Source organism: Streptomyces sp. NPDC004051 (assembly GCF_053604275.1).
The window spans coordinates 1-55,785 of record NZ_JBSGHG010000028.1; the positions used below are offsets into that span (position 1 = coordinate 1).

Sequence of the window (55,785 nt, forward strand, 5' to 3'; positions counted from 1 at the left end):
GACCACTGCTCGTCTGAAAGATCCCCTCGCCCCACACCGAGATCATCACGACGCAGAACAAGGGGATCCAGGCACTTTCAAAACACGCCCTAGCCGCACTCGCCCGGTCGGAGGACGGACCCGCATCCGGGGACGATTCCGTCAACCGGGCGTTCGACGGACTCGGCGTGACGCGCGACTTCTACCACGAGTTGTTCCAGCGCAATTCGATCGACGACCGGGGGATGCGCCTGAACGGGTACGTCCACTTCAGCTCGCATTTCAACAACGCATTCTGGGACGGCCAGCAGATGGTCTTCGGTGACGGTGACGGAAGGGTATTCACCGACTTCACGGGATCCCTCGACGTCATCGCCCACGAACTGACGCACGGAGTCACCGAGAACACCGCGGGACTCGTGTACCACAATCAGTCCGGGGCCCTGAATGAGTCCATCTCGGATGTCTTCGGGTCGCTGGCCAAGCAGTGGTCGATGAAGCAGACGGTCGACGAGGCGGACTGGCTGATCGGGGCCGAGATCTTCACTCCGGGGATCGACGCCGACGCCCTACGCTCGATGAAGGCCCCTGGGCAGGCATACGACAACGCCCTGTTCGGCAAGGACCTTCAGCCCGACCATATGAGCAAATACGTCAGCCTGCCGGACACCGAGCTCGGGGACTTCGGCGGCGTGCACATCAACTCGGGCATTCCGAACAAGGCGTTCTACCAGACGGCGGTGGGCATCGGCGGATTCGCGTGGGAGGCTCCCGGACTCATCTGGTACGAATCACTCAAGGCTTCCAGCATGGAGACGCAGTTCCAGGACTTCGCGGACACCACCTACCAGAAGGCCGAGGAACTGTTCGGGGCCGGTAGCGCCGAACAACTGGCCGTGCTGGCCGCCTGGCAGGAGGTGGGCATACAGATCAGCGGGGTCCCGACCGGAGTCGCCCGGGCGCGCAGCCTCGCGGCCGGCCGCGACGGCGGCGTGGGCCGGGAGGACGGCGTGGCCTCCTTGACCAAACAGGTCGGGGCACTGTCCTCTCAGGTGACGGGACTGGCCAAGGAGTTGGCCGCGCTGAAGGGCAAGTGACCGCCGACGAACGACCGGAGGGCGGGCCGACCTCGGCTGATCGAAACGGCGAGAAGCACCGCCCGGCCGTGAAGGTTGTGGACGATGAAGGTGACCCTGGCGACACACGGCGGGCAGGCGGCCGCGATCCGGCTCCGGCTCCCACCCAAGGCCCTGGACACCGACACCCTGCCCACGAAAACCGCCGCGGAGCTGGCCGAGTTGGTGGCGGCGGCCGGCCCGGCGGCCGAGGAGGAACGGCCGCCGGGCCGAGCCCGGGACGCCATGAGCTACACGATCACGGTGGAGAACAATGGCCGCTTGACCGTCCTCACCCAGTCGGACACCACCATGACCCCGGAGTTCGCGGCCTTGCTCGGCTGGCTCGAGAAACACTTCGTGCAGCAATGACGAGTGAGGGCGGCCACCGCGCAACGACCAACAGACGCCGGGCGACCCTCGCCGATGGCTCCATTGACGTGCTCCCTGGCCTGAAGTCCAGGGATTCCGGCCTGGGCCGTCCGGCCCTTCCGGGGGCTTCCTGCTTCACCGCGCTGTGCGGGCGGGTGTGTCCGTCTTACCGGCGCTCCACGGGCGTTTGTGTCTCCGCCCTTCCGGCGGCGACGATACGGCGTCCCTCGACCAGGACGTTACATGCTGCGTTGTGGTCGCGGTCGTGCACCGTGCCGCACCCGCCGCACGCCCACTCCCGGACGTGCAGCGGCTTCGGCCCGTCCCGAAATCCGCAGGCCGAGCAGAGCTGGGAGGACGGGAAGGTCCGGTCCACCCTGGCGAAGGTGCGGCCATGCCGGGCCGCCTTGTACTCCAGCATCCGGGTGAACGCGGACCATCCCGCATCGTGCACCGACTCGGCCAGCCGGGTGCGGCCGAAGCCGGACACCGCGAGGTCCTCCACGTACACCGCTTGGTCGTCGCGAATGATCCGTGTGGAGGCCTGGTGGTGGAAGTCCCGGCGCCGGTCGGCCACCCGCGCGTGCCGGCGTGCGACCCTGCTGCGGGCCTTGGCCCGGTTCTTCGATCCCTTCTGCTTGCGGGACAGCTCCCGCTGGAGGCGTGTGAGCCTCTTCTCCGCCCGGCGCAGAAAGCGCGGGCTGTCGATCTTGCGCCCGTCGGACAGGACGGCGAAGGCGGACAGGCCGAGATCGATCCCGGCTTCGGTTTCCGCCTCGGGGAGGACGTCCGGTGCGGTGTCCACGACGAAGCTGAGGAAGTAGCGGCCCGCGCTGTTCCGGGTGACGGTCACAGAAGTCGGGGCGGTGGGAAGCCGGCGCGACCACTTCACATTGAGGTTGCCGACCTGGGCCACCTATTCTGTGCCGTTCTCCTGCAGGGAGAAGGCGTTGGAGGTCAGGCGCATCCACTGCCGGGTGTCCTTCTTCGACTTGTAGCGGGGCGGCCCGGCCTTGCGGCCCGGTCGCCTGCCGGTGAGCGAGTCGAAGAAGTTCTGGTAGGGCGCATGTGGCACGGTTCGTGTTTCGTACCGGCCCAGATGCCCCGCAGGTTGATGGCGGGACACAGTCGAAGACCTCGGCGGATTCGTCGGCGGCGTCCGCGGCCGGGATCTGGATGCCGGCGTTGTCGTAGGTCATGTCGAGGCGGCCGCACATGTCCACCGTGTGGTCGACCGCGGCGGCGACCTGGTCCTCGTCGGCGACGTCGCAGATCATGGCGATGACGTGGTGGCCTTCACCGGTGAGCTGCTCGGCCTCGGACGTCAGGGCGGCTTCATCGATGTCGGTGGGGGCGACAGCGGCGCCGGAGGCGGCCAGGCCCATGCGGAGGAGACTCCGGTGACGAAGGCGAGCCGGCCGGTGAAGTCGTAGGCGGGGTTCATGGGCGTTCACCCGGGGAGGGCCGGGCCGCGGACAGAGGCCTGAGCGCGTGCCGGCACTGGGCGGGGGGAAGCGGGTCCTGACCGGGTCAGGCCAGTGCATCGATGGTGATGCGGTCGGTGATGGCGAGCCGGCCTCGAGAAAGGCCCGGCCTCCGGTGGGGTGGAGACTCGGCATCTCCACCCCGCCGGAGGTCTTCGCCATGCTCGAGCCCGGCCGATGTCAACAACGCTCGTGACCAATACAGGCGCAGCGTCCCGGCGTCCTGCTCACTCAGCGGGAACGGCATGGCCGAGCGAGGGAAAGCCTGGCGCGCAGCGGGGGCCGCGGGTGGGCGCTTTGCGGCCTACAGGGTGAGCGTGATCGCTGCGGCGATGCCGCCCAGGCCGAGGGCGAAAGCTGCCTCTTTCCAGCCGCCCTTGCCCCAGCGGAACGGGCGGTCGGCAGCCAGCCGGCCCGGACCGATGGCGGTGACGGCCAGGGCGACGACAGCGATACAGACGCTGTATTCCACGCCGCCGTCCGTTTCCCACAGGCCGTGAGCGCCGGTGACCGTGGCCATCGCATTGATCATGACGCCGATCAGGACGGCGGCCGCCAGCGGCGTCAGCAGGCCGAGGGCCAGACCGAGGCCGCCGAGCAACTCGGACATGCCCCCGATCACGGCGAAGAGCCCTCCCGGGTGGTAGCCCAGGGCCTCGAACCCCTTGCCGGTCGCCGCCAGGCCCTCGCCTCCGAAGAGTCCGAAAACTTTCTGAGCCCCGTGTGCGGCCATCAGCAGGCCGAAGGTCAGCCGGATGAGCAGCAGGCCGAAGTCTGCGGCGGTCGCCATGGGCACGGTGGTCCGATGCGCCACCGGTTTCGTGGAAAGGACGGAAGGATTCAGAATGCTTTTGGTCAACATGGCAATGCTCCGGTTGGAACGCCAGAACGAACGTTTCCCCAACTCGACCGGATGTCGAGCACCGGTGACGGGTGAGCTCCGCGTGGTGTCGCGGGCGAGCCCCCTCCCCATCCGATCTTTTCGCTGCGGGCAGCGTCGGCCTGGGCGGCGGCCCGCGGGGGCAGGCGGTCGGTGTGGCGTCAGTGGTCCTGGAGCGCCTGGTCATCACGATCGGTGCCGTTCGGGCCCAGTCGCACGCAGCATTCGCCGGGCTCGGGGGCCAGGACGGCCTGGACCCCGTTGACCTGCAGGCCGGTGAGGTAGCCGAAGAGGAAGGCCTGGTTCATGCCGCACACCAGGTCGGGAGCCTTCGCGGCCAGCGGCTGGAACGGGCAGTTGCGCAGCCGGAGCTGGGTCGGGCCTTCCCGGACGGGCTCGTAGCCGTACCTGTCCAGCAGCCGCTCACAGACGGTCAGCCCCCGCTCGGGGCCCAGGCGCCCCGGACGGATTTCCTCCCGCGCGGCTTCACCCATCTGCCGGCCGCGCTGTTCGGCGGTCCGCACCGCCGCCTGCGCAGCGTTCTCGTCGGCCTCCTCGGTCAGGACGGCGTCCAGGAGAAGGTCCGCCAGGAGTTCGTGGTGCCGGTCGGGGATGTTCACGGTGATCTGGGCGTCGGTGGGCTCGTACACCTTCGGCCGTCTGCCGACCTTGCGGATCCCGCCGGGCGTCTCGTACCGGACGCGCAGCAGGCCGGCGTCGACGAGCTTGTCGAGGTGGAAGGCGGCGAGCTTGCGGGATACGCCGACGCTGGCGGCGGCCTCGTCGCGCGTGACGGCGCGGCCCGCACGGCGGACGAAGGTGAACATGCGCCGCCGTGAGTTCTCACTCAGGACGCTGACGGAGTCGATGGCGCTGCCGACCGCGTCGTTCTGCGCTGTCTGATCGGAAGCCACACGACCACAGTAACTCTCATCTGCGTGGGCACAAGTGCTCTTGTGGCCCTGCATCCTGCATATCTTGACGCTTCCCTTCGATAAAACCAACATTCATTGGTGAAACAAGAGGAGGCTGCGATGACCGATGAGGCGCGACTTCAGGCGGAGCGTCCGGTCAGCGCCTCACTCGCCGGCCCGTAGGGGCACCCGTTCCACCCGATCCCGGTCACGGTGCCGATCGGTTCCTGAGCGACCAGCCCGGTGCTCGACGTCGCTTCCCCTGTCGTCGACCGCCCGGGTTTCCCGACCCAGTCCTCGCAGTGCCCGCAGGCATTCGGAAGGACTCGTCCAGCCGAAGCGCGGGCCCCGGCCGAGGCTCCGCCGCCCGGGAACCCCTGTGCCCTGGACCCCGCGTGCCTCCGCGACTTCGGGGTAGTCGGACCGTGTCCGATATTTGACTACACCATTTGAACGCAAGCCCGCTCGACGGGCGGTGAAATTTCGCAGCAGCAGAGGTCTTGCCCTCGACATTCGAAGGCATGGTCTCTGTGGCGTCGCTTTTGCCTTCAGGTCTCGCCCGGAAGGGCTGACCCCACCCCGGCAGCGTTGCCGGTGCGCCCGAGGAGTACACGTGACCAGCACAGAGCAGGCCCCCAGGCCAGGAGCCGGTACGGCTCGTCCCGAACATCTCGGGCACGTCGTCTTCATCGCGGCATCGGCCGCCATGGGCGGTTTCCTCTTCGGCTACGACAGCTCCGTGATCAACGGCGCCGTCGAGGCCATCCGGAGCCGCTACGACATCGGATCCGCGGAGCTGGCCCAGGTCATCGCCGTCGCGCTGATCGGCTGCGCCATCGGTGCCGCGACCGCGGGCCGCATGGCCGACCGCATCGGCCGCATCCGGTGCATGCAGATCGCCGCGACCCTGTTCGCCGTCAGCGCCATCGGCTCCGCCCTGCCCTTCGCCCTGTGGGACCTCGCCTTCTGGCGCATCATCGGCGGCTTCGCCATCGGCATGGCCTCGGTCATCGGCCCGGCCTACATCGCCGAGGTCGCCCCGCCCGCCTACCGCGGCCGGCTCGGCTCCTTCCAGCAGGCCGCGATCGTCGTCGGCATCGCCACCTCCCAGCTGGTCAACTGGGGTCTGCTCCACGCCGCCGGCGGCGACCAGCGCGGCGAGCTGCTGGGTCTGGAGGCCTGGCAGGTCATGCTGGGCGTGATGGTCGTCCCGGCCGTGCTGTACGGGATGCTCTCCCTCGTCATTCCCGAGTCCCCGCGCTTCCTGCTCTCCGTCGGCCGCCGCGAGCGCGCCCGCGAGATTCTCGCCGAGGTCGAGGGCAAGGGCGTCGACCTCGACGCCCGCGTGGCCGAGATCGAGCACGCCATGAAGCGCGAGCACAAGTCCACCTTCAAGGACCTGCTCGGCAGCAGCTTCATCTTCAAGCGGATCGTCTGGATCGGCATCGGCCTGTCCGCATTCCAGCAGTTCGTCGGCATCAACGTCGCGTTCTACTACTCGGCGACGCTGTGGCAGTCGGTCGGCATCAACCCGACGGACTCGTTCCTCTACTCGTTCACCACGTCGATCATCAACATCGTCGGCACCGTCATCGCGATGATCTTCGTGGACCGCATCGGCCGCAAGCCGCTCGCGCTCATCGGCTCTTCCGGCATGGTTGTCAGCCTGGCCCTGGAGGCCTGGGCCTTCTCGCACCCGCTGGTCGACGGCAAGCTGCCGGCCACCCAGGGCCTGATTGCCCTGGTCGCCGCCCACCTCTTCGTCCTCTTCTTCGCCCTGTCCTGGGGTGTGGTCGTCTGGGTGCTGCTCGGCGAGATGTTCCCGAACAAGATCCGCGCCGCCGCGCTGGGCGTGGCCGCCGCCGCCCAGTGGATCGCCAACTGGATGATCACCGCGAGCTTCCCGTCACTGGCCGACTGGAACCTCTCCGGCACCTACGTGATCTACACGGTGTTCGCGGCGCTCTCCATCCCGTTCGTCCTGAAGTTCGTCAAGGAGACGAAGGGCAAGGCCCTGGAGGAGATGGGCTGACCGCGCCCACGGGACCGAGGAGAAGGGCTCGAGTCCCCGCCGCCCTTCTCCTCGTCCCGTCCGCCGCCTCTCTCGGTCACTGCCCTCCGTGGGGCGGCGACGAGGGCGTCGTCGACGTCGAGTGCCGCCTCACAAGTCGTCATCCGTGGACCACGGGCAGGTTCCCCGCCGTGAAAGTGCGCTCGGTGACCGGGCAGCCCAAGTGCTCGATGCACCAGTCGCTCACTGCTCGATCGTCGAGGTCTGCGGGCATGGCTCTCCTTTCCATGGGTCGTTTTGTCCGTCCGTTCAGGGCCGGGACGGCCGCCCGAAGCAGGTGGGAACCGGATCGGCGTCCTCGCGCCGCAAGCGCTGACCGGATCGGCGAACTGCCACGGGCCCAGCCCAGTGAGCGGAGCCATCCAGGACGGCTCCGACGCCGTCACCCCAGGGCAGACGTCAGGCAACCTCGCTGTCTGCCTCTCGCGGTCGCATGAGGTCCAGGTCCTCGCCCCATGCGTCCAGCACCTCGCCGTGCCCGGCCTCCCGGACCGCCGTCTCGACCAGGGCGAACAGGTGCCGTTGCAGGGATACGTCACCCGTGGTCGAGATGCGGTCCACGGCGCGGAGCAGTACGTCGGTGTCCCAGCCCGGCAGCGGGTACCGGGCGAGCTCCCACTCCAGGTACTTGTTGTAGGGGCGGGGGCGACGATCGAGAGCGAAGAGCAGCTCGAGCAGGAGCCGCATGCTGTCGGCGGCGTCGAGGCGGGTGGCGAGCGCCCGGCCGTCGCGGTGGTTCTTGACGGAGCGGCAGAGGGAGTTGGCGTAGGCGTCGAGCCATCCGCCGGAGTCCCGGAACGCCTCATCGGCATCCAGCCGGTCCCGGTCGGCGAGGATGCGGGCGATGCCTCCGTCGAGCCGGTCGAGCACGATCCGGGCGCGGGCGAGGGCGTAGCGTTCCCAACCGGGCAGTCCGGCCCCACGGAACTCGGTGAGAGTGACGATGACGAGGTCGAGCTCGGCGCTGCGGTGACCCGCGAACCGGGTCAGCTCGGTCCTGGCGTCATCCGCGACGACCACGTACAAGTCGTGGTCGGAGGATGGGGTGATCATGCCGTCGTGGGCTTGGGACCCTTTGAGGACGAGGCCGACGACGGCCGAATCAGCGGCGGCGAGTTCGACGAACGCGTCGTAGGTGAGGGGCTGCTGAGCAGTCATGGTGTGGATCTCCGGTGGGGGACGACGGGTATGCCTGCTGGGGCGGCCCCGTTACGAGGCGCCCCGCACCGTCCGCGGCTGCGCAGGGCCGCCGCCCGGAAGATCAACGCACATCTGGACTCTATCGCCCGGCCGGGCCGTGCGGCAGGGTGAGTGCAGGATCGATCTGGCAAGCGGGGATGGTCGAGGAGCAGGCCGTGCCGCTCCGGAGCAGCCCCTCGGCGGTACGGCGGGTGAGGGGAAAAAACTGGAAGTGGCGCAGGCGCAGGTGAGAGCGTGGTCCCATGAGCACGATCGATGACGTCATCGCCCTGGCCGCCGCCCACGGCCCGCGCCTGTCCGCGCGGGACGCCACCGTGAACGAGGCGGGCCTGGACTACCGCGTCGTCATGGCCTCCGACGCGGCCGACCGGAGGTGGGTGCTGCGCGTACCGCGCCGCGCCGACGTCTCCGAGGGCATGGCCGCCGAGACGCGCATCCTCGACCTGGTCGCCCCCGTCCTGGCCGAGGACTGCGTCGCGGTCCCCGACTGGCAGGTCCGCTCCCCCGAGCTGATCGCCTACCCGGCCCTGCCCGGCGCCCCGGGCCTGACCCTGACCGACACCGGGGAGCCCAACTGGCACATGGACCCTGCCAGCCCGGACTACGCCGAGCGCCTGGGGCGCCTGCTGGCTCGTCTGCACTCCATCGCCCCGGAGCAGGCCGAGGCCGCGGGCGTCGAGGTCCGCACCCCGGCCCAGGTACGGCAGGCGTGGCGGGACGACGTCGCCCGCGTGAGCGAGGCCTTCACTGTCTCCCCCGCCCTGACCGAGGCCTGGCAGGCCTGGCTCGAGGACGACACCTGCTGGCCCGAGCAGACCGTGATGACCCACGGCGAGATCTACCCCGCGCACGTGTTGTTCGACGAGGAGGGCACCATCACCGGGGTGCTGGACTGGACCACCGCCCGCGTGGACGACCCCGCCCGTGACCTGTCCGCCCAGTACGGCGCCGCGGGCGAGGAGATGCTGCAGGCCACCCTCACCGCGTACGAGCAGGCGGGCGGGCACGTCCACCCCGGCCTGGCGGCCCAGGCGAAGCACCTGTGGGACGCCTCCCCGATCGGGTACGCCCTGTACGCGCTGACCACCGGCGCCGAGACCGACCTGGCCACCGCGGCGGCGATGCTGAACCCCGAGGCCTGATGCCCCGCCCGTTCCGAAGACGTGCGAGGGAGCCGCACCGGCTTTCCACACCTTCCCGGTCGGCACGCGAACTGATCGTGCTCTTCAGTGAACTGCGGCAGACAGGGACAGCCGGCGAGGAGGCGATGACGGCGAACACAGGTACGGCACGGAGCGGTGCCTCTTCGGCACCGCCGCCACGGTCGTGGTCGTGTCGGGGGCGCGGGGCCGTGTCGGTCACCGTGCGCGACGTCGCGCCGGGTGGACCAGGGCTGCTCGTGGGTTGACTGGTGCTTGCCGGACCGCCGGGTGGTGTGCCGAACCGGCTCTTGGACGGGGCAGCGCTTCCACCAGCGGCGCGAGCGGCTTCCGGACGCTACAGCTGGAGACGGTCGCCATCCCGGCGACGGCCCTGGTGGCCGAACTGACGCCGATCGGAGTCCGGTTGGCTCGCGACCACGAGCACGGTGCCGTGCTCGGCCTGCACCTTTGCGAAGAGCTCGCGGAGTCTGGGCTTGCTGTTGGGCAGCCGCTTGTCGAAGGCTTTCTTCCCGGTCGGGGTGACGGCGGTGGCGTGGTGTTCGCCCTTGCCGACGTCCGGGCCGAGGAAGATGCCGCGTGGTGGCCGGGGTCGTCGTGTGCGGAGTCGTCGTGTGCGGAGTCGCCGTGGCGTACCCGCTCATACGGGGTGCCGGGGTGCAACGCCGGTTCGGGCTCCGGTGCTGCCGGGAGCCCGGTCGCCCGGTGCGGGTCCGCTCAGTGCGGGTCCATGGGCTGGAACACACATCCTGCGTACGCTCCCGCGGCGTACGAGATGACATCGGCGCGCCCGGCGGGCAGGCCCCGCAGGAACGTACCCGCGTAGCGCCTCCCGATGAGGAACGCGCCCCAGTTGAGGATCCACTCGGCCGGCTCGCCCGTCTGCGGGTCGGGGAAGAGCTCCGGTACCGGGGTGACCAGTTCCTGGACGATGTGGGGCTGGGACAGGGCCCGCTGGAGGCTCGCCGCCCATTCCTCGTCGGTGACCGCCCGGCCGAGAACCGTTCCCGAACCGCCCAGCCCGTGTGCCGGCTTGAGCACGAGGCCCTCACGGTGGCGCAGACAGTGGGCGAGCAGATCGACCCGCTCGCCCCGCACCGTCGCGGGACCGTGACGCAGTTCGTGGGTCCACGGCAGCAGGCGCGCCACGAGGTCCTTCTCCCGCGGGGTGAGTGTGGACTGGCACTGCTCCTCCCACAGCATGGCCAGGGCGCGTTTGTTGCCGTGCATCGAGGTGCGCAACGGCGACAGCACGGGCACCTCGCACCGCGCGAACACGCCCAGGAGTTCCTCGGCGGCAGACGTCGTGGCCGCGTCGGCCGTCAACTCGCCCAGGGTGAAGTAGCGGTGGACCACGTCGACGGGGCGCCCCCGGACGACCACCCGGCCACCGGACTCGCTCACCTGGCCCGTGTGGCAGCCGAACGCCTCGATCCCGTGCGGGGCCAGCAGGCGGGCGAGCACCGTGATCTCGGGCTCCGTCTCCCGGTAGCCGGAAGGACAGTCCATCAGGGCCACCCGGCACGGGTCCTGCGTACGTCCGTTCTGCTCTGCCGTCGCCCGCACCGCTTCGGCGAGCGCGGAGACCGTGTCCGGGAAGCCGAGCCCCTCCGCCGCGACGAACTCGGCGACTGCCGCGTCCCCGAGCAGCAGCCGGTTCATCTCGGGGATCTGCAGACCGCCCAGGGCGCTGCTGAGGTTGAACTCGAGCAGCTTGAAGCCGTGCGCGTCCCGGTAGAGGTCGGCGCGGCCGATGCGGACCGGCGCGGGCACCGGCGGGCGCAGGGCCAGACGTGCCTGGTGGGGGCGGAGCCCGACCGCGCCGGCGAAGGCGTGCAGGTCGCCGTCGAAGAGGCGCCCGGGAAGCGAGAACAGCATGTCCACCACACCGTTCAGGTCGGCTTCCACGCGTGCGGCCGCGTTCGCCGTCAGGAACACGGGGCGGCTCAGGAAGCGGTCCTCCAGTGCCGCGCGTACCGTGCGCAGGCGGTCCGGGTCCAGGGACTCCAGGGTTGTCGACCGCCGACCAGCGTCGGTTTCCAGGTAGCGGGAGGTGATCGGATCGGCCGGTCGCCCGGTGCTGGGCGGTGTGCGGAAGGTGTCCATCGTCGGCTTTCTCGTTGCGTCGGGATGGTGACGCGTCGGAACGGTCGCGGTCAGTCGTGGGCCGGGCTCTCTCGCCCCGCGCAGGGCTCCGTCACGATGCGCACCAGGCTCAGCGCGGCCCGCGCCCGGTCCAGCGCCTCGTCGGGTGTCGCGCCCACCGCGATCACCGCTCCGCAGCGGTCGTCCGATCCGCGCAGCGGTGTCACGGTGTCGCCGGGCGCGACGTCGGGGGCCGCGGTGACGACGCCGGGGCTCGCGGCCGCCTCCTGCCATCCCGTGACGTCGGTGACGACGCCCGGGCAGGCCGTCGCGAACCAGGTCGCGGCGGCACGGGCCGGGGCACGAGGCCGGGGCGAGTCGAAAGGCAGCCCGGCGAGCTGGGCGGCGAGCAGGTCACGGACGTCGGTTCCGCTGACCTCGCGGACCAGGTCGATGATGCCGTCGCCGCCGGGACGGTTGTGGGACTCGACGATCCGGGGCCCGTTCCGGGTGAGGATGATCTCCGTGTGGGCGGGTCCCTCGGTCAGGCTCATCGCGTCGAGGAACCAGCGGGTGGCGTCCGCGAGGGCCGCGTACTGGTCCGCCTCGATCCGTGCGGGAACCACGTGGCCGATCTCGACGGCGTTCTCCCCGGTGAACTTCTCGGTCACCGCCAGGATGTGGTGCTCGCCCTTCTCGGAGAACGACTCCACGCTGAACTCCGGCCCGTCGAGGAACTCCTCGGCGAGAAGGCCGCCGGGCCGGGCCGCGACCCGGCGGGCGGCCTCGGCCATGTCGTCGGCGCCGCTCACCACGAGGACGGACTCGCTGCCGGAGCCGTCGCGCGGCTTGACCACGACGGGCAGGCCGGCCTCGGCGATGAACGCGTCGACGTCCCCGGGGGCGTGCAGCAGTCGGGCTCGCACGGCGGTGCCGTCCGGCGAGCCGTCGAGGCGCTCACGCATACGCACCTTGTCCTTCAGGGCCAGCACCGTTTCCAGCGTGTTCCCCTGCAGTGCGAGGACGTCGCGGATTCGGGCCGCGATGGTCAGGAACCGTTCCCGCACGGTGACGACACTCCGGAAGGGCAGCTCGCCGTGCAGGGTCACGGCCCGGCGTACCCAGGTGTCCTCGTGGTCGTCGGGCAGCAGCAGCGCCTCGTCGCACGCATCCCGGTGGCCGGGGCCGAACTCGTCGCGCGTGCCGCCGTAGACGACGTACATGCCGTGGGCGCGCAGCGCCCGTGGCAGCCGGGTGCCGCCGCCGAGGACGAGCACCGCGGGCCGGTCCGGCGCGGTGGCCGGGCCTTCGGCGGTGGCGAGGGACGGGACGAGGGGGGTCGGTCCGGTGTGTTTCATGCCAAGTCCTGTGTGGTCCGAGGGCGGGGGACGACGCCGGCCAGGGCCCGGGCCGCCGTGTCTCCGGCGCGTTGCGCCGTGCGGGGAGCGGCCGCGGCGGTCACGGCCACCACGAGGCCCACCAGCAGCCAGCCGCCGACCGGGCGCCAGTCGGGGCCGGAGGCGAGGCACAAGGTCGTCAGCACCATGGGCGCCAGTACGCCGGTGACGCCGCGGCCGAGGGAGAAGAACCCCTGGTACTCGCCGTGCGAGCCGTCCGGCGCGAGTTCGTAGCTGAGCCCGTAGCTGCCGGCGGAGTGCCACAGTTCGCCGACCGTGTGCAGCACCATCCCGACCACGAGCAGAGCGAAGGCCGTCAGAGGCGCCGGGACGAAGACGACGCAGGCGATCACGGCCCAGCCGAGGCACAGCACCCAGCCCGAGCGGCGCACCGCGCGGGCGGCGGTCACCGCGTCCCCGGTACCCCGGGAGAACGGCACCTGGAACAGCACGACCAGCACGGTGTTGGCCAGGATGACCACGGAGATGCTCCACTGGGGCGCGCTGCTGTGGCCGGCGATCCACAGGGGAAGCGCCAGTGACAGCACCTCGTAGTGGATGCTGGTCACTCCGCAGACCAGGGTGACCAGCGCGTAGGGCCGGTTGCGCAGGACGGTGCGGCGGGGCGGCGCCGCGGGTCCGGTGGGGGCGGGCGGGACGGGCGGCACCTTGCGCAGGGGCAGCGCGGCCAGGACGTACGCTGCGGCGTTGACGAACACGACCGTGAGGTAGCCGGTGCGGGTGTCGGCCGCCAGGGCGAATGCGGCCAGCGCGGAACCGATGCTCAGGCCCGCGTTGGTGACGGACTTCAGCAGGGCGCGCAGCCGTACCCGTGCCTCCCCGGTCCCCACGCTGCTGATGACGGCTCCCCGGGCCGCGCTGCCGCCGCGTTCGGCGACCGCTGCGACGGAACTGACCGCGATGAACGCCCACAGTGAGTGGACCAGGGCGAACGAGGCGGTGGCCAGAGCCTGGGCGAGCAGGGCGGCGCCGTACGTGCCGCGGGCGCCGAAGCGGTCGGCCATCCGGCCGGCCGGCACGGCCGCTGCCAGCCCGACCAGTCCCGCCGCGGCGAGGCCCACACCGACCTGGGACGGGGACAGCCCGACGGACCGGGTGAAGAACAGCGCGCTGACCGGCAGCAGCAGGCCGCTGCCGGTCTGTCCCACGAAGGTGGACAGGACGAGCGCGCGCGGTGCTCCCCGGTCCGGCAGCGCGTGCCGTATCCGGGTCAGGCCCCGCCCCGCCGTGCGCGCTCTCGTCGGTTCAGTCATCTGCGGCCCTGCCGGACTCCGCCAGCTCCGCGAGCTTCGCCAGGACGAGCCCGGCGTGCCGCTCCGGCTCGGGGACCGGGTGGATCAGGGACCGTACCCGGCCTGTGCGGTCGAGTACGACGCCGGCGCGGGCGAACAGCGTTCGCTCTCCGACCCTCACCTCCGGCACTCCGAGCTCCCGGCCGAGGGACAGGTCGTCGTCACCGACCAGCGGGAAGCCAAGCCCGCGGCTCCTGGCGAACTCGGCCAGGTGCCCCGGGGCATGCGCGCTGACGCCGAGCACACGGGCACCGGCACGCGCGAAGGCGGCGGCCTCGTCGCGCGCGGAGCACAGCCCCGTGGTGCAGCCCGCGAGTTCGGGCAGCCGCTCGCCGATGCCGGGCTCGGTGATGAAGAACAGGACGGTCCACTCGTGGTCGGCGGAGGGGACGGCGACGGGTCCTTCGGTGGTCTGGACGGTGTTCTGCATGGTGGTTCCTTCGAAAGGTGCGGGAGTGCTGCGGCTTCGGCAGGCGATGCTCACACGGAATCCGCGTACCGCTCCACTTCCCAGGCAGTGACGAGGCGGTGCCAGGCGTTCCAGTCGGCGCGGCTGCTCTCCAGGTGGGCGTGCACGGCGAGTTCGCCGAGGGCGTCCCGGACGACGGTGTCCTCCGTCAGACAGCGCAGCGCGGTGGGCAGGTCGGTGGGCAGGGGCAGGATGCCGCGCGCGGCGAGTTCCGCACCGCTCATGCCGTCCGTCGGTTCCTCGCAGGCGTCGGGGAGTTTCAGCCCGAGGTCCTGTCCGTCGGCGAAGGCGGCGAGCACTCCCGCGAAGAGCAGGTGCGGGTTGGCCGACGGGTCGGGGCTGCGCATCTCCAGGCGCATCGAGGCCGGTACGGCCGGGTCGCCGACGACCTTGAAGGCGGTGGACCGGTTGTGCCGGGCCCAACTGCGGTGCACGGGGGTGCCGGAGGCCGGGACGAGGCGCTTGTAGGAGTTGACCGTCGGGTTACCGAGGGCGGTGAGGGCGGGTGCGTGCTCCATGACGCCGGCGAGGGAGTTGCGGAACAGACCGGACATGCCGTGCGGGTCAGCGGCGTCGTGGAACAGCGGGCGGTCGGCGGCGTCCGTGCCGCTCAGCGAAACATGGACGTGAAGCGCGTTGCCGTACAGGTGGGCCAGCGGTTTGGGCATGAAGACCGCCCGCAGGCCGGCTCGGCGGGCCATGGTCCGGGCCGTGTGCTTGAGCAGCAGCAGCCGGTCCGCGGTGGCGAGGGCGTCACCGTGCTGGAAGACGATCTCGCGCTGCCCGGCGCACACTTCGTGGTGGTGCCCGGTGACGGTGCAGCCCAGGCCCTCCAGAGCCTCGCTGATGTCGCGGCACACCTCGTCGGCGTTCTCGCGCTCGCCGAGGTCCCAGTAGCCGCCCCGGTCGGACGGCGTGAGGACGTCGCCCCCCTCGTCGCGCAGCAGGTAGAACTCGGCCTCCACACCGAAGACGGGCCGCTGCCCGCGGGCCTCGGACGTTTCCACGGCACGGCGCAGCACCGCGCGCGGATCGGCGGCGAACGGCCGCCCGCTGCCGTCGAGCACGTCGCAGAAGACCATGCCGACGGTGCGCCCGGACGGGGTGCGCCACGGCCGTACGACGAAGGTGTCGGCATCGGGCGCGAGACGCAGGTCGCTGTGGTCCGGGTCGCCGTGGCCGAGCAGCACGGAGCCGTCCAGGCACCAGCCGGCCTCGCGGACCGCGTCCCATCGGACGGAGGGGATCTCCAGGGTCTTCAGCCGTCCGGCGACATCCGTGAACAGCAGCTGGATGAAGTCGGTGTCGATCGGCTTCTCACCGGTCGGGGCGGCGTGGACGGTCACGGTTCTCCTCGGTGTGACGGGGAGGGCACGGTGGCCCGGGTGGTCAAGGCCACGCTCACTGTGACGTCCGCCGGAGGCGCCGAGGGCACGTAGGCGGACAGCACCCGGTCGGAGAGCAGGCCGAGGGAGCTGAGGTTGGGGAATCCGGGTCCCTGGGCGAGGGCGGCCAGGTTGGGCAAGTGGAGGGGAGCGGGCAGTCCGGGCACGGACAGCGTGTGGCTGATGATCCGTTCCAGGCTGTCCTGGGTGGTCGGGCCACCCGTGGCGCGGGCCAGCGCCGCGCTCGCCAGCGGGCCGAGCAGCTCGGTGAACCACATCGGATCGCCGCCGGTGGCGTCGACCAGCAGATCGGCCTCGAGGGTGCGGAGCTGCCCCCCGTACTCGTAGCTGACCTCAAGGGCTCCACCACGGGCCGGCCGGGCTCCGGTGACCCGGCCGGACTGCCACGACACCCGGGCCGTGCGGGCCAGATCCCGCTGGACGTCCTGGGAGAAGACGGCGCGGTCGGTGCGCCGAATGAACTCCCTGCGGTCGTGTTCGGTCAGTGCGGGCCAGCCGGTGGGATCGCTGTAGTAGCGGTTCTCGAAGGGACTTTCGCCTCTGCTGTACAGCGTCGCCCGTGGCGCCACCACCGTGACGTCCCGTTCCTGGGCGAGGGCGAGTTCCCGTACGACGGTTCCGGCGGTCTCGCCGGAACCGACGACCACGGTGTGCCGGAGGCCGGCGGGCAGGCCGTCGGCGGCCAACTGCCAGAAGCCGGCCGTGTCCACGATGCGGTCGTCGGTGGCGGTCACCACCGTGCCGCCGCGCGGACCGGGTCCGGAGACCAGCAGTCCGCGGCCGTGCAGGGTACCGCCGGAGGCCGGGCCGGTGTAGGTGAGGGTCCAGCCGCCGTGCTCCGTCTCGGCGGTGCGTACCTCCCCGGTCACGACGCGCAGTCCCGCCTCCTGGGCCGCCCACTCGAGGTAGTCGGCCCACTCCTGGTGGCTGGGCTGCGGGCGGCCCCTGTCGATCCAGCGCGCGTAGGCGCCGCGGCTGAGCAGGTGGCCGGTCCAGCTGAAGTCGGACATGCGCTGCACGATCTCGCCGACGATGGGGTCCTGCCGGCTTCCCCACACGGAACAGTCGTAGGGGAATCCGAGGTCCTTCTCGGGCAGGGTGCCCAGTTGCTGGCGGCCGTTGGTCCAGCCGTGTCCCGCTCGCCAGTTGGCGGCGGTGCGGTTCCGTTCGACGGCGACGACCTCCGGGGCGTCGAAGCCGACGGCGCGCAGCACCTTGGACTTGGCGGCGAGCGCGACGGCCTTGGGGCCGGCGCCGATCACCAGGAAGGGGCCGTCGTCGTGGACCATGTGCGGGTACGTCCGTTCGCCCTGCCAGGCGACCGGCGGCGGTGCCAGGTCTCTCATCAGCGCCTCCCGGCTCACAGAAAGCGGCAGGGATCGAAGGCGGTGGGGATGCTCTTCCCCGCCCCGCCTCGAATCCGCTCGGCGAGCTGCTCGGACACCACCTGCGAGTACGGCATGCCGTGCCCGCTGAACGCGGCCATGACCCACAGGCCGGCGCGGCCGGGCCAGGCACCCACCAGCGGACACCGGTCGGGTGTGAAGGCCATCACGCCGCTCCAGGCGCGCACGACCGGCACGCCGGTGGTCTGCGGCAGCAGGGCGGGCAGCGCCTGTGTCAGCCGTTCGGCCAGTTCCGGTGAGAAGGCGGGGGTGTTGCCGTCCTCGGGCAACTCGATGTTCTCGTCGCGGTTCGGCACGGTGGTGCGCAGGCCGCCGAGCAGCAACGAGCCGTCCTGGTTCTGGCCGCCGTACACCAGGCCGCGGTCCAGACCCCACTGCGGGATGCGGAACGGCACGGGAGCGGTCTGCACCAGCTGACCGCGCACCGGCGTGATGACGGGGGCCAGTTCGGGCAGCAGGTGTCCGGTCCAGGCGTTGAGGGCCACCACCACCTGGTCGGCGACGACTTCTCCCGAGTCCGTGACGACACGCCAGGACCCGTCCTGCGCGTCCTCCACGGCGGTCACGCGGACGCCCAGACCGAACTGAGCGCCGTGCCGCCGGGCGGCGGCGGCGATACCGCGCACGTAGGCGACCGAGTGCACCGCGTCCTGGTCGGGCCGGTGCAGGCCGCCGAGGACGGTGTCCGGCAGGTCGGTGCCGAACACCCGCCGGGCCTCGGGCAGGTCCAGCCACTCGGCCGCGATGCCGTCCGCCTGCAGCGCGGCCGCAGTGCGTTTGAGCTCGAGCGCCTCCTCCTCACTGTCCGTCAGGTCGAGCTTGGACGTGGTGGTGCGGGCCGCGTCGAGCCCTTCGCGGGCGGTGACCTCACGCACCAGATCCCGGTTGACCAGCGTCGCGCGGTAGATGGCGAGTGCCTCGGCGTGGCCTAACTTGTCGATGGCGACGGCGTGCTGAGCGTTACCGCCCTGGATGACGCGGCCGGCGTTGCGGCCGGAGGAGCCCATGGCGGGGCTGGGGTTGCGGTCGAGCACCAGGGGGCGCAGGCCGGCCAGGGCGAGCCAGTAGGCGAGGGTCGAGCCCATGACGCCGGCGCCGAGGACGCAGACATCAGCGCGTCCCGGCAGGAGCCGGTCGCCCTGCGTCCAACTCGGTCCGCTCGCCAGCCAGCAGGAGTCGGGGGATTCCATGGAAGTCCTTGGATACGAGAATGCGGTCACCGGCTCAGGTCCAGCACTCGGCGCTGGGCAGCCGCCGCGCGGGCGGCTCGCCGGGCGCCGGCGGGGAGGTGACGACGTCGACCATGGCGGCGACGCGCTCTGCGCGCTGCACCGCGTCCGCGGTGTCCGCGCCGACGGTGACGACGTACCCGAGGCGGTGCAGGTTGGTGGTGACGGTTTCGACGACGTCTCCGGGACGCGTCAACAGGACGAGCCGCTCACGGGCGGGGTCGAGGAGCGCGGACGCCTCGGGGACGCCGTCGACGCGACGCACGACGCCCGATCCGGCGGTCAGGAAGCGGATCGCCGCCGCGCCGGTGAACTCGGCGGCGGCGAGGGCCTCGAGGTCGACATCGGCGCCGAGCGCGAGGTCGGCGGCCAGGTCGTACACGTCGATCCCACTGGTGAGGCGGATGAGGTCCATGATGCAGTCGCCGGCCGGGCGCGGGTTGACCTCGACGATGCGGGGGCCGTCGGCCGTGAGGATCATCTCGGTGTGCGCGATGCCGTGGTCGTACCCGACGGCCTTCAGTGCCGCCTCGGCGACGCTGCGCACCTCCGCCCCCAGGCCGCCCGGCAGGCGGGCGGGCAGGGCGTGGCCGAGTTCGACGAAGGAGGTGCCGCGCGTGGTGAGTTTCTCGGTGCACGCGAGGACGACCGTGCGGCCGCCGACCGTCACCGTCTCGACGCTGATCTCGTTGCCGGTCATCTCCTCCTCGGCAAGCAGACGGCCGGTCTTGGTGAACCCCGCGGCGTGCTCCCAGGCCGCGTCGAGTTCCTCCGGTCCACCGGCGCGGATCACTCCACGTCCCGCCGAGGAGTCGGCGGGCTTGAGGATGAGCGGATAGCGCAGCCCGACCACGGCTGCCGAACGGTCCGCGGGTGTCGGCGCCACCGCGTCGAGGGCTCGGAACCCGGGCCCGGGCACTGCGTGCTCGGCGAACCGGGTGCGCGCCCAGACCTTGTCCGTCAGCGCCCGCAGGGTCTGCGGTGAGCAGCCCGGCAGGGCGAACTCCTCGGCCAGACGCGCCACCACGGGCAGTGTGGAGTCGAGGAAGCCGATGACGCCCTTACGACCGGGAGCCGCGGCGAGCGCGGCACGGCAGGCGGCGTAGATCTCGTCCGCCGGCCGCTGCGGTGACAACGGGATCTGCCGGTCGGCCAGTCTGAGGTAGGCGGCGGTGCTGCTCTCCGCCAGTGCGAGATCGAAGTCCGTGCGGGAGATCCACGAAGTCAGCGCCTGCTCACGGAGGCATCCCACACGGACCAGCAGCAGGAGGGCCCTCGGGTCCAAGGCCACGCCTTTCCTTTGAAAGCGATCAGGTGCGTCGGGCGAACGGATCGTCGCCCGTTCACCCCCACCCCGTGTCCGCGGCTCCGGCCGCGGCAGTGTGGCCCGCCGTGACGCGGTGTCCGCTCTCCGTCTCCCGGTCGCGCTCGGTCGTGTGCGTCAGTACCGATGCGGCGGCGGTCAGTGCCATGGACAGGGCGAATATCCATCCTTTGATCGTGCTCATGCCCCGTTTCCTCCCCCTTCACGGAGTTCGCTGTCCGAAATCCGGACTCGATCTTCACCACTGAACCCGCACGTCCGCCACAGAATTGACGGATCACCATCAGGCACTGCCGGAAACGGAAGGCTGAATGAATGGCAAGCAAACATGAAGTAAACAACGAAAGCGGACCTGATGCGGCGACCAGGGCGCTGCAGTTGCTCTACGCAGGGGCACTGCGGCAGGGGGCGAGCACGCGCGAGGAACTGGTCCGCGGTCTGAATTTGCCCAGTACGGCAGTCGACGACGCCTTCGAACGACTGGGAGAACTGGGCCTGCTGGAGCCGTGCCCGGACCGGCCGGGGGTGTACGAGCCGCGGCTGCTGGAGTCGGCCGAGGTTCGCGTCGTCGCGCCCCTGCAACGCGCCCTGCGCGAGGCCCAGACGCAGGTGGACGCCGTGCGGGGCGAGTTCGCGGCGCTGCGGGAGGTCCAGGCGGCGGGTGCCGGCCGGGGCGACGTCCTCACCGTCGACGCGCGGGACGTCAACCCCATGCTCGAGGAGGAGGCCCAGAACTGCCGGACGGAGGTGCTGACGGCTCAACCCGGCGGTCCTCGCCCGGTGAAGGTCCTCAGCCGGGCTCAGAGCCGGGATCTGGCGATGCTGGAGCAAGGCGTCCGGATGCGGACGATCTACCAGCACAGCGCCCGCTTCAACCCCGCCACGGAGGCCTACGTCGAACGCCTGGTCGCGGGCGGCGCCGAGGTCCGGACCCTGCACACCCTCTTCCCGCGGCTGATCGTCTTCGACCGGCGCACGGCGTTCCTGCCCGCCCACGACGGGCCGGGCGCCCTGCGCATCCGTCACCAGGGCGTGGTGACTTTCCTGGTCAGCACTTTCGAGACCGCCTGGCACACGGCGGTGCCCTTCGCCTCGGCGTACGAGACGCGGCGCGAGGGATTCGTGATCTCCGACATGCAGCAGGCCATCGCCCGGCTCCTGCTGGAGGAGGCCAAGGACGCCGCCATCGCGCGCCAGCTCGGTATCAGCGAACGTTCCTGCCGCCAGCACATCGCCAAGCTCATGACCCAACTCGGCGCGAACAACCGCACGCACCTCGGGTTCCTGCTGGCGTCGGCGATCAGCGGGGAGGGGGGCTCCGACTCATCCGACTCAAAGGCATCGGCCGAGCTGCCCGCGGTCCGCGATTCCGGAGAGTGAGGCGCGGTCGGTTTCGGTGAATCTGGGTCGGCCGGCCCGGCGGTGCAGGACCGGCAGGTGGTGCCGCAGCGCGCGGATCTCGAGGTCTTCGTCCGGCTCGCTCCTCGGCAGCAGGCGCAGGAGGGTGAAGGTGTTGGCCATGGTGAGGCAGACCGGGCGCGGCGGCACGGCGGATCATGATGCCGCCCGGCCCCTGTCCCGTGAAGATCGCGGACAGGCAGCGGCTCCGGCCGGAGAGCAGCACTCAAGGCGGCCACCTGCACGGACGCTTTATCGGCATCCGCAACGTCGGCTCCCCGTTGATCCTGACGAACACCTCGTCCAAGTGCCCCGTGTCCCCGGGCCGAGGCCGCGGCGGCGCAGCGAGCCGGCGTAGGCCTGCCCGAACCTCAGGCACCACCGCCGGACGCTCCCGTAAGACACGATCACGCCGCGGGCGAGCATCGGCTCCCCCGCCTCGCGGAAGCTGAGCGGGAGGCGGACGTACCGCCACACACAGTGAGCGATGCTCTCCACCGGGTACCGGTGCCCCCTGGTGCGACGGCGGCGCGGACGACACCAGCGAACCCCTCCCCGGCACGATCAACCAGGAGATCGTCCCACCCGGTCGGCCGACATGACAGTGGCGCCCGAACGGCCGAGGGCCGTTGCAGCACCGAGCGGCGTGCGGTTGCGGCCTGCCGTTCTCCGGCAAGCGTTTGCCGGACCTGCCGGCCGGCGCCAGGCTGGGAGCATGGTGCGCGCGTCGGCCTCGCACATGCTGACCGGGTGGGCTGTCGAGAGTCCTGGTCCGATCGCGGACGGCCCACTGATGTCCGTGCGGCGTACCGTGCCCTCGCCGGGGCCTGGTGAGCTGTTGCTGAGGGTCGAGGCGTGCGGCGTCTGCCGCACGGACCTGCACCTTGCCGAAGGCGACCTGCGCCCGCACCGGGCCTCGACCGTTCCCGGTCATGAGATCGTCGGCCGCGTGGCCGCCGTCGGCGAGTCCGTCACGGGGTTCCGGGTCGGCGACCGAGCCGGTGGGGCGTGGCTGCGCAGCACCTGCGGCCGATGCCGCTACTGCCGGGCCGGTCGCGAGAACCTCTGCCCGGCCTCCCTCTACACCGGCTGGGACGCGGACGGCGGTTTCGCCGATGTCACCCTCGTCCCGGCGGACTACGCCTACGCGCTCCCGGACGACCAGGACGCCGTGCTGCTGGCACCGCTGCTGTGTGCCGGGATCATCGGCTACCGGGCTCTGCGCCGCAGCGCCCTGCCACCCAACGGCCGGCTCGGGATCTACGGCTTCGGGGCCTCGGCCCATCTGGCGGCGCAGGTCGCCCTGGCCGAAGGGGCGACCGTGCACGTGCTGACCCGTTCGGCACGGGCCCGTGAACTCGCCCTCGACCTGGGCGCCTCCTCCGTGGGCGGCGCCTACGACCGCCCGCCCGAACCGCTGGATTCGGCGATCCTGTTCGCACCGGTAGGGGATCTGGTGCCCGTGGCCCTGGAGGCACTGGACCGTTCGGGAACACTCGCCGTGGCGGGCATCCATCTCACCGACATCCCCGTGCTCGATTACCGCCGTCACCTCTTCGAAGAGCGGAATCTGCGCAGCGTCACCTCCAACACCCGGCAGGACGGCCGCGACTTCCTGGACACGGCCGCGCGGATCGGTGTGCGGGTCACCGTCAGCCCGTATCCGTTGAGCCGTGCCGACCAGGCTCTGAGGGACCTGGCCGCCGACCGGGTCAGCGGCGCCGCCGTGCTCGTGCCCGGATGACCCTCCGCGACGCACTCCTCGGACGTGCCCCGAGAGGTCGCGGTAGCACTCGCAGCGGCACTGTCATGTCGGCCGGCCGGGTGGGACGATCTTCTGGTTGGTCACAGCGGGAGGGGCGTCCGTGGACAGTACGCCGTCGTCTACGGTCCGTGGGGGCGGGCGTACGACCTGTTCCGCCTCTGGCAGCGGGACGGCACCTGGCAGCGAATCTTCACCGCGCTGCAGGCTCAGGCCGACGCCAAGGGTCTGATCACCTGGGACATCAACGTGGACTCCACGGTTTGCCGGGCCCACCAACACGCCGCCGGTGCGAGGAAAAGGGGGATCTCCAAAAGGAGCCGCCTGGCGGCGTCACCGCCGAACCCGCCGACCACGGGCTCGGCCGCTCGCGTGCGGGCTGACCACCAAGCTGCACCTTGCGGTGGAGCAGGGCCAAAAGCCCATGTCCCTCGTGATCACCGCCGGGCAACGGGGCGACTCGCCGCAGTTCGAGGCCGTCCTCGGCCTCATCCGCGTGCCCCGCCTCACGACAGGCCCGCCCCGCACCAGGCCCCGGCGAGTCCGTGCCGATAAGGCGTACTCATCTCGGAAGAACCGGGCCTACCTGCGTAAACGCGGGATCTGCTGCACCATCCCGAACAAGGTCGACCAGCTCGCCAACCGTAAGAAGATCGGCTCTCGGGGCAGCCGACCGCCGCAGTTCGACAAAACCGACCACCGCGAGCGCCACGCGGTCGAGTGCGGCATCAATCGGCTCAAGAGGCACCGCGCAGTGGCCACGAGATACGACAAGCTCGCCGTCCGGTACGAGGCAACCGTTCTCGTCGCGGCGATCGACGAGTGGCTGTGACCAAGCGACTCAGGACGGGAAGCACGCTCCGCAGGTCATCGTCGTCCACCGTGGCGGTCGCGGCCGCCCGCGTCCACACCCGGCTGTCTGTCTCCCTGAAGGCCGGGGCAGCCCCGGCCAGGACGAACGCCCGGTCCGTAAGACCGTCCTGGACGCTGCGCCGTCGCCGACACCGGCGCCTTGAAGCGCGTGGGTGAGTGCGATCTCAAAGTAGGCGCACCCCCCGCAAGCGTCACAGGAACACGGACCGCAGGAGGCGCCGACCGCATCGTGGCACGGCGTCGGACACGATGCCGCGCACGTCCTGTCCGGCTCAGCCGCTCACGCTGACCGCAGCGTCAACGGCCACCCTGTCCCCCTTCTCGTCGCAGCGGGGCACGGGCTCGATGTAGTACGCGCCGAACGATCTCGCACGCGCGTCCCGTCTCCCCTACCGTGGATTCATGAAGGCGCCGCTGGACGTGCTGGTAGTGGGAGCGGGGCCGACCGGTCTCGCCCTCGCCGCGCAGCTGCGCGCGTACGGGGCCCGGTTCAGGATCGTCGATCGTTGTCTCGACCGGGTACGGGAGTCGCGGGCGCTTGCCGTCCAGCCCCGCACCCTGGAGGCGCTGGCGGGCTTCGGGGTGACGGACGAGCTGGTGGCCCGGGGCAACCCGGCGATGCGGCTGCGGCTCCACCTGCCCCGCCGTGTGGTGGCGCTGCGCTTGTTCGACATCGGACTGACCGACACGGCGTATCCGTTCCTGCTGTTCCTCTCGCAGGCCGAGACGGAGCGCGTCCTCTCCGAGTATCTGGCCGCGCGGGACGTGACGATCGAGCGCGGCACCGAACTGGTCCGGCTGGAGGCGACGGACTCGTTCGTCGCCTGCCGACTGCGCCACGGTGACGGCTCGCAGGAGGCTGTGGAGGCGCGCTACGTCGTGGGCTGCGACGGCGCCCACAGCACCGTGCGCGGCCGGACCGGCATCGGATTCGAAGGATACGCCTACCCGCAGACGTTCCTGCTCGCCGACCTGGAGGTCGACGGGCTGGAGCCGGACTCCGTGCATTCGTACATGAGCGGGGCGGGGATGGTGTTCTTCTTCCCGCTCGGCTCGCCGGCCGGCTGGCGCATGCTCGCGATGCGCCCGCCCGACGCCCCGGAGGCCGAGGTGGACCTGTCGTTGTTGCAGGAGATCACCGACCGCTACACCGGCCGGCGGCTGACGCTGCGGGATCCCGTCTGGATGACCGACTTCCGCCTCCACAACCGCGGCGCCGACCGCTACCGCTTGGGCCCCTGCTTCCTGGCGGGCGATGCGGCCCACATCCACAGCCCGGCCGGCGGGCAGGGCATGAACACCGGCATCCAGGACGCGCTCAACCTCGGCTGGAAGCTCGCCCTCGTCTGCCGGGGCCTGGCGCCCGAGGAACTGCTGGCGACGTATGAGGCCGAGCGGGCACCCGTCGGCCACAGCGTGCTGCGCTTCACCGACCGCGCCTTCACCGTCGCCACCAGCGGCAACCCCGTCCTCCGCATCGGCCGCACCCACGTCGCCCCACGTCTGGCGCCGCTGGCGCTGCGCGCGGCCGGGATCCGCGGGCGGCTCTTCCGGACCGTCTCCGAACTGGGCATCCACTACCGGCGCAGCCCCGCCTCCACGGCCGGCTCACGACCGCCCAGGGGCGGGCCGAGAGCCGGGGACCGGCTGCCCGACCTGCCCCGTGGGCTGCAGGCACGCACGGCGGCACCGGGCTGGCACCTGCTGCTGTCCGGGCCGCCACCCCTCTGGCCGGACGAACGGCTCTCCTCGGCCCTGGAAGGACGGATCGGCCTGGTCTCCGTCCACCGGCTCGGCGGACAGAGCCCGTGGCCGGGCGTCGCGCAGGGACTCGTCCGCCCCGACGGCTACCTGGGCTATGTCGCACGGGGCGCCGACCTGGACGGCCTGCGAACCTACCTGGACCGCTGGCTGCCGGTCGGCCGCCGTTGATTCCACCCGCCGCAATGCGGCCGGTGGCCTCTCCGACCGTGGCTCCTGCACCTGAGTACCGGTTGCATGTCCGGGGGCGTCGCCACGTTGTGGAGTCTGTTTGTGGAGTCTGTGCGTGTCCGATGGCGCGTCGGGGCGTGGTGGTGCCGGGTTTCGGGCCGGTGCTCATGCCTCGGCGGGCCGGCCGGCGGCACCGGTGATCTGACCCTGGCGGGCGAAGCGGACGGTCGTCTCGGCGCGGTGGTGGAAAGCGGTCAGCAGGTGGCGACGGGGCCGAAAGCACGGTGAGATGCCGTGAACGCAGCCAGGAACCACTGCGGGCCGGGGCCGCCGGCCCGCAGCGCGTCGGCGTAGGTCTGCCCGAACGTGGCGCACCAGCGGCGGGTGGTCTCGTGGAAGACGGTCACGCCGCGCTCGAGCATCAGCTCCTCGGCCTCGCGGAAGTCGAGCGGGAAGCGGTGGTACAGCCACACGCAGTGCGCGATGATCTCCACCGGGTACCGGTGCCCCTGGTACGACGGCGGCGCGGACGGCACGAGCGATTTTCTCCCCGGCACGATCAACTCCGGGATCGTCCCAGGTCGGTCAGCCAACGTGACAACGCCCCCGGACCAACTCCGTACGAGTGACAGAGGGATGCGGCCACCGCCCGCGCGGTCACCGGCGTCGCGTCGCGGAGGAGAAGGGAGGGGACAACTCGGCTCGTTCGGCCTGGTCCCCGAACGCCGTGGTGCTGTCGTCTCGGGCGGTGCGTCGACGGGCATTCCGTGAGGGCGAATGCTAGGGCACAGGGGGTTGGTTCCTGCCAGATTCCCGGTGTTCCCGTAACTCCTGGCGGCGTGTGGGTAGCGTCTGCGGTCATCACTCGGCCGGAGTGTGAGGCCGGCCGAGGTCGTCCAGAAACGAGGGAGCAGGTACTGATGCTGACTGTGGAGACGTCCCTGAAAGAGGCGATGACCTCGATCGAGGGGAGTGTGGCGGCCGCGCTGGTCGACTACACGAGCGGCATGGCGCTGGGAACGCTGGGCGGGAGCAAGGACCTCGATCTGACGGTGGCCGCGGCGGGGAACACCGACGTGATCCGGGCGAAAGTCCGCACGATGGAGATGCTGGGCCTCAAGGACGACATCGAGGATGTGCTGATCACCCTCGGCAGCCAGTACCACCTCCTCCGGCTGCTCAGGGGCCGCGGAGGCAACGGTCTGTTCCTGTACCTCATCCTGGACAAGGGCCGGGCGAACCTGGCCATGGCCCGCCACCAGCTCAGGCGCATCGAGGCGGAACTGGAGCTGTAGCCGTCCCTTGTTTCCCGGCTCCGCATGCCCACGAGTTGAAAAAGTCTTCAACTCAGCACATCTGAATGTGATCAAGCCAGGGCAGGCCGGGCCGGGAAACGGGAGGATGGCTGGAGCTGGGCACCGAAGATCCAGCAGGTCCAGCTACCGGTCCTGGAATGGCCGAACCGTGGGTGGGGAGAGTTGTCGCATGCAGGTGCCGCTGTACCAGGCCAAGGCGGAGTTCTTCCGTATGCTCGGGCATCCCGTCCGGATCCGTGTACTGGAGCTGCTCCAACACGGTCCCGTACCCGTACGCGAACTCCTGAGCGTGATCGAGATCGAACCGTCGAACCTCTCCCAGCAACTCGCGGTACTGAGACGGTCCGGCATCGTGATCTCCATCCGTGACGGCTCCACCGTCAGCTACGCCCTCGCCGGCGGCGACGTGGCGGAACTCCTGCGCGCCGCACGGCGTATCCTCACCGAACTCCTGGCCGGACAGAATGAACTCCTCGCCGAACTCCGGCACACCGAAAGCTCGGCGCAGACGGGGCCTTCGGCTTTCCCCCCTCCGGGGAGATGACTTCTGAGGTTCCCCTCCTGCTGTGGAGACCGTGACCGGAGCGACAGTTGGGGGCATGGCATCCAGGAAGCGCATCTGCGACGCCGAGTTCCGCGAGGGAGCGGACAGATCGTCGCGGAGACCGGGAAGCCGACTCCGGAGGTGGCCGAGGACCTGGGCATCCACCCGGGGACGTTGCACAGTTGGGTGTCGCGGGCCCGGCGCAACGGCTCGTCGTCCTCGGACCGGCCGGTGGCCGATCCATCGCCCGGCAGTCGTCTGCGGGAGAGCGAGCGCGCTGAGCTGGAGCGGCTGCGGGCGGAGGCCGGGGACCGGGTTCGGGTACGGCGGGTGTTCAAGGAACTGCTCTCCTTCAGGCGCTTGTGGGGGGGTGCCCCTATGAGTTTCGTCAACGCGTGGGGGCACCCCCCCCGCAAGCGGACTTCCCCGTAGCCGGTCGGGCTCGAAAAGTCATCGCTGCTGGTCGAGCGGCGTAGCGGTACTCGTTGAGGGTGCCGCCGAGGACGCGAGTGCGCGGGAGCCTGCGGCTGCCCGGATCGTGCACCGTGACGGATCGATCCTGGGCGTCGGGAGGCAGTTGATTCCGGGACCGATGGGGCCGAGGCGTGTTGCAGTGCCGTTGGAAGTCAGCGAGAACGTGTCGGGCGTGGGCCTCGTTCATGACCAGGACGTGATCCAGCGCTTCGCGCCGGATGGTGCCGATCACCCGCTCGCACCGTGCGTTCACCCGGGGAGCCCGCGGTGCGCTGAGTAGTACCTCCCTGTCTTCGGCCTGGAAGACGGCGTCGAAGGCAGGCCCGTACTTGCCGTCGCGATGGCGCATGAGGAACCGCAAAGACTCGATGCGGACGCCTAGTCAGCTCGCATGGTCGACCGTGCAAATGGCTCCTCATGACAGCTCGGCCTGCGGCGCTGGGCGATGTGGGGCATGGCGACGAGAAAAGCGACGTCCGCGCAGACGAAAGTGGTTTGCCGACACGGATGTCGCGTGGGTAGCGTCGCTGTCTGTGACCCCGACTCTGCGCACCGAGCGGCTACTTCTGGAGCCGTACGTCCCCGAGGACGAAGAGGGCTTCGTCGCTCTGTTCCAGGACACCAGGGTGTCGCAGTGGATGGGTGACGGCCCTGCTTCCGAAGCAACAGACCGGGCCCTGTTCGGGTGGATCTTCACGAAGGTCTATGCCCAGGGCTGTTCGATGTCTGGGCTGTTCGTCGCAACGGACTCCTGGTCGGGCACGCCGAGATCAAGCCGACCGACGTCGTCGGAGGCCACGAGATCATCTACGCTTTGGCGCCGACGGCATGGGGGTCCGGCCTAGGGACTGAGCTGGCTGAGGCTATCGTCGCCCATGGCTTCGATACTCTCGGATTGACCAGGGTGTATGCCACCGTGGCCGCATCGAACGAGGCCTCACTGACTCTGCTGGGCAGAATCGGTTTCGGGCATGTCCGGGACATCAAGGAGAATGACGGCAGCACCACCCGCGTGTTGGCCCGCGGTCTGGCTGCGACCGGCAAGTCGCCCCTCGCCCGATAGGGGCGAGCAGAACACTGCCTCAGAACCTCCCACGGGTGGTCGGGCAGCGCGGTTCGGGTACCGGGTCCAGGTCCGGATGGGTGAGTCAGGAGCGAAGATGGTCTCCGGCTCGGCACGGGCATTACGCCGGCGGACGTAGGCCGCGATGGCAGCGTTCTGGTCGTCGTGGCTGCGATGGTCGGTGCCGTTGAGCGCGAAGCAGCGCAGGGCCGCGAACTCCGATTCGATCCAGTCCAGCCAGGAGCCGTAGGTCAGGAGGAAGATCAGATCAACGTCATTGTCGGCGACCCAGGCGCGGATCTTAGAGCTTGGCCGACAATGCTTCGTGGAGCCGGGGCCACACTCCGGCCTCGATCCACTCGGCCAGGCGCCGCCAGCACGTCATGCCCGAGCCGAAGCCGAGCTCCTGCGGCAGGTGTTCCCAGGCGATCCCGTTGTGCAGCACGAACAGGACGCCTTGGCACACCGACCGGTCCGGATGCCGCTTCCGTCCTGGATGCCGGGCCCGACGCTCCGCCTCGGGCAGCAGCGGCTCGATCACCGCCCACGGCTCGTCCTCGACTTCCCGCGGCTTCGGTCGAGCCACCCCGCACCCCCGACCAACGCTCCCGGAGTGATCCGACCACCTCGAAGATCATTTCGTCAGGAGTTCTCAGTTTGGCGTTCGACGTCGCAGGTCGAGTGACCTGCGACGTCGAACACCAAGCTCAGGCGCGGGTGCGGCAGCGAGTGCTCGGCACCTTGTGCGGGGCAGCATGATGTACAGGCCGATCCGTTGCGGGGGCCTGTGGGAACGGTCGATACGGGCATGGCTGGGGCCGTAGGATCAAGTGATCTCATGGGGGGTGGTCATGCTCAGGCGGCGTACGGGCCCACCGACGCTCGAGGAGGTGGCCGCGCTCGCCGGTGTGGGGCGGAGCACCGTCTCCCGCGTCATCAACAACGCGGCAGGCGTGAAGGACACGACGCGACGTGCCGTGCAGCGCGCCATCGCGGAACTGGGGTACGTCCCCAACCTGGCGGCCCGTACGCTGGCGGGCCGGCGGGCCGACGCGGTCGCGCTGGTCATGACGGAGCCGGACTGGCGGCAGTTCGGTGAACCCTTCTTCTCGGAGATCGTGCGGTCCGTCGGTGACGCGCTGGCCGAGACCGAGGTGCAGTTGCTGCTCACCCTGGTGCGCACGGACGCCGAGCGGCAGCGTCTCGTGGAGTACGCGCGCGGCGGCCGGGTCGACGGCGTCATGCTGATGTCCGTGCACGCCGAGGACGCGCTGCCCGACATGCTGGCCGAAGTGGGCGTGCCCACCGTCCTGCTGGGGCGGCGCTCCGGGGACGAGAGTGTGACCTACGTCGACGCCGACAACGTCGGCGGGGCCCGCAGCGCCGTGGCGCATCTGCTGGACACCGGCCGCCGCGCGGTCGCGACCATCACCGGACCGTCCGGCATGTACGTGGCCCAGTGCCGGCTGCGCGGCTACCGGGAGGCGCTGGAGCGGGCGGGCGCCGAGGGCAGGGCGTCCTGGACCGTCGAGGGCGACTTCTCCGCGGACAGCGGGCACCGCGCGATGGCCGAACTCATCGAGCGCGCCCCGGAGATCGACGGGGTGTTCGCCGCGTCGGACACCATGGCCGCGGGCGCGCTGGGCGCCCTGCGCGCGGCGGGGCGGCGGGTGCCGGACGACGTCGCGGTGATCGGTTTCGACGACTTTCCGCTCGCACAGCACACCGATCCGAAGCTGACGACGGTGCGTCAGCCGCTGGAGGAGATCGGGCGCACGATGGTGCGGCTGCTCCTGGAGGAGATGGAGGAGTCGGCGGTGGCCTGGCGGCACGTCATCCTCCGCACGGAGTTGGTGCTGCGCGGATCCGCCTGACGACCCACCGCCCCGCCCCGCCGGGCACGCCCCCGGCGCACGTCGAATGTTTCGGGAGCGCTCCCGGCGTTCGGAGGTCGCGTGGATCACCTCTCTGACCAGCGCCTTCGAAACGCATTCGACGGGTTGCCGCGCACAGGGTTGTCAGGGACATGGACGCCTTCTACAGTCCCCTTCCGGAACGTCATTGGGAGCGCTCCCATCGATGGGGAGGCGGGAGCGCTCCCGCCTGTAACCCCGCACACCCTCCCGGAGAGGTCCCCCACATGCCACGGTTACGGCACCACCCCCGCGCGCTGCGCACCGCGTCGGCCGCGCTCCTCACCGCTCTCGCCGCGCTCGCGGCGCTGCTGACCGCGACCGCGCCGGCCCAGGCCGACACCACGGTCTGCGAACAGTACGGATCAACCGTCGTCCAGGGGCGCTACGTCGTCCAGAACAACCGCTGGGGCACCAGCGCCACCCAGTGCGTCACCGCCACGGACACCGGCTTCCGGGTCGCCCAGGCCGACGGCTCGGTGCCGACCAACGGCGCGCCGAAGTCCTACCCGTCGGTCTTCAACGGCTGCCACTACACCAACTGCTCGCCGGGCACCGCCCTCCCCGCGCGCATCAGCGGCATCGCGAACGCCCCCACCAGCATCTCGTACGGCTATGTCGACAACGCCGTGTACAACGCCTCGTACGACATCTGGCTGGACCCGACGCCCCGGACCGACGGGGTGAACCGGACCGAGATCATGATTTGGTTCAACAAGGTGGGGCAGATCCAGCCGATCGGCTCGCAGGTAGGCACGGCCACCGTGGCCGGGCGCACCTGGCAGGTGTGGTCCGGCGGCAACGGCACCAACGACGTGCTGTCGTTCGTCGCGCCGTCGGCGATCAGCAGCTGGAGCTTCGACGTGATGGACTTCGTCCGGGAGACCGTCGCGCGCGGACTGGCGGGCAAGGACTGGTACCTGACGAGTATTCAGGCCGGTTTCGAGCCCTGGCAGAATGGCGCGGGACTCGCCGTGCACTCGTTCTCGTCCACCGTCAACACGGGCGGCGGCTCGAATCCGGGGGACCCCGGCTCTCCGGCCGCCTGCACGGTGTCGTACGCCACGAACGTCTGGCCGGGCGGCTTCACCGCGAACGTCACCGTCACCAACAACGGCCCGGCCGCCGTCGAGGGCTGGCAGCTCGCCTTCACCCTGCCCTCCGGGCAGAGCATCGTCCACGCCTGGAACGCGTCCGTCACCCCCTCCTCGGGCGCGGTCACGGCGACCGCACCGGTGGGCAGCACGCGGATCGCCGCCGGGGGGAGCCAGAGCTTCGGCTTCCAGGGCAGCTACAGCGGCGCCTTCGCACGGCCCGACGCCTTCCGGCTGAACGGCACCACCTGCCGGACCGCGTGAGACGCACGGCGGGCCGCGCCCCGCCGTGCCCCCCTCGCTCCGGGGCCCGCTCTTCCCTCCCTGCGCCGACGGGGCGGGCCCCGGCCAGACCGCACCGCGAACGGCCGCGCCGAGGACCGGTGCCGACGCACCGGCCGCCCGGCCGGTCCCGCTTCCGCCGCGGGACGGTCCCTCCAAGCCCCCCGCCCGTCCGGTTGGCACCCTCCCCGGCCGGGCGGGGGTTCCACCCCTCCACCGCTCATGAAGAACTCAGCATCGGGACAGGAGACTCCATGGCTCTGAGAAGCAGACTGGTCTCTCTGGCAGCGGTACTGGCGACCCTCCTCGGAGGGCTCGGTCTCAGTTTCCTCTGGCAGAAGGACGCGCAGGCGCACGGCGTGGCGATGATGCCCGGTTCGCGCACCTACCTCTGTCAGCTGGACGCCACCACCGGCACCGGCGCACTCGACCCGACCAACCCCGCCTGCCGGGCCGCGCTGAACCGGAGCGGCGCGTCGGCCCTGTACAACTGGTTCGCCGTCCTGGACTCCCGGGCTGCCGGGCGCGGCCCGGGCTATGTGCCGGACGGCACGCTGTGCAGTGCCGGCGACCGGTCGCCGTACGATTTCTCCGCCTACAACGCGGCCCGCTCCGACTGGCCCCGCACGCATCTGACGTCCGGAGCGACGATCAAGGCGCAGTACAGCAACTGGGCTGCGCACCCGGGTGACTTCCGGGTCTACATCACCAAGCCCGGCTGGTCGCCCACGTCCCAGCTGGGCTGGAACGACCTGGAGCTGATCCAGACCGTCACCGACCCGCCCCAGCAGGGCTCCCCTGGTACCAACGGGGGCCACTACTACTGGAACCTGAAGCTGCCCTCCGGCCGCTCCGGTGACGCGCTGATCTTCATGCAATGGGTGCGTTCGGACAGCCAGGAGAACTTCTTCTCCTGCTCCGACGTCGTCTTCGACGGGGGCAACGGCGAGGTGACCGGCATCCGGGGCTCGGGCAGCACGCCGCCCCCGGACCCGGACCCGACCGACCCGCCCCACACGGGTGAGTGCATGGCCGTCTACAACGTGGTGAACTCCTGGAACGGCGGTTTCCAGGGCTCCGTCGAGGTGATGAACCACGGGACCTCGCCGCTCAACGGCTGGGCCGTGCAGTGGAAGCCCGGTCCCGGGACCACGATCGGCAGTGCCTGGAACGGCTCCCTCACCACCGGATCCGACGGCACGGTGACGGTACGGAACGTCGCTCACAACCGGGTGATCAATCCCGACGGAAGTGTGACGTTCGGCTTCACGGCCACGTCGTCGGGCAACAACTTCCCGGTGGGCACGATCGGTTGTGTGAATCCGTAGCGACCGCCCCGGCCAGGTGCGCCGCTTCGCCCCGCCTCCACCGCGGGGCGGAGCGGCGCGCCGTTGCTCCCGTGCTCAGGCGGAGTCCGTCCGGGCCGGCTCCCGGACCGGTGCGGGGCAGGGCGCGCGGCCTCGCGGTCGGCTCGGTGCAGGGGCGTCAGTACCACGAGGCCGACGACCGCGACGAGGACGAAGGAGCCGCCGAGCACGGCCGCGCCGGTCACCGACCGGCCCTCAGTCCGTGCGCGGTCACGACGGCGCCGGGGGCCGGTGCCCCGATGCCCTGGGCGGCGTATCCGACGAGGCAGCGCCGGACACCATGCCCGCCCGGTGCGGGGCGGGGGCGGATCGGCCGAGCACCGTGAGCCCGCCGGCGAAGTCGAAGGCGTAGTTTCGGGCCGGTGCTCAGGCCTCGGCGGGCCGGCCGACAGCACCGGTGACCTGGTCCCGGATGGCGAAGCGGGTGGTCATCCCGGCTCGGTGATCCGAGGCGGTCATCAGGTGGCGGCATGGCCGGAAGTGGGGCGAGATCCCGCTGAACGCGGACAGGAACCGCTGCGCCCCGCCGACACTGCGGAAGCCCTTCATCGCGCGTTCGCACTGCCGGGTGGGCCGGTGGCTGTTCTCCGCCCGGTTGTTGAGGTACTTCGCCTGCCGGTGCTCGACGGAGGAGATGGCCTCGCGGTGGGTGGCGCCGTAGGAGCGGAGCTTGTCGGTGACCACCACCCGAGGCACCGCGCGCGTCTTCTTCGTCAGGTGGCGGAAGAAGCGCCGGGCGGCGGGCTTGTCCCGGCGGCCCTGCACGAGGACGTCCAGGACGCTGCCGTCGGCGTCGACGGCTCGCCACAGGTACTTCCGCTCTCCGTTGATCTTGATGAAGACCTCGTCCGGACACCACTTGTCCCCGGGCCGGGGCCGGCGGCGCAGTCCGTTCGCGTGGGCCTGCCCGAACGGGGCACGCCAGCGGCGGACCGTCTCGTAGGAGACGATGACGCAGCGCTGCAGCATCCGCTCCTCCACCTCACGGAATGACAGCGGGAAGCGGAAGGACAGCCACACGCAGGGGGAGATGACCTCCGCCGGGTACCGATGCCCCCGGTACGACGGCGACGCGTCCCCCACGGACACCTCCTCCAGCGTGATCAACCGAAGAACATCCCACCCGGTCGGCCAACGTGACAGTGCCCTTCTGGGCGGTGCCGGCCGATGCCGGGCTGGGGGGCGCCCTCGGCGGCATCCGGATGTCCCGGACGAACTCCCTCATGGAACGGTGGATCCAGACCTGACGGCGAGAGCTGCTGGACCACACCTTGGTCCGGAACCGGCGTCACCTGCTCCACGCCCTATGCGAGGTTGCCGACGGCCGGGGAAGGCCAGGGCGGCGCGATACGCCCCGGCGGGCTGACGGTGCCGAGGATTCTCCACGGCCGTTGAGTGCCGGAGTCGTGCGACGAGACGGTGGGGAGTCGGCTGCCGTGCGGCTGCCGCGCGATCGGGTGTGTTCACACCGGGAGCGCAGGGAGCCCCGTCGGGGCAGGGTGACCAAACGGGTCCCCTGCCCCGACGGAGCTCGGTCGGCCGGGCGGCGGGTTACCGGAGCCCGGCAGAGGCCGGTGCCGTGTGCGGCGCTCTCCGGCTCAGCCGAAGTTCACGTCGCTGCACCACATGTAGGCCTGGTCGAGGTGCGATGCCTGCCAGATCACGAACAGGACGTGGTGTCCGGTGTAGCCGGAGGTGTTGACGTTGAACGTGATGTCCTGCGCCGGGGCGAAGCGGCCGGTCTGCGTGATGAAGTCGAGGTTGCCCCAGCCCAGGTTCTGGGTCTTGGGGTTGAAGCTCTGCTTGCTCACGTAGACCCTGAAGTAGTCGGCACCGTGGGACGCCTGGTCGTGCAGCTGGACCGTGAAGTTGTTGCTGACGTTGGTCGTCTTCCACTGTCCGGGCTTGTTCAGGCTGGCGTTCCTCGAGAGGTTGTTGCTGCAGAGCGTCCCGTCGGGGGTCCGCGCCTGGAACTGGCCACCGAGGCCGTCGCGGAGTGCGCTCATCCAGTTCCACATGGTGTCGGGGTTGGCCTGGAATGCCTGATAGCACATGGGGTCTTCGGTCTGCATGGCCGGGCTCGTGTGGTTGCTGCCCCACGTCTTCCAGCACTGGTACGCGCGGGAGGCGGGGTTGACGATGGTGCCGTGAGCCTGGGCAGGGGCCGACCAGGCCAGTGCGCCGACAACCACGGCGAACACCATGGCGAGCGCCTGGAGAGGCCGACGGAGGGACGACCGCGAACGCCCGGTTAACGGACTCTTTTTGCGCATGTGGGGGGAACTCCTTCCAGTTGCAAGACTGTTATGGGAGCGCTCCCAACGGTACGTCTTCTGAGTGAAATGTCAATGAAACAAACGGGGTTGATTGCAGGGGTGGCGACGAGCAGGGAATCTGCCGTGAGCCGGGAGTCAGAACCGTTCCCGGGACCGGAAAGCGGGGATGCGGCCTGGACTGGTGTGCGGGGCGAGGTCGGGGAGGGGCGTTCGCAGCATGGCAACGGAACCTGGTTCCGGCGTGGGAAGCCGTGTCTCAACCGAACATGATTCGCTTATTTCTGCTGGTCAGGCATGGTTTCGCTCGGGGTGAGGGAAGCGTGGGTCACGTCCGCTGGAGTGGTGTATCGACGGCCACCCGGTGATCTCGTCTTCGAGGCTGTGCGGTGAGTTCGGTCGGCAGGACGGCGTCGTCGGTTTCTGACTCGCTCGGGTGGAGCCGGGCCTTGGCAAGGAGCTCGCGGCTCATGGGGTGCAGGACGTCGATGCCGTGCGGGGTGTGGACGGCGAGCATGGTCAGGTGGAGGAGGAAGTCCGCGATGAAGCGCATGCCCGTCAGGTCGGGAAGCTGCTGCCGCTTGGTGGCGCTGCGCGCTTCCCGCCCGACGGCCGGTGTCGATGCGAGAGTCATGTCCGTCTGTATTGGGCGATGACGGTGACGAGGTCGTCGAAGGAATCGGCCACCGATTGGGCCCCCGCTGCAAGGAGTTCGGCCGCAGTGGCGACTCCGTAGGAGACCCCGATGGATGTCATGCCGGCGGCGCCGGCCATCTGGATGTCGCCGATCGCGTCGCCGATGACGATGCAATCGGCGGCCGGAATGTCGAGTTCGTGCGCGACGTGCAGGGCCATGTCGGGCGCGGGCTTGCCGCGCTCGACGGTGTCGTGGCCCGCGACGACGGTGAACTCGTCGAGGATGCCGGTGGTCCGTAGCACGTTGACCGCGGCGTCATGAGTCTTGGAAGTGGCGATCGCCAGGGTGAGACCGGACTCGCGGAGCTTGATCAGGCCCTTCGGGACGCCTGGATAGAGCATGCGCCCGCGCTGCTCGGCGAGGTGCTCGGCGAAGCCGCGCCGATAGGCGGCCATGGCGTCCTGCACCTCGGCGTGGTCGGCGGGCAGTCCGAGCAGTTGGGAGAAGTTGTGGTCCAGCGGCTTGCCGACGGTGGCGCGCACCGCGTCCTCGTCGGCCTCGCGGCCGAGTTCCGCGAGGACTCCGAGGGTGATGGAGACGATCGCTCCCGGGGTGTCGGCGAGGGTGCCGTCCATGTCGAAGATGACACCGCGGAGGGCGCCGTCGTGCTCTGCCGTCATGTCAGTCCTCCGTCCGGGTGGCGCTGAAGGCGACCGCGAACTCGCCGGCGACGCGGGCCGTGGACAGCAGCACGGCACGGGTCGCGGCCGCGCTGCGGCCTGCGGTGACCTGGGTGAGGGCGCGCATCAGGAAGGGGCTGATGGCGTTGCCCCGCACGCCCGCCTGGTCGGCCTCGTCCAGCGCGGCCTGGATGGCCCGCTCGATCTCTTCGCCGTCGAGGGCGTCCTCCTCGTCGATGGGAGTCGTCAGCAGGACGGTGCGGTCGCCGTTGACCTCCCAGTGCAAGCGGGTGGCGCGGGCGGCGACGCTCAGGTCGTCGACGCGGTTGACCGGCACGTCGGACTCGCGGACATAGAAGGCCGGGAGGCGATCGGTGCCGTAGCCGAGAACAGGCACGCCCGCGGTCTCCAGGTATTCGGCGGTCAGCCCCAGGTCGAGGATGGACTTGGCGCCGGCGCACACCACGGCGATCCTGGTGCGGGTGAACTGCAGCAGGTCCGCGGAGACGTCGAAGGTCTCCTGGGCGCGCCGGTGCACACCGCCGATGCCGGCCGTGGAGAAGACCGGAATCCCGGCACGCGCGGCGGGCACCACGGTGCCGGCGACGGTGGTCGCGCCGAGGCCGCCGCCCGCCAGGACCTGGCCGAGGTCGCGGGCGCTGACCTTGGGAATGCCCTTGGTGCTCGCGAACCGGTCGATGAGGTCGGTGTCCATGCCCACGACGAATTTGCCGTCGGCGATGCCGATCGTCGCAGGCACCGCACCCGCGTCGCGGACCGACTTCTCGATCTCCAGGCCGAGTTCGGTATTGGCCGGATAGGCGGGTCCATTGACGATGAGCGAGGACTCGAGCGCCACCACAGGGCGCTGTTCGTCGAGAGCGGTGCGTACCTCTTCGCTGACAACGAGGAGCGAATCCATGGGCGGCACTGCCTTTCAGTGGAGGTCGGTACGCGACACACCCTGCCGCCGCCCGCCGGACGGCACATCACGTCTTTCCGGGATTCCGCTGGATATCGCGAGGTCGCGTGATGCCTGCCCGCGAGGCCCGGTCCAGGGTGAACTCGCCATCCCGGCCCGGACGACCGGAGGACCTCGACATGACCACGAACGATCAACCGAGTCGACGCGGCACGGTGGCTCTGTTCGCCGGTGTCGCGGCTTCGACGGTGCTGGCTCCGCCAGCCGCCGCGGCCCCGTCCGGCGGATACCGGATCGCTCCGTCGAACCTCCACTTCGAGATCACCCGCCGCTGCCGGCCGGTGCACCTGATACCGCCACGGCTGGTCCGGCACGACACCGAACGCCCCGGTGGCAGGGCCACGCTGGCACGTGTGCGGGCCGGCGGCACGGTGCGCACGGGCCAGCGTCCTGTGGCGCCCTGGGCGTCCGTCGTGCTGGACCTGCGGGAACCGGCCGCCGACGGCGGCGCGGTGCAGGTGCGGTACGACGCGGGGACCGCGAAGGCCTCCATGGAGTGGGTGCGTTCGGGTTCGGTGCGCACGGTGCACTCGGAGCAGGTACGGCTGACGGCGCCGTTCACCTTCGCCGTCGTGGTGACGGCCAACGCGGTGAGCGCGTTCAGCTCGGGCGGTGGCCACGACACCGGGATCGCGTATTCCTGGCAGCCGCTGGTGACCGACCGCGGAAAGCTGTTCGATCTGATGGATCTGCACCGGCCGGCCCAGCTGGAGCGCCTGCGCTTCGTGTTCGGCGGCCGGGGCGCGGTGCTGGGCCGGGCGCGGGCCGGCCCGTCCGGCCAGTTCGGGCTGCGGGACGTCTCCCTGGTGCGCAACGCCGGCGGCACACCGTACCTCCGCGACGGGCTGCTGCATTTCACCGCGGCCTCCTCCGGTCGGTGTCGGCTGAGCCCACCAGGCGCGCACGGGCGTGTGGCGGATGGATCCGGCGCACCCGGAGCGCATGGAGCAGGTCGGTTCCCCCTTCTTCTCGTACGAGGGTCTCCTGGTCGGCGATCACGGCGGGCAGTTGGTGCGGGACGCCGAACGGGCCGGTTCATCGCGCTCGCGTGCGGCGGCGACCTGCCCACGCCCGGAGTGACGGTCCGGCACGGGACGGGCGGCGAGGAACTGCTGGGCGGGGTGCACCTGATCAAGGCGAAGCAGCTGGAACTGCCCTTCGAGGAGGCCGCCTGGGATCCGGCGCTGCGCCTGATCGACAGCCGCTGGCACTACGCGTACGCGAACGTCACCGGCTTCCAGCCGTCCCTGTGCTTCCGGCCGGTGCTGGTCGCCGCTGCGCCGGACGGTGACTACGACGAGGACATCCGGATCCGGCGCGAGGACGTTGCGTGGCCGAACAACAACGAGGGCTTCCGGTTCCAGCGTTTCGGCGACCGCTGGTACCCGCTGACCAGTGACGCGGAGTCTCGGCAGTGTCTGGTGCGCGACATGGCCATGCGTCCGCACAAGTCCCTGGACGCCCCGAATCCGCTGGGCGCTCCGTTCCCGGAGGTGTTCCCGCTGCCGGGTGCGAACGGCCGCGAGCGGTGGCTGGCGGTCACCTCCGACGAGCGTTCCTGTGAGGACGGCTCGTCGCATCCGCTGCCGGGGTACGGCGTGCACGGCGACGTCATCGTGGTGCGGGCGGACCACCGGCAGCCGGAAACGCTCCGCGGGCAGACCTGCGGGACGGCCGTGCAGCCCCGGGGGCGGGTCGCACGGCCGTCGTCATGTGCGGTCCGTGGTTCTCCGGTCCGTCGTCCGTGTCCCGGCGGCATCCCGGCCCCGGGAGGAGTGACGGCCCTGGGCGTCGGACGCTCGGCGGGCGGGGCCGTCCCGGTGGGCCCGCCGGTGTCCCGCGGACTTCCTCCGTGACGGGGCGACGGCCCCGCACCGTTCGTCACGTCGGCTGCTTGACGTCTCCGTGAGGAATCGAAGTGTCGTGCTGAAGGGCGTGCCGAACCAGTTGCACACGGCTCCGGACGGAGAGCTTGGCGTAGACGTGCCGGAGGTGGGTGTCGACGGTGTGCGGCGAGACCACGAGGCGCTCGGCCACCGCGCGGTTGGTCAGGCCGGTGGCGACGAGACGGGCCACTCGCAGTTCGGCACGGGTGAGACTGTGCCATCCGGAGGCAGGACGCTGCCGGCTCGCTGGGGAATTGGTTGCTGTCATGCGGCGCTTCCGCCCCTTTCCTCGCGAACTTCTGGGTTCCCGGCCGATCCTGCTGGCACGGGATCGTCCGGTCAAAGACGAGGGACCGACCTGGTCAGGTGGCGGGAAGTGTGTCAGGTCACCGCGTTCGCGGTGACCTCCGGGGCGTCGTCTGCCGGAGCGCCGGAGTGGCCTGCCACAGGAGGGCTGTTGCGGGTCAGCAGTAGCGACAGGACCGCGACGAGGGAGCAGCCGGCCATGCCGATGAACAGCGGTGTGGCGGTGTCCTTGCCGCCCAGGCCCACCAGCGGGGCGAGCACGGCGCCGAGAACGCTCTGCAGGGTACCCAGGACAGCGGAGCCGGTTCCGGCGGCGTAGGGGACCCGCTCGATGGCGAGGGCGGTCGCCGTGCCGAAAACCTGGCCGAGGCCGAGGAAGCCGATGCCGATGAGCGAGAGCGCCAGGACACGGTTGAGCTGTCCGGTCAGGGTGACCAGCAGGGCGGCGGTGGTCGCGGCCAGCAGGGTGGTCAGGCCGATGCGCAGCAGGAGACCCGGGTCATAGGCGCCGACAAGCTTGGTGTTGACCGTGCTGGAGATCGTGGCGGTCAGGGCTCCGACGGAGAATGCGACGGACGCCTCGCCGATGCTGAACCCGAGGACGTTCTGCAGCAGGAACGGCGATCCGGCGATGTAGCAGAACAGCGCGCCGCAGCTGAAGGCGAAGGCGAGCGTGTAGCCGACGTAGGCGCGGTCGGTGAGCACGGAGCGGGCGGTCTGGAGGATGGCGGCCATGCCGCCGGGGCGGCGCCGTTCCTTGGGGAGACTCTCCGGGATGAAGACCAGGGCGGCGAGGAACATCAGCAGCGAGACGGCGGCCAGGACCCAGAAGACCCCGCGCCAGCCGCCCGCGTCGTTGACCACGGCGCCACCGGCGAGCGGGGCGACGATCGGTGCGATGCCGCCGAGCGCCATCAGGACGCCGAACAGCCGGGCCGCGACGGTCCCGGAGGCGACGTCGGAGATGACCGCGCGTCCCACGACCAGGCCGGCCGCGCCGGAGAAGCCGGTGACGAAGCGGAGCATGATGAGCACGGAGAGGCTCGGGGCGAGCGCACACAGAGCCGTGGCCGCGGTGCACACGGCGGCACCGACGAGGATGGGGGTGCGCCGTCCGTACCGGTCGGACAGTGGTCCGAGGACCAGTTGGCCCGCCGCCATGCCGATCAGGAACGAGGTGAGGGTGAACTGCACCCCGGAGGCGTTGGTGTTCAGCTCGTCGGCCATCCGGGGGAAGGCCGGGAGGTACATGTCCGTGGCGAGCGGCATCACGAAGGACAGCAAGGCGAGTGTCGCGGTGAGCGTCACCGCCGGCGACGCCGAGGCGGTCTGCCCCTGACCGGGGGACGGTGTGGACATCACGTGCTCCTCAAGGACGACCATGAAGATTTCACTATAGATATAGAGCTATAAGTATTGCTACTGTCGAGACATGACAGCGACCGATGCGGAAGGCGACGCGGTCCTGCTGCGTGAAGCGAGGGAACTCACTCCCGCCCTGTACGCGCTCGGGCGCGTCCTGCGGCTGCGCGGCGTGGACGAGGCCGGACTGGTCCCCCTCCCCCCCTCCGACCTCGAGGTACTGCGCCATGTGTTGGAGTCACCGGGCATCGGTGTCGGAGCTGTCGCTCAGGAACTGGGCCTGCACGCCAGCAACGTGAGCACCACCGTGCGCGGACTGGTGGCCCAGGGATTGATCCGCCGGGAGCCGGACCCCAACGACCGTCGTGCCGTCCGGCTGCATCCGACGATGGGCGCCGTGCAGGGCATGGCCAAGATCGAGCAGGCGTGGGCGGAGATCTTCGCCGACTCACTGGCGATGCTTCCCCCGGCCCAGCGGGATCTCCTCAGGACCGCCGCACCGGCTCTGAAGGCACTCGCGACGACCCTCAGGGAACAGCGCAACGCGTCCCGCGGCTGAGGAACCGCGCCCCGGGACCGCATCGCGTCCCAGGGCAGAGGGCTCATCGGGAGTCCTGCAGACGGGACAGCAGGTCCGCCGCCCACCTGGGGTGCCAGCGGAGCACCTGGGGCAGGCCGCCGTCGGTCGGATCCGCCGTCCAGCGGAACTCGACGCCGGGGTTGTGTGCCTCCCACCCGTCCGGGGCGAACAGGTGCGGGCTGCCCTGGATCCCGCCGCCCCGGGCGGTCCGCCACTGGTCGTAGACCGCCCGTCGGCCCGCGCCACTGGCCAGAGCCTCCTCCAGGGCCGCCGTGTCGATGTGCGGGCACTCCTCCGCCACGGTGAGGATCTCGGCGTGCACCGCGATGCACCTGCTGTCGACGTAGAAGGCGTGCCGCAGGGCCGCGTCCAGTTCGTCGCTCCCGATGAGCCCGCCGACGGCCGGGTCCTTCGCCGCCTGCACCGCCTCCAGCGCGGGCAGCAGTGTCGAGGGGTAGCTCGAATCGGGCGCCGACCACAGCCGCCAGCCCAGTTCCGGGCGGGCGGCAGCGATCACGACGGTCTCGGCGTCCACGATCCGCTTGGGCGTGGGCTGGCGGTTGAACAGCTCCAGCGGAAAGGCTCGGTGGTCGACCAACAGCTCGGTCCCGGTGCGCCGGGCCTCCGCGCGCAGGGTGCACAGGGCGAGCGTGCCCCACGGGCACCCGATGTCCGACCAGACGGTGAGAACCGGGCCGCGGAACGGTTCAGAGGTCGATGCGGACATCATGCATCCTCACCCAGTTGTTGAACTCCACCAGGCGTTCCAGCACCGCCCGTGCGCTCCACGGTCCGCCCATGGAATACGTGCCCTCCGGGGCGTCGAGCAGTCGGCGGATCTCCTCGCGCGAGGCCAGCCGCAGCACGGGGGCGTCGTCGTCGGCGATGGCGGCCTCCACCCGCTCGCGCACGGCCCGCTCGTACCCGCCGTCCTGGGTGGACGGGTAAGGGTTCTTCTTTCGGTCCAGGACGGCGTCCGGCAGCACCCCGCGCATGGCGGCCCTCAGCAGGCTCTTCTCCCGGCCGTCGAAACTCTTCATCTCCCAGGGCGTGTTGTAGACGTACTCGACGAGGCGGTGGTCGGTGAACGGGACGCGCACCTCCAACGCGGCCGCCATCGAGATCCGGTCCTTGCGGTCCAGCAGGAAGTTCTCCCAGCGGGTCAGGTTGAGGTACGTCACCTCCCGCATCCGCTCCCGCTGACCGCTCTCCCTCGGCAGCCGGGGCACCTCCTCCAGAGCCTCGGCGTAACGCCGCTTGACGTAGTCGGTCAGCCCGAGCCGGCCCCACAGGCCGATGGTGCGCAGCGCCCCGATACCGCCGGCCTTCTCGAAGGGGTGGTGCCAGGGAAAGGTGTCACCCTCCACGGCTTCCCGGTCGTGGAACCAGGTGTACCCACCGAAGAGTTCGTCGGCCGCCTCCCCGGACAGCGCGACCGTCATCCGCTCCTTGAGCGCGCGGCACAGCACCAGCAGCGAGTACTCCATGTCACCCGTGGAGACCGGCAGGTCCTGGGCACGCAGCACGTCGTCGCGCACTCCCTGGTCGAGCACGTCGGCGTTGTCCAGCTCGACCACGATGTGCTCGGCGCCGACGTGCCGGGCCACCTCGACCGCGAACGGGGTGTCCGGGTCCGCCCACTGGACGTTCGCCTTGAACCGCTCACCGTGGCCCTTGAAATCCACCGAGAAGGCCAGCACCGGCCCTCCCCCGCCGCTCTCCCCCCCGGCCAGGGCTCGAGCGGCCAGCGCGGTGATGGCGCTGGAGTCGAGCCCGCCGGAGAGCAGGGTGCCGACCGTGACGTCGGCGACGAGCTGTTCGGCGACGATCTGCTCCAGCAGCGAGCGGACCCGCGCGATGGTGGTGTCGAGGTCGTCGGTGTGCTCGCGGGCGGTCAGCCGCCAGTAGCGGGTCTCCTCGCTGCCGGAGCGGCTGAAACGCAGCAGCGTGCCGGGCTTGACCTCGTGCATCCCGCGGAAGATGGCGTGACCGGGCGTCTTGACGATGCCGAATATCTCGCGCAGTCCCTCGGCGTCGACGACGGCCTCGGTGTCGGGGTGGGCGAGGATCGCCTTGGGCTCGGAACCGAACAGCACACCGTCGTCGGTCGGCCAGTAGTAGAGCGGCTTGACGCCCATCCGGTCACGGACCAGCAGCAATTCCTCGGTGCGCGGGTCCCAGACGGCCAGTGCGTAGATGCCGGTCAGCCGCTCGGCGAAACCGGGCCCCCACTCCTGGTAGGCGCGCAGCACCACCTCGGTGTCGGAGTCCGTGCGGAACGCGTGCCCCAGCGCGCGCAGTTCCTCGCGCAGCTCGCGGTAGTTGTAGGTCTCCCCGGTATAGGTGATCACCGGCGCGTCCGCGTCGTCGGCGGCCATCGGCTGCTTGCCGCCTTCCAGGTCGATGACGGCCAGCCGACGGTGGGTGAGCAGGACGTGTTCGGACGTCCACACGCCGTGGGAGTCGGGGCCACGGCACTCCAGGGTCGCGTTCATCCTCTCGGCTGCGGACGTGTGCTGGGTCATGTCACGCTGAAAGCTCAACCATCCGGCAAGGCCGCACATGGCTCGTCCCCTCTCATGGGTCTTCGGTGCTGCACTCGGGTGTCCGTGCGGGATGCGCCCCGGCCGGGAAGCAGCCGGGGCGCCAGGTCGGTCGTGCGGTCAGATACGCGGTCCCCAGCCGGCCTCGTCCCAGAGGCGCAGTTGGCGCACCTCGGGGATGTCCCCGATCCGGGCGACATCCGGTCCGCCGAGGACCGGGGAACTGGGCCGGCCCGGCGCGAGGACGGGCCAGGAGTCGACTCCCTGCGCCGCGGGCGCCTGCCCACGGGCGAAGGAGAACACCAGGTCGATGAAGGCGTCGGAGATCTGCCGTCCCAGCGGCCCGTCGCCGTGGACGGGCACCTCCTCGGGCAGCGGGTGAGTGCCGAACAGAAAGCGCGAGGTGGCCTCGTGCGAAGTGCCGAAGTGCGGCGGGTGCACGGGGTGACCGAAGTCCATCACGCACAGCGGCGAAGTGCCGGTGCGGGCGTGGCGCTCGGCGAAGCGCACCACCGTGCGCCGGAAGAGACCGTCGCCCCGGATCTCGGTCCACAGGGTCCGTGGGCCGTCCGGCAACCCGTCCGCGGCGGCCTCCCGGTAGTCGTTCGGGCAGCGCTCGACCAGCGTGTCGGACACCTCGGGGGCGCCTTGCGCGGGACATCGCGCACAGCGGTCCGCAGCTCGGTTCCGTTGGTGGGCGCGGGGGGCGGAGTGGGCGCCCCGGGGCCGGGGAAGAAGCACCCTCCGGTACGGGTGTGGACGGAGAGCACGGGCGCCCTGGGGGTGGGGCGCCCGTGGTCGAAGGCGGGCATCCAGCGGCCGTCGATCACCGGTCCCTGGTACTCCTCGTCCGCTGCCGAGCACGCGCTCCCGGGGCGGGCCGGAGAAGAGGGTCTCCCAGGTGTCCTTGATCGCGGCAGCCTCGGCATGGCGCGGTCCGGACACTGTGGTGCCGAGCCGGTGGGCGATCCGCTCGTACGCTTCGGTGGCGTCCGCCGCGGTGAGGTCGACGGCGGGAGTCCAGGCGTGGGCGGCGCTGATCACGGCGATCCGCCGGATCACGGTCCGTATCTCGGGCAACAGCGACAGCTGCCACGCACTCGACCCGTCGGCCGAGGTGCCGCAAACGGTGGTGTTGTCCGGGTTCCCGCCGAACGCCTCGGCGTTGGCCCGGATCCGGTGCAGCAGCGCGGCCTGGTCCTGCAGGCCGCAATGGGCGAACGCGCCGGTGGCTGGATCGGTCAGGCTCTCGCGCAAGCCCCAGCCGAAGGCGCCCAGACGGTAGTTGAAGGTGACGACGACCATGTCGCCGCGGTCCGCCGGGCGTTGTCCGTCGTACAGGGGGTGGTTGGCAGTGCCGACGAACCAGCCTCCACCGTGGATGTAGACCATGACCGGCCGGGAGCCCCTGGGGTCCGGGGTCCATGTGTTGGCGTAGAGCGAGTCCTCGCTGCTGCCGGGCACCACCGACTGGTGGGAGGGCGGCGCGAACCGGGTCGCGTCGCGTATCCCGCGCCAGGGCCGAGGCGGCCGGGGTGAGGAGAACCGCAGCGTGCCGGTGGGCGCCTGGGCGTACGGCGCCCCGCGGAGGACGACCGTGCGTCCGGCCCGCTCGCCGGCGACCTGGCCCGCGGTGGTGCGGGCGACCGGCCCGGTGACGGACGGCGTGCGGGACGCGGCGGACGCGATGGTCGGGACCGCCGCCGAAGCGAGGGCGAGGGTGGTGCCGGCGATCACCATCCGGCGGACCGGGGAGGCGTCGTGGGTGGCGGCATGCGGCATGGGCACGAGCTTTGCGCGCGGCGAGGGGGGCGGCAACGAACCGCCGGTCACTTCGTCAGGTGGGGGCGGCACCCGTGCGCCGCCCCGGACGTCCTGGTCACGGCTCAGTTGTCGTAGCGGTACCAGCGGGTGCGGTCGAGCAGGGTGGCCGGGATCATGGTGTGCCAGGGACCTGGCGGGGTGTGCAGACCGGGCCCGTCGGCGGTGCCCTCCACCGAGAGGTGGTGGGGTACGTCCGGGTGGCGCTTCATCCACAAGTGATCTGGCTCGTCTCCGCCACGGAGCCGACGTGGTGGGTCTCGACCAGGTCGGCCCCGAGACCGGCGGCGAGGGCGACAGCGTGGGCGACAGCATGGGCGACGAGTTCGGGAGCGCGGGGATCGGTCACCTTGGGGCCACGTGGGTACACCATCGCCATCAGCGGAACGTTCCAGCGGTCGCAGGCTCCGGCGACGGCGGCCATGTCGGCGACCTGCCGGGCCTCCTCGTCCGAGCCCAGGTTGACATGCACGCTGACCGCGTCGGCGCCCAACCGCACTGACGCCGGCGATGAGGAGCGTCCGACCGGATCACCCGGTGCCACAGGTGACCAAGTCATCCTCACCTCGTTGGTCGGCCGTCACCGGCACGCCAGAGTTGTCCCCGGAGCGTCTGACCCTTTCGCCCAAGCCTCCATCGACCGAGGAGCCCAAGCTCGTGACGAACGTCGCCGTCATCTACTACTCGTCCACCGGCCGGGTGCACCGACTGGCCGTCGCGGCAGCCGAAGCCGCCGAGAAGGCGGGCGCGGAGGTCCGCCTGCGCCAGGTGGCCGAACTCGCCCCGGAGGAGGCCATCGCGGCGAACCCGGACTGGACCGCGCACCGGGAGGCCACCCGGGACATCGCGGTGGCCACGCCCGAGGATCTGGAGTGGGCAGATGTCCTCCTCTTCGGCACGCCCACCCGGTTCGGCCTGCCGGCTTCCCAGATCAAGCAGTTCATCGACACCGCCGGGGGCCTGTGGGCGCAGGGCAAGCTGGTGAACAAGGTCGCCTCCTCGTTCACCTCCACGTCCACCGCGCACGGCGGCCAGGAGTCGACGATCCTCGCGCTGAACAACACCTTCTACCACTGGGGCGCGATCATCGTGGCCCCCGGTTACGCGGACCAGGTCCAGTTCGCTCCCACCAACGGCAACCCTTACGGTGCCAGCTGCGTTTCCGCCAACGGCACCACGGGGGCCACCGAGGAGAACCTGGCGTCGATCGGGTTCCAGACGGCCCGCTGCGTGGAGATCGCCGCGGCGCTCGAGCGCGGTCTCGCCTCGGCCTGACCTGCCCGGGGCAGGCGGGCCGGCAGAGCGCCGGGCCCGCCCCGTGGTGGGAGGGCGGGGTGGGTGAACCGGTCTCGCCGGTGCACGCGATCACCAGTCCGCCCAACACCCCCGAGCTCTGGGCCACCACCGCGCAGCGGCCGGTCGCGGGGTTGTTCCCGGTGGGCGACGCCGCGTGTACCACCGACCCGCTGTTCGGACGCGGGATGTCGTCGGCCCTGGAGCACGTCTTCCGGCTCGCCGATGTGCTCTCCGCCCACCCTGACGCCGGCATCGCCCAGTGCCGGACCGCCGCGCGGATGACCGAGGAGCTGTTCCTGCCCTGGTACGAGCAGGCCGTCGGGTCCGATCTCATGTCTCATGCGGATCGCCCGCCGGCGCGCGGCGGTCAACGACGCTCCCCCGCCCCACCCGGCGCCGGCCGCCGGCGGCATGCCCACGTTCGACGAGATCGTCGCGGCGGCTGGCGACCCGGCCCGCGAGCTGGACGCACGGGACGTCGAACGGGCCGTGCTCACCGGGTCGTCGACGGGCGGCTACGTCGTGATGACGTTCCTGCACCGGCGCCCCGGCCGGGCCGAAACCGTGTGCCTGCCGTCGGCCCGCGCCACCGCGGACCCGCCCGGGGCACAGGAGCAGCGGACGCGTTTCGCGGACGCGATCACCACCGACGGGATGCGGGAGACGGTCGTCTACCCGGACGACACCGCGTCTGGTGGGCCCCACCACGCGCGGGACCCGGCCCGAGGTGCTCGCCCGGGGGCTGGCCGTCACGCACCGCGCCGATCCCACGGCTGTGGCTCGGGCGCAGCGCACCATCGCCGGGCGTCCCGGCCACACCGCTACGCTGCGGGAGACGGACGTACCCGCCCCGGTGATCGCGGGTGCCGAGGACAAACCGGTCGCGGCCGACGAGTCGCTGCACACCACCCGGGCCCTGCCCCGTGGTGAGCTGGTCACCATCGAGGGCGCCGACCGCCTCCAGCCCCTCGAGCGACCGGACGAGGTGACCGCCGCGTTGTACTCCCTCCTGCACCGGGTGGGGCCGCCACGTGCTGACCGAGGACCACGAGGGGTGGGGCCACGTCTCTCCCACCAGCCTGGGGTTCCCCCACCACACGCTCGTCGACGCCCACTTCCAGGCGTGCGGGATCCCTGTCTCCGGTTGCTGGGACAGGCAGGCGTCCAGCGCGACCACCACGTCCTGGACGCCGACTGCGGCAGCGGCGACTCCTTCCGCATCCGGCCACCCTCGTCGGCCCCACGGGCCGCGTGGCCGCGATCGACCTCGCCGAGGAGAACGCCGCGCCAGCCGCCCGGCGGATCCGTGAACGGTCACCGGAGTGCCCGGTGGTGGTCTGGCAGGGCACCCTGCTCGCCCTCCCCTACCCGGACGCCACCTTCGACGTGGTGTGGTGCGCGAACACCGTGCAATATCTGGACGACACCGAACTCGCCGCGGCACGCACCGAGCTGCGGCGGGTCATCCGGCTCGGCGGCACGGTCGCCGTAAAGGACCTGGACACCCATCTGATCACCCTGCGGCCCGGCGACCCGTACCTGTTCACGGACTTCTTCCGGGTCTCCGGCGCCGGGCCCGGCTACGCCCGCCGGCAGCTGCGCTTCCGTGAGCTGTGCCACTGGATGCGGCGGGCGGGTTTCACCGACGTCCGGCAGCGGACCGTGCTGATCGAACACCATGCCCCGTTGACGCCGTCCGCCCGTGCCTTCTGCACCGCTGCCTGCGCCCGGGGGCCCGTCAGGCGCTCGACCTCGGGCCGAGCAACCGGTGGACGGACCTGCTCGACCCGGACGGCGTCGCGCACGCGCTCGACGACTCCGACGGCTGCATCAGCGAGGGCAACGTCCTGGCCGTGGGCACCGTACCGGCCACCACCTCCCCTGACCCCGTGCGGTGCCCGCACCACCGCCCGGCCGCGGTGGCGCGGACCGGCACCGGTCCGCACCCCTTCCGGTACGCGGTCCGACGGTCGGCGGCAGTGGCCGCGCAACCGGCGCGTCCGCGATCAAGGTGGCTGGTTCACCTCGCGGGCCGACCGCTTCCGAGGCGACGGTGAGAGGGCAGTCCGAACGGGACTGTCTGACCCCCTGAGGCGAGGTTGCGGTGAAGCCATCCGAACTGTCATCCGTCCCGGTGGACCACGGCTCCGGACGTTCCGTCGGCTGTCTGCGCCCCACCGGGTCCGTGCGTTACCCGCTCCCGGGCGACGACATCGTCGGTGAGCTGTGCTCGCTCATGTTCGCGTCACTGCCCAGAAGGGATCAGCGGGCGCGCGGCGAGCAGTACGTGCGCGGACTGCTGACCACACCGGGCCGCAAATCTGTGCGGAACATCGCCGCGCAGGCGGGCGGCGGTGCGGCGGTACAGTCCCTGCACCACTTCGTCTCCAGCTCCACCTGGGACTGGCGGCCGATGCGCGGCGCCCTCGCCGCCCACCTGGAGCGGACCACCTCGTCCGCCGCGTGGGTCGTCCAGGCGCTGACCATCCCCAAGTCGGGCCGGCACTCCGTGGGCGTGGGGCGGCGGTTCGTCCCCCAGCTGGGCCAGGCGCTGCGTGGGCAGTGTGCGCTCGGTGTGTGGTTCGCCTCGGAGTCGGTGAGCGCGCCGGTCAACTGGCGGCTGCTGTTGCCCAAGGAGTGGACGCGGGACCCGGATCTGCGGCGACGCGCCGAAATCCCGGAAGGCGCCTCCGCCGAGCCGATCGAGGAGAGTGCACTGGCCGCGGTGGTCCAGACCCTGCGCAATCCGGACGTCACCCCGCGCCCCGTCCTCCTCGACGTCCCGGGCAACTGGACCGACAGCGCGGTGCTCGACGGATTCGTCCGCCGCGGGCTGCCCGTCGTGGCCCGGGTGATGCCCGACACCCGGCTTCTGGTCGCCGATCCGGCCATGCCCGGTTACGGGGCGGGGCCGCTGCCCGCGGAACAGATCCTGATGTCCGTGCGGGGCCTGCGCCGGACCGTGGAATGGGACAACGCCGAGCACGGCGACCGGCGGACCTCCTCAACCCTGTCGATCCGGGTGGCCGCGCCCGGTCCCGCCCCGGCGGACGGCCAACGGCCCCTGCATCTGCTGGGCGAGTGGGAGGACCAGTGGCAGCCACCGGCCCGAGTGTGGCTGACCGACCTGGCCGCGCCCGCCTGCCAGCTGCTGCGGCTGACCAAACTGGGCCGCCGAGTCGCACATGACCTCGTGACGGTCGGTGACCGGGTCGGGCTGCGGGACTTCGAGGGACGCTCGTTCCGCGGCTGGCACCGTCACACCACGCTCGCCTCGGTGGCCCACGCCGCGTCCCTGCTGACGGGTGTCACCAGTGCCTCCGGGGCCCTGGACCGGTCGCATCCGAGGTTCACCGCCTGACACCGGGCAGTGGTCGCACCACCACCGCACCGCCCGTCCGGTGTGCACTGACCACGGGTGGCGCCGTATGCCGTCCGCCACCTGACGAACTAGAGCACACGCCGTTGCCCCCGCGTTCCCGGGCATCGATAGTCGCAGTCGATCAGGCACGGTCTCCAGGACTCCGGCGGGGGCAGGCGGCGCGCACATTCCCCCGCAGACGCCCGCAGTCCTCGCCGGACACCATTCCCTCCCTTGACATCCGAGCCCCAGCCATCCACCGGGCCCTGGCCCGATGCCTTTCCCCAGAGGGACTTTTCATGATCGACACAGTGTCCTACGTGCGTTCTCTGCCGGCACGTCAGCAGCCGGACTGGCACGACGACCCAGCGCTCGAAGGGGTCCGCCACCATCTCTGCCGAATGCCTGCGCTGGTCGACGCCGGCGCCGTACACCGGCTGAGCGCCCTGCTCGGCGAGGCGGCCTCAGGCCACCTGCGGGTGCTGCAGACCGGCGACTGCGCCGAGGATCCCGCCGAGGCCACACCCGGCGACGTGGCCCGCAAGGCCGCTCTCCTCGATGTGCTCGCCGGGACGCTGAAGCTCGCCTCCGCCAAGCCCGTGCTACGGGTGGGGCGGATCGCCGGCCAGTACGGCAAGCCGCGCTCCCGGCCCACCGAAATCGTGGAAGGCACCGAACTTCCCGTCTACCGCGGACACATGGTCAACCGTCCAGAGCCGGACCCGGAGCTGCGCCGTCCCGACCCGCGGCATCTCCTCTCCGGATACCGGGCCGCAAGCGACACCATGCACTTCCTCGGCTGGCGCGGCACGCTCCTGCGCCCGGAGCTGGACGTACCGGTGTGGACCAGTCATGAGGCGTTGCTGCTGGACTACGAACTCCCGTTGCTGCGCCGGGAGGCCGACGGCTCCCTGCTGCTCACCTCAACCCATTGGCCTTGGGTGGGGGAGCGCACCCGGCAGCTGGACGGAGCTCACATCGCGCTGCTCGCCGCGATCGACAACCCCATCGCGGTCAAGGTCGGCCCGAGCATGACTCCGGAGGAGCTGCTGGAGCTCTGCGAACGCCTGGACTCCGGACGGCGACCGGGTCGGCTCACCTTGATCGCCCGGATGGGGACGCAGAACGCGGCCGAGAAGCTGCCCGCGCTGGTGACGGCCGTCGCCCGCGCCGGACATCCCGTGCTGTGGTTGTCCGACCCCATGCACGGCAACACCGTCACCAGCCCCGAAGGGCTGAAGACCCGCTTCGTCGAGGCCGTGGTCCGCGAGGTGGAGAACTTCCAGTGCGCGGTGGCCGGCAACGGCGGCGTCGCGGCCGGTCTGCATCTGGAGACCACCCCCGAGGCGGTCACCGAATGCGTCCGCGACTTCGCTCACCTGGACCGCCTCGGCGACAAGTACCTCACCTTCTGCGACCCCCGGCTCAATTCCCAGCAGGCCATCGAGGTCGTCTCGGCCTGGCGCGGCTGACGACTCGCGCAACACCGCGCGCCCACGCCGGAACAAGGCGGAGCCGACCCGCGCACGGGTCGGCGGCGCATGCGACGCACCCCGGGACGGCACGCGGCGCGGCACATGAAGCAGCAGACGAAACAGTTCTGGGAGGCAATACCGTGAAAGGCACCATCGCCCTGGTGACCGGGGCTGCAGGCGGGATCGGGGAGGCGGTCGTACGGCTGCTCGCCGAGCGGGGCGTCACGGTCGCCGCCGTGGACCTGGACCCGGACCGTCTGGCCACCACCGTCGGCAAGCTCACCGCGGACGGACACATCGTGCACGCCCGTCCCGCCGACGTCACCTCCAGCCCGGAGGTGGAACGGCTGGTGGACTCGGTCGAGCGCGACCTCGGGCCGATCGACCATCTGGTGAACGCGGCGGGTGTGCTGCGTCTGGCCGAGGCGCACGCCCTGACCGACCAGGACTGGTCCGCGACCTTCGCCGTCAACACCAACGGAGTCTTCTTCACCTCGCGTGCCGTTGTGAACCGCATGATCCCGCGCCGCCGGGGGGCCGTCGTGACCGTGACCTCGAACGCGGCGGGCACGGCCCGCGACCGGATGGCCGCGTACGCCGCGTCCAAGGCGGCCACCACCGCCTTCACCAAGTGCCTCGGGCTGGAGGTGGCCCGGCACAATATCCGTTGCAACGTGGTGGCTCCGGGGTCCACGGACACTCCGATGCTGCACGGCATGCACGCGGACCGCGGCGCTGCGGCGGCGTCGATCGCCGGCAACCCCGGCGCGCATCGGGTCGGCATCCCTCTGGGCAAGATCGCCCGGCCCGAGGACATAGCCCTGTCCGTCGCCTTCCTCCTGTCGGACGAGGCCGGCCACATCACGATGCACAGCCTCACCGTCGACGGCGGAGCCACCCTCGGCGTCTGACCCCCTCTCGTCCCTGCTTCGAAAGGACCCGCTTCCCCATGTCCGTCATACCCCCGATCGAGCCGTACGAGTTGCCCGCGCCCGGCGAGCTGCCTCCGGCATCCGTCGACTGGCGGCCCGACCCCCGACGCGCCGTCCTGCTCGTGCACGACATGCAGGAGTACTTCCTCAAGCCCTTCCCGTCCGGTGTCGCGGACGCGCTCGTGCGCAACGCGACGCTGTTGCGCGAGCGGTGCGCCCGGCTGGGAGTCCCGGTGGCCTACACGGCCCAGCCCGGCGGCATGACCCCCGAACAGCGCGGCCTGCTGGCCGACTTCTGGGGCCCCGGCATGCGCACCTCGCCCGAGCACCGCCGGGTCGTCGCACCCCTTGAACCCGCGGACGGCGACTGGGTGCTCACCAAGTGGCGCTACAGTGCGTTCGCCCGCTCGGACCTGCTGGACCGCATGCGCGCGCACGGCCGGGACCAGCTCGTCATCTGCGGTGTGTACGCCCATGTCGGTGTGCTGATGACGGCGGTGGACGCCTTCTCCCACGACATCCAGCCCTTCCTGGTGGCCGATGCCGTCGCCGACTTCTCCGCCGACTACCACCGCCTGGCTCTGACCTACGCATCCGAGCGCTGCGCTCGAGTGGCCGTCACCAAGTCCCTGCTCGACGAGCTGGGCGCGATGCCCGAGGAGGCTCACCGGTGACCACGCACGAGGCCCCCACGCCCCGGCCGGAGGACGCGCCCGACCTGCTGGCACGTGTCCTGGACGGCTCGGTCTCGTCGTTCGCCCTGCTGCACCGTCCCGAGGCCACCGGCCGGGACACCCTGGAGGTGCTGCTCACCGACGCGATCCCCTGCGCCTCCCTCGCCGAGCTGCCGCTGCCGGACTTCGCTGCCCCAGGCGGCGGCCACGAACTGCTCGCCCTGGTCCCTTACCGTCAGATCGCCGAGCGCGGATACGCCGCCCACGACGACGGCGAGCCGCTGATCGCGATGCCGGTGCACGCGGCCCAGTCCCTGTCCCTGTCCCAGGCCCTGTTCCGTCTGCCGAACGAGCCGGTGAAGGTGGACGACGGCGGCTTCGATGTCTCCGACGAGGACTACGCGGACATCGTGCGCCGAGTGATCACAGACGAGATCGGCACCGGCGAGGGAGCCAACTTCGTCATCAAGCGGACCTTCACCGCACAGCTGCCCGGCTTCATCCCGAGGGCCGCGTTGTCGTTCTTCCGTCGACTGCTGGAGCGGGAGGTCGGCGCCCACTGGACATTCCTGATCCACACCGGCCGGCGCACCTTCGTGGGAGCCACGCCCGAGCGGCACATCAGCGTGGACAAGGGCAAGACGGTGATGAATCCGATCAGCGGCACCTACCGGTACCCGGCGAGCGGCCCGTCCCTGGACGGGGTGCTCGAGTTCCTCGCCGACCGCAAGGAGGCCGACGAGCTGTACATGGTCCTCGACGAGGAACTGAAGATGATGGCCCGGATCTGCCCCTCCGGCGGCCGGGTGGTGGGCCCGTACCTCAAGGAGATGGCACGGCTCGCCCACACCGAGTACTTCATCGAGGGCGAGACCGACCACGACGTCCGAGACATCCTGCGCGAGACCCTGTTCGCGCCGACCGTGACCGGTTCCCCGCTGGAGAACGCCGCCCATGTGATCAGCCGCTACGAACCGACGGGACGCGGCTATTACAGCGGTGTGGCCGCGTTGATCGGCCGGGACGCCTCCGGCGCCCGCACCCTGGACTCCTCGATCCTGATCCGCACCGCGGACATCTCCGCCGAGGGGCACCTGCGTATCGGGGTCGGCGCGACGCTGGTGCGCCACTCCGACCCGGACTCCGAGGTGCGCG

At 70.9% G+C, this 55,785-nt stretch carries 49 protein-coding genes and 7 pseudogenes (1 of these 56 only partly in view); 24 read left to right on the plus strand and 32 right to left on the minus strand.

Translation table 11 applies throughout. The annotated features are described in order from the left end of the window. Nucleotides 1-167 precede the first annotated feature (167 nt). Nucleotides 168-1,076 carry a M4 family metallopeptidase gene (locus tag ACWEQO_RS24825; RefSeq protein ID WP_452985278.1) on the plus strand — a complete coding sequence of 303 codons (909 nt, stop codon included), beginning with the start codon at nt 168-170 and terminating at the stop codon, nt 1,074-1,076. Between the two features lie 84 nt (nt 1,077-1,160). Then, on the plus strand, nt 1,161-1,466 hold the full coding sequence (locus ACWEQO_RS24830; protein ID WP_361462392.1) for a protealysin inhibitor emfourin: 306 nt from the start codon (nt 1,161-1,163) through the stop codon (nt 1,464-1,466). 166 nt (nt 1,467-1,632) lie between these two features. On the opposite strand, the gene ACWEQO_RS24835 is transcribed toward ACWEQO_RS24830, so the two are convergent. The 5 genes and pseudogenes from ACWEQO_RS24835 to ACWEQO_RS24855 all read right to left on the minus strand — a co-directional run bounded on the left by ACWEQO_RS24835 (nt 1,633) and on the right by ACWEQO_RS24855 (nt 4,744). After that, nucleotides 1,633-2,319, minus strand: a complete 687-nt coding sequence (locus ACWEQO_RS24835; protein WP_452985279.1) for an RNA-guided endonuclease TnpB family protein — start codon at nt 2,317-2,319, stop codon at nt 1,633-1,635. 63 nt (nt 2,320-2,382) lie between these two features. Further along, a complete protein-coding gene (locus ACWEQO_RS24840) occupies nt 2,383-2,541 on the minus strand; it encodes a hypothetical protein (RefSeq protein WP_452985280.1) in 159 nt (52 codons plus the stop codon). Nucleotides 2,542-2,650: 109 nt separating this feature from the next. Further along, a pseudogene (locus tag ACWEQO_RS24845) lies at nt 2,651-3,112 on the minus strand (SDR family oxidoreductase); the annotation flags it as partial. A 142-nt stretch (nt 3,113-3,254) separates the two neighbouring features. Further along, nucleotides 3,255-3,740 (minus strand): DoxX family protein, encoded by a 486-nt coding sequence (locus tag ACWEQO_RS24850; protein WP_361462394.1) that lies wholly within the window; start codon nt 3,738-3,740, stop codon nt 3,255-3,257. A gap of 251 nt (nt 3,741-3,991) precedes the next feature. Then, on the minus strand, nt 3,992-4,744 hold the full coding sequence (locus ACWEQO_RS24855) for a helix-turn-helix transcriptional regulator (protein WP_452985281.1): 753 nt from the start codon (nt 4,742-4,744) through the stop codon (nt 3,992-3,994). 613 nt (nt 4,745-5,357) lie between these two features. Between ACWEQO_RS24855 and ACWEQO_RS24860 the strand changes: the two genes are divergently transcribed. Further along, nucleotides 5,358-6,776 carry a sugar porter family MFS transporter gene (locus ACWEQO_RS24860; RefSeq protein WP_452985282.1) on the plus strand — a complete coding sequence of 473 codons (1,419 nt, stop codon included), beginning with the start codon at nt 5,358-5,360 and terminating at the stop codon, nt 6,774-6,776. Nucleotides 6,777-7,214: 438 nt separating this feature from the next. Here the strand turns inward: ACWEQO_RS24860 and ACWEQO_RS24865 are convergent, their stop codons facing one another. Further along, a complete protein-coding gene (locus ACWEQO_RS24865) occupies nt 7,215-7,973 on the minus strand; it encodes a hypothetical protein (protein WP_452985283.1) in 759 nt (252 codons plus the stop codon). A gap of 284 nt (nt 7,974-8,257) precedes the next feature. Between ACWEQO_RS24865 and ACWEQO_RS24870 the strand changes: the two genes are divergently transcribed. Then, entirely contained in the window at nt 8,258-9,157 is a 900-nt protein-coding gene (locus ACWEQO_RS24870; RefSeq protein WP_361459006.1) for a macrolide 2'-phosphotransferase, read from the plus strand. 415 nt (nt 9,158-9,572) lie between these two features. On the opposite strand, the pseudogene ACWEQO_RS24875 reads toward ACWEQO_RS24870, so the two are convergent. The 10 genes and pseudogenes from ACWEQO_RS24875 to ACWEQO_RS24920 all read right to left on the minus strand — a co-directional run. Then, a pseudogene (locus ACWEQO_RS24875) lies at nt 9,573-9,749 on the minus strand (IS110 family transposase); the annotation flags it as partial. Between the two features lie 143 nt (nt 9,750-9,892). Continuing rightward, nucleotides 9,893-11,281: a hypothetical protein gene (locus ACWEQO_RS24880; RefSeq protein ID WP_452985284.1), complete on the minus strand. Its 1,389-nt coding sequence runs from the start codon at nt 11,279-11,281 to the stop codon at nt 9,893-9,895. Between the two features lie 50 nt (nt 11,282-11,331). Further along, nucleotides 11,332-12,618, minus strand: coding sequence for an ATP-grasp domain-containing protein (locus tag ACWEQO_RS24885; RefSeq protein WP_452985285.1), 1,287 nt, complete (start codon nt 12,616-12,618; stop codon nt 11,332-11,334). Then, entirely contained in the window at nt 12,615-13,931 is a 1,317-nt protein-coding gene (locus ACWEQO_RS24890; RefSeq protein WP_452985286.1) for an MFS transporter, read from the minus strand. The genes ACWEQO_RS24885 and ACWEQO_RS24890 overlap by 4 nt, the downstream gene beginning before the upstream one ends. Beyond that, complete coding sequence (locus tag ACWEQO_RS24895; RefSeq protein ID WP_361458998.1) at nt 13,924-14,400, minus strand: redoxin domain-containing protein; 477 nt, start codon at nt 14,398-14,400, stop codon at nt 13,924-13,926. Before ACWEQO_RS24895 ends, ACWEQO_RS24890 begins: the two co-directional genes overlap by 8 nt. Before the next feature lie 50 nt (nt 14,401-14,450). After that, entirely contained in the window at nt 14,451-15,785 is a 1,335-nt protein-coding gene (locus ACWEQO_RS24900) for a glutamine synthetase family protein (protein ID WP_361458996.1), read from the minus strand. Further along, complete coding sequence (locus ACWEQO_RS24905) at nt 15,782-17,191, minus strand: SidA/IucD/PvdA family monooxygenase (RefSeq protein WP_361458994.1); 1,410 nt, start codon at nt 17,189-17,191, stop codon at nt 15,782-15,784. The genes ACWEQO_RS24900 and ACWEQO_RS24905 overlap by 4 nt, the downstream gene beginning before the upstream one ends. 14 nt (nt 17,192-17,205) lie before the next feature. Then, on the minus strand, nt 17,206-18,441 hold the full coding sequence (locus ACWEQO_RS24910) for an NAD(P)/FAD-dependent oxidoreductase (protein ID WP_452985287.1): 1,236 nt from the start codon (nt 18,439-18,441) through the stop codon (nt 17,206-17,208). 34 nt (nt 18,442-18,475) lie between these two features. Further along, on the minus strand, nt 18,476-19,771 hold the full coding sequence (locus ACWEQO_RS24915) for an ATP-grasp domain-containing protein (RefSeq protein WP_452985288.1): 1,296 nt from the start codon (nt 19,769-19,771) through the stop codon (nt 18,476-18,478). A gap of 52 nt (nt 19,772-19,823) precedes the next feature. Next, on the minus strand, nt 19,824-19,988 hold the full coding sequence (locus ACWEQO_RS24920) for a hypothetical protein (protein WP_452985289.1): 165 nt from the start codon (nt 19,986-19,988) through the stop codon (nt 19,824-19,826). A 131-nt stretch (nt 19,989-20,119) separates the two neighbouring features. Between ACWEQO_RS24920 and ACWEQO_RS24925 the strand changes: the two genes are divergently transcribed. Then, nucleotides 20,120-21,184 (plus strand): LuxR C-terminal-related transcriptional regulator, encoded by a 1,065-nt coding sequence (locus ACWEQO_RS24925; RefSeq protein WP_452985290.1) that lies wholly within the window; start codon nt 20,120-20,122, stop codon nt 21,182-21,184. A 292-nt stretch (nt 21,185-21,476) separates the two neighbouring features. On the opposite strand, the pseudogene ACWEQO_RS24930 reads toward ACWEQO_RS24925, so the two are convergent. Beyond that, nucleotides 21,477-21,700: pseudogene (locus tag ACWEQO_RS24930) on the minus strand (IS6 family transposase); the annotation flags it as partial. Nucleotides 21,701-21,917: 217 nt separating this feature from the next. Between ACWEQO_RS24930 and ACWEQO_RS24935 the strand changes: the two are divergent. From ACWEQO_RS24935 to ACWEQO_RS24945, 3 genes and pseudogenes are all read left to right on the plus strand, one after another. Continuing rightward, on the plus strand, nt 21,918-22,946 hold the full coding sequence (locus ACWEQO_RS24935) for a zinc-binding alcohol dehydrogenase family protein (RefSeq protein ID WP_361458984.1): 1,029 nt from the start codon (nt 21,918-21,920) through the stop codon (nt 22,944-22,946). Beyond that, nucleotides 22,943-23,796, plus strand: a pseudogene (locus tag ACWEQO_RS24940) (IS5 family transposase). Before ACWEQO_RS24935 ends, ACWEQO_RS24940 begins: the two are co-directional and overlap by 4 nt. A gap of 443 nt (nt 23,797-24,239) precedes the next feature. Continuing rightward, entirely contained in the window at nt 24,240-25,769 is a 1,530-nt protein-coding gene (locus ACWEQO_RS24945; RefSeq protein WP_452985291.1) for an FAD-dependent monooxygenase, read from the plus strand. A 305-nt stretch (nt 25,770-26,074) separates the two neighbouring features. Here ACWEQO_RS24945 and ACWEQO_RS24950 read toward each other — a convergent pair. Next, nucleotides 26,075-26,305, minus strand: a pseudogene (locus ACWEQO_RS24950) (IS6 family transposase); the annotation flags it as partial. A 384-nt stretch (nt 26,306-26,689) separates the two neighbouring features. Here ACWEQO_RS24950 and ACWEQO_RS24955 point away from each other — a divergent pair. The 3 genes from ACWEQO_RS24955 (at nt 26,690) to ACWEQO_RS24965 (ending at nt 28,061) form a co-directional block, all read left to right on the plus strand. After that, nucleotides 26,690-27,064, plus strand: a complete 375-nt coding sequence (locus ACWEQO_RS24955) for a hypothetical protein (RefSeq protein WP_361458978.1) — start codon at nt 26,690-26,692, stop codon at nt 27,062-27,064. Between the two features lie 190 nt (nt 27,065-27,254). Next, the gene (locus tag ACWEQO_RS24960; RefSeq protein ID WP_361458976.1) at nt 27,255-27,629 is read left to right on the plus strand and encodes an ArsR/SmtB family transcription factor; all 375 of its coding nucleotides are present in this window, start codon (nt 27,255-27,257) and stop codon (nt 27,627-27,629) included. Nucleotides 27,630-27,770: 141 nt separating this feature from the next. Further along, entirely contained in the window at nt 27,771-28,061 is a 291-nt protein-coding gene (locus ACWEQO_RS24965) for a hypothetical protein (RefSeq protein WP_452985292.1), read from the plus strand. Here the strand turns inward: ACWEQO_RS24965 and ACWEQO_RS24970 are convergent. Further along, complete coding sequence (locus ACWEQO_RS24970) at nt 28,018-28,452, minus strand: integrase core domain-containing protein (RefSeq protein WP_452985293.1); 435 nt, start codon at nt 28,450-28,452, stop codon at nt 28,018-28,020. The two genes, ACWEQO_RS24965 and ACWEQO_RS24970, sit on opposite strands and share 44 nt — an antisense overlap. A gap of 184 nt (nt 28,453-28,636) precedes the next feature. On the opposite strand from ACWEQO_RS24970, the pseudogene ACWEQO_RS24975 reads away from it, so the two are divergent. Next, nucleotides 28,637-29,166, plus strand: a pseudogene (locus tag ACWEQO_RS24975) (GNAT family N-acetyltransferase). A 304-nt stretch (nt 29,167-29,470) separates the two neighbouring features. Here the strand turns inward: ACWEQO_RS24975 and ACWEQO_RS24980 are convergent. Next, a pseudogene (locus ACWEQO_RS24980) lies at nt 29,471-29,752 on the minus strand (transposase); the annotation flags it as partial. Nucleotides 29,753-30,017: 265 nt separating this feature from the next. On the opposite strand from ACWEQO_RS24980, the gene ACWEQO_RS24985 reads away from it, so the two are divergent. From ACWEQO_RS24985 to ACWEQO_RS24995, 3 genes are all read left to right on the plus strand, one after another. Beyond that, nucleotides 30,018-31,040, plus strand: coding sequence for a LacI family DNA-binding transcriptional regulator (locus ACWEQO_RS24985; protein WP_452985294.1), 1,023 nt, complete (start codon nt 30,018-30,020; stop codon nt 31,038-31,040). 266 nt (nt 31,041-31,306) lie between these two features. Continuing rightward, a complete protein-coding gene (locus tag ACWEQO_RS24990; protein ID WP_361458968.1) occupies nt 31,307-32,437 on the plus strand; it encodes a GH12 family glycosyl hydrolase domain-containing protein in 1,131 nt (376 codons plus the stop codon). A 272-nt stretch (nt 32,438-32,709) separates the two neighbouring features. After that, on the plus strand, nt 32,710-33,783 hold the full coding sequence (locus ACWEQO_RS24995) for a lytic polysaccharide monooxygenase auxiliary activity family 9 protein (RefSeq protein WP_361458966.1): 1,074 nt from the start codon (nt 32,710-32,712) through the stop codon (nt 33,781-33,783). A gap of 405 nt (nt 33,784-34,188) precedes the next feature. On the opposite strand, the gene ACWEQO_RS25000 is transcribed toward ACWEQO_RS24995, so the two are convergent. The 5 genes from ACWEQO_RS25000 to ACWEQO_RS25020 form a co-directional block, all read right to left on the minus strand. After that, entirely contained in the window at nt 34,189-34,905 is a 717-nt protein-coding gene (locus tag ACWEQO_RS25000; RefSeq protein WP_452985295.1) for an IS6 family transposase, read from the minus strand. A gap of 515 nt (nt 34,906-35,420) precedes the next feature. Next, nucleotides 35,421-36,026, minus strand: a complete 606-nt coding sequence (locus ACWEQO_RS25005; RefSeq protein ID WP_361458962.1) for a lytic polysaccharide monooxygenase auxiliary activity family 9 protein — start codon at nt 36,024-36,026, stop codon at nt 35,421-35,423. Between the two features lie 397 nt (nt 36,027-36,423). Further along, complete coding sequence (locus tag ACWEQO_RS25010) at nt 36,424-36,729, minus strand: hypothetical protein (RefSeq protein WP_452985332.1); 306 nt, start codon at nt 36,727-36,729, stop codon at nt 36,424-36,426. Further along, on the minus strand, nt 36,726-37,412 hold the full coding sequence (locus ACWEQO_RS25015) for an HAD family hydrolase (protein ID WP_452985296.1): 687 nt from the start codon (nt 37,410-37,412) through the stop codon (nt 36,726-36,728). The genes ACWEQO_RS25010 and ACWEQO_RS25015 overlap by 4 nt, the downstream gene beginning before the upstream one ends. A 1-nt stretch (nt 37,413) precedes the next feature. Next, on the minus strand, nt 37,414-38,334 hold the full coding sequence (locus ACWEQO_RS25020; protein ID WP_361458956.1) for a pseudouridine-5'-phosphate glycosidase: 921 nt from the start codon (nt 38,332-38,334) through the stop codon (nt 37,414-37,416). Nucleotides 38,335-38,513: 179 nt separating this feature from the next. Here ACWEQO_RS25020 and ACWEQO_RS25025 point away from each other — a divergent pair, with 179 nt between their 5' ends. Next, on the plus strand, nt 38,514-40,250 hold the full coding sequence (locus ACWEQO_RS25025) for a hypothetical protein (protein ID WP_452985297.1): 1,737 nt from the start codon (nt 38,514-38,516) through the stop codon (nt 40,248-40,250). 25 nt (nt 40,251-40,275) lie between these two features. Here ACWEQO_RS25025 and ACWEQO_RS25030 read toward each other — a convergent pair whose 3' ends face one another. Further along, the gene (locus ACWEQO_RS25030) at nt 40,276-40,548 is read right to left on the minus strand and encodes a response regulator transcription factor (protein ID WP_361458952.1); all 273 of its coding nucleotides are present in this window, start codon (nt 40,546-40,548) and stop codon (nt 40,276-40,278) included. A gap of 113 nt (nt 40,549-40,661) precedes the next feature. Continuing rightward, on the minus strand, nt 40,662-41,945 hold the full coding sequence (locus ACWEQO_RS25035) for a multidrug effflux MFS transporter (RefSeq protein ID WP_452985298.1): 1,284 nt from the start codon (nt 41,943-41,945) through the stop codon (nt 40,662-40,664). Between the two features lie 73 nt (nt 41,946-42,018). Between ACWEQO_RS25035 and ACWEQO_RS25040 the strand changes: the two genes are divergently transcribed. Continuing rightward, complete coding sequence (locus tag ACWEQO_RS25040) at nt 42,019-42,507, plus strand: MarR family winged helix-turn-helix transcriptional regulator (RefSeq protein ID WP_361458948.1); 489 nt, start codon at nt 42,019-42,021, stop codon at nt 42,505-42,507. 43 nt (nt 42,508-42,550) lie between these two features. Here ACWEQO_RS25040 and ACWEQO_RS25045 read toward each other — a convergent pair whose 3' ends face one another. From ACWEQO_RS25045 to ACWEQO_RS25065, 5 genes are all read right to left on the minus strand, one after another. Next, nucleotides 42,551-43,258, minus strand: a complete 708-nt coding sequence (locus ACWEQO_RS25045) for a DsbA family oxidoreductase (protein ID WP_452985299.1) — start codon at nt 43,256-43,258, stop codon at nt 42,551-42,553. Then, nucleotides 43,236-45,092 carry an asparagine synthase (glutamine-hydrolyzing) gene (gene asnB, locus ACWEQO_RS25050; protein WP_452985300.1) on the minus strand — a complete coding sequence of 619 codons (1,857 nt, stop codon included), beginning with the start codon at nt 45,090-45,092 and terminating at the stop codon, nt 43,236-43,238. The genes ACWEQO_RS25045 and asnB overlap by 23 nt, the downstream gene beginning before the upstream one ends. A gap of 99 nt (nt 45,093-45,191) precedes the next feature. After that, nucleotides 45,192-46,853, minus strand: a complete 1,662-nt coding sequence (locus ACWEQO_RS25055; RefSeq protein ID WP_452985301.1) for a carboxylesterase family protein — start codon at nt 46,851-46,853, stop codon at nt 45,192-45,194. Nucleotides 46,854-46,957: 104 nt separating this feature from the next. Continuing rightward, entirely contained in the window at nt 46,958-47,104 is a 147-nt protein-coding gene (locus tag ACWEQO_RS25060; RefSeq protein ID WP_452985302.1) for a hypothetical protein, read from the minus strand. Beyond that, nucleotides 47,101-47,451, minus strand: coding sequence for a hypothetical protein (locus tag ACWEQO_RS25065; RefSeq protein WP_452985303.1), 351 nt, complete (start codon nt 47,449-47,451; stop codon nt 47,101-47,103). The genes ACWEQO_RS25060 and ACWEQO_RS25065 overlap by 4 nt, the downstream gene beginning before the upstream one ends. 98 nt (nt 47,452-47,549) lie before the next feature. On the opposite strand from ACWEQO_RS25065, the gene wrbA reads away from it, so the two are divergent. The 7 genes from wrbA to ACWEQO_RS25100 form a co-directional block, all read left to right on the plus strand. Beyond that, nucleotides 47,550-48,167: an NAD(P)H:quinone oxidoreductase gene (gene wrbA / locus ACWEQO_RS25070; RefSeq protein WP_361458938.1), complete on the plus strand. Its 618-nt coding sequence runs from the start codon at nt 47,550-47,552 to the stop codon at nt 48,165-48,167. A 1,272-nt stretch (nt 48,168-49,439) separates the two neighbouring features. Further along, nucleotides 49,440-50,411: a class I SAM-dependent methyltransferase gene (locus ACWEQO_RS25075; protein ID WP_452985304.1), complete on the plus strand. Its 972-nt coding sequence runs from the start codon at nt 49,440-49,442 to the stop codon at nt 50,409-50,411. Next, nucleotides 50,323-51,549 carry an IS701 family transposase gene (locus tag ACWEQO_RS25080; RefSeq protein ID WP_452985305.1) on the plus strand — a complete coding sequence of 409 codons (1,227 nt, stop codon included), beginning with the start codon at nt 50,323-50,325 and terminating at the stop codon, nt 51,547-51,549. Before ACWEQO_RS25075 ends, ACWEQO_RS25080 begins: the two co-directional genes overlap by 89 nt. A 299-nt stretch (nt 51,550-51,848) precedes the next feature. Then, nucleotides 51,849-53,021, plus strand: coding sequence for a 3-deoxy-7-phosphoheptulonate synthase (locus ACWEQO_RS25085; protein ID WP_452985306.1), 1,173 nt, complete (start codon nt 51,849-51,851; stop codon nt 53,019-53,021). 143 nt (nt 53,022-53,164) lie between these two features. Then, nucleotides 53,165-53,935, plus strand: coding sequence for a 2,3-dihydro-2,3-dihydroxybenzoate dehydrogenase (locus tag ACWEQO_RS25090; protein ID WP_361458930.1), 771 nt, complete (start codon nt 53,165-53,167; stop codon nt 53,933-53,935). Between the two features lie 38 nt (nt 53,936-53,973). Next, nucleotides 53,974-54,630, plus strand: coding sequence for an isochorismatase family protein (locus tag ACWEQO_RS25095; RefSeq protein WP_452985307.1), 657 nt, complete (start codon nt 53,974-53,976; stop codon nt 54,628-54,630). Next, nucleotides 54,627-55,785: the 5' portion of an anthranilate synthase family protein gene (locus ACWEQO_RS25100; RefSeq protein ID WP_452985308.1), read on the plus strand. Its footprint extends 755 nt past the window's final position; 1,159 of the gene's 1,914 nt are visible here — the first part of the coding sequence; the start codon lies at nt 54,627-54,629; the stop codon falls past the right edge of the window. The genes ACWEQO_RS25095 and ACWEQO_RS25100 overlap by 4 nt, the downstream gene beginning before the upstream one ends.

Excerpts from the sequence above, each read along its gene's own strand:
- ACWEQO_RS24830 (WP_361462392.1), top strand. The coding sequence starts at position 1,161 with ATGAAGGTGACCCTGGCGACACACGGCGGGCAGGCGGCCGCGATCCGG.
- ACWEQO_RS24850 (WP_361462394.1), bottom strand. The coding sequence starts at position 3,740 with ATGGCGACCGCCGCAGACTTCGGCCTGCTGCTCATCCGGCTGACCTTC.
- ACWEQO_RS24865 (WP_452985283.1), bottom strand. The coding sequence starts at position 7,973 with ATGACTGCTCAGCAGCCCCTCACCTACGACGCGTTCGTCGAACTCGCC.
- ACWEQO_RS24870 (WP_361459006.1), top strand. The coding sequence starts at position 8,258 with ATGAGCACGATCGATGACGTCATCGCCCTGGCCGCCGCCCACGGCCCG.
- ACWEQO_RS24880 (WP_452985284.1), bottom strand. The coding sequence starts at position 11,281 with ATGGACACCTTCCGCACACCGCCCAGCACCGGGCGACCGGCCGATCCG.
- ACWEQO_RS24885 (WP_452985285.1), bottom strand. The coding sequence starts at position 12,618 with ATGAAACACACCGGACCGACCCCCCTCGTCCCGTCCCTCGCCACCGCC.
- ACWEQO_RS24890 (WP_452985286.1), bottom strand. The coding sequence starts at position 13,931 with ATGACTGAACCGACGAGAGCGCGCACGGCGGGGCGGGGCCTGACCCGG.
- ACWEQO_RS24895 (WP_361458998.1), bottom strand. The coding sequence starts at position 14,400 with ATGCAGAACACCGTCCAGACCACCGAAGGACCCGTCGCCGTCCCCTCC.
- ACWEQO_RS24905 (WP_361458994.1), bottom strand. The coding sequence starts at position 17,191 with ATGAGAGACCTGGCACCGCCGCCGGTCGCCTGGCAGGGCGAACGGACG.
- ACWEQO_RS24910 (WP_452985287.1), bottom strand. The coding sequence starts at position 18,441 with ATGGAATCCCCCGACTCCTGCTGGCTGGCGAGCGGACCGAGTTGGACG.
- ACWEQO_RS24920 (WP_452985289.1), bottom strand. The coding sequence starts at position 19,988 with ATGAGCACGATCAAAGGATGGATATTCGCCCTGTCCATGGCACTGACC.
- ACWEQO_RS24925 (WP_452985290.1), top strand. The coding sequence starts at position 20,120 with ATGGCAAGCAAACATGAAGTAAACAACGAAAGCGGACCTGATGCGGCG.
- ACWEQO_RS24935 (WP_361458984.1), top strand. The coding sequence starts at position 21,918 with ATGGTGCGCGCGTCGGCCTCGCACATGCTGACCGGGTGGGCTGTCGAG.
- ACWEQO_RS24945 (WP_452985291.1), top strand. The coding sequence starts at position 24,240 with ATGAAGGCGCCGCTGGACGTGCTGGTAGTGGGAGCGGGGCCGACCGGT.
- ACWEQO_RS24955 (WP_361458978.1), top strand. The coding sequence starts at position 26,690 with ATGCTGACTGTGGAGACGTCCCTGAAAGAGGCGATGACCTCGATCGAG.
- ACWEQO_RS24960 (WP_361458976.1), top strand. The coding sequence starts at position 27,255 with ATGCAGGTGCCGCTGTACCAGGCCAAGGCGGAGTTCTTCCGTATGCTC.
- ACWEQO_RS24970 (WP_452985293.1), bottom strand. The coding sequence starts at position 28,452 with ATGCGCCATCGCGACGGCAAGTACGGGCCTGCCTTCGACGCCGTCTTC.
- ACWEQO_RS24985 (WP_452985294.1), top strand. The coding sequence starts at position 30,018 with ATGCTCAGGCGGCGTACGGGCCCACCGACGCTCGAGGAGGTGGCCGCG.
- ACWEQO_RS24990 (WP_361458968.1), top strand. The coding sequence starts at position 31,307 with ATGCCACGGTTACGGCACCACCCCCGCGCGCTGCGCACCGCGTCGGCC.
- ACWEQO_RS24995 (WP_361458966.1), top strand. The coding sequence starts at position 32,710 with ATGGCTCTGAGAAGCAGACTGGTCTCTCTGGCAGCGGTACTGGCGACC.
- ACWEQO_RS25005 (WP_361458962.1), bottom strand. The coding sequence starts at position 36,026 with ATGGTGTTCGCCGTGGTTGTCGGCGCACTGGCCTGGTCGGCCCCTGCC.
- ACWEQO_RS25010 (WP_452985332.1), bottom strand. The coding sequence starts at position 36,729 with ATGACTCTCGCATCGACACCGGCCGTCGGGCGGGAAGCGCGCAGCGCC.
- ACWEQO_RS25015 (WP_452985296.1), bottom strand. The coding sequence starts at position 37,412 with ATGACGGCAGAGCACGACGGCGCCCTCCGCGGTGTCATCTTCGACATG.
- ACWEQO_RS25020 (WP_361458956.1), bottom strand. The coding sequence starts at position 38,334 with ATGGATTCGCTCCTCGTTGTCAGCGAAGAGGTACGCACCGCTCTCGAC.
- ACWEQO_RS25025 (WP_452985297.1), top strand. The coding sequence starts at position 38,514 with ATGACCACGAACGATCAACCGAGTCGACGCGGCACGGTGGCTCTGTTC.
- ACWEQO_RS25030 (WP_361458952.1), bottom strand. The coding sequence starts at position 40,548 with ATGACAGCAACCAATTCCCCAGCGAGCCGGCAGCGTCCTGCCTCCGGA.
- ACWEQO_RS25035 (WP_452985298.1), bottom strand. The coding sequence starts at position 41,945 with ATGTCCACACCGTCCCCCGGTCAGGGGCAGACCGCCTCGGCGTCGCCG.
- ACWEQO_RS25040 (WP_361458948.1), top strand. The coding sequence starts at position 42,019 with ATGACAGCGACCGATGCGGAAGGCGACGCGGTCCTGCTGCGTGAAGCG.
- ACWEQO_RS25045 (WP_452985299.1), bottom strand. The coding sequence starts at position 43,258 with ATGATGTCCGCATCGACCTCTGAACCGTTCCGCGGCCCGGTTCTCACC.
- asnB (WP_452985300.1), bottom strand. The coding sequence starts at position 45,092 with ATGTGCGGCCTTGCCGGATGGTTGAGCTTTCAGCGTGACATGACCCAG.
- ACWEQO_RS25055 (WP_452985301.1), bottom strand. The coding sequence starts at position 46,853 with ATGCCGCATGCCGCCACCCACGACGCCTCCCCGGTCCGCCGGATGGTG.
- ACWEQO_RS25060 (WP_452985302.1), bottom strand. The coding sequence starts at position 47,104 with ATGAAGCGCCACCCGGACGTACCCCACCACCTCTCGGTGGAGGGCACC.
- ACWEQO_RS25065 (WP_452985303.1), bottom strand. The coding sequence starts at position 47,451 with ATGACTTGGTCACCTGTGGCACCGGGTGATCCGGTCGGACGCTCCTCA.
- ACWEQO_RS25085 (WP_452985306.1), top strand. The coding sequence starts at position 51,849 with ATGATCGACACAGTGTCCTACGTGCGTTCTCTGCCGGCACGTCAGCAG.
- ACWEQO_RS25095 (WP_452985307.1), top strand. The coding sequence starts at position 53,974 with ATGTCCGTCATACCCCCGATCGAGCCGTACGAGTTGCCCGCGCCCGGC.